This is a genomic window from Pontibacter sp. YIM B11418 (genome assembly GCF_059278805.1).
The window spans coordinates 1-57671 of the sequence record NZ_JCAEMH010000005.1; the positions used below are offsets into that span (position 1 = coordinate 1).

The 57671-nt window shown below is 50.9% G+C and carries 51 protein-coding genes (1 of these 51 running past the window's edge); 16 read left to right on the forward strand and 35 right to left on the reverse strand.

Annotated elements, in window-relative coordinates; all coding sequences use genetic code 11:
• Nucleotides 1-279: 279 nt before the first annotated feature.
• The 3 genes from AC4QZR_RS12810 (at nucleotide 280) to AC4QZR_RS12820 (ending at nucleotide 2388) form a co-directional block, all read left to right on the forward strand.
• Entirely contained in the window at nucleotides 280-723 is a 444-nt protein-coding gene (locus AC4QZR_RS12810) for a GNAT family N-acetyltransferase (RefSeq protein WP_494481268.1), read from the forward strand.
• A gap of 180 nt (nucleotides 724-903) precedes the next feature.
• Entirely contained in the window at nucleotides 904-1749 is an 846-nt protein-coding gene (locus AC4QZR_RS12815) for a carboxypeptidase-like regulatory domain-containing protein (RefSeq protein WP_494481269.1), read from the forward strand.
• 24 nt (nucleotides 1750-1773) lie between these two features.
• Nucleotides 1774-2388 carry a carboxypeptidase-like regulatory domain-containing protein gene (locus AC4QZR_RS12820; RefSeq protein WP_494481270.1) on the forward strand — a complete coding sequence of 205 codons (615 nt, stop codon included), beginning with the start codon at nucleotides 1774-1776 and terminating at the stop codon, nucleotides 2386-2388.
• A gap of 104 nt (nucleotides 2389-2492) precedes the next feature.
• On the opposite strand, the gene hemA is transcribed toward AC4QZR_RS12820, so the two are convergent.
• The 13 genes from hemA to ric all read right to left on the reverse strand — a co-directional run bounded on the left by hemA (nucleotide 2493) and on the right by ric (nucleotide 15808).
• The gene (hemA, locus tag AC4QZR_RS12825; RefSeq protein WP_494481271.1) at nucleotides 2493-3755 is read right to left on the reverse strand and encodes a glutamyl-tRNA reductase; all 1263 of its coding nucleotides are present in this window, start codon (nucleotides 3753-3755) and stop codon (nucleotides 2493-2495) included.
• Nucleotides 3756-3850: 95 nt separating this feature from the next.
• On the reverse strand, nucleotides 3851-4912 hold the full coding sequence (locus tag AC4QZR_RS12830) for a response regulator (protein ID WP_253406334.1): 1062 nt from the start codon (nucleotides 4910-4912) through the stop codon (nucleotides 3851-3853).
• The gene (locus AC4QZR_RS12835) at nucleotides 4909-6141 is read right to left on the reverse strand and encodes a hybrid sensor histidine kinase/response regulator (RefSeq protein WP_494481272.1); all 1233 of its coding nucleotides are present in this window, start codon (nucleotides 6139-6141) and stop codon (nucleotides 4909-4911) included. Before AC4QZR_RS12835 ends, AC4QZR_RS12830 begins: the two co-directional genes overlap by 4 nt.
• Nucleotides 6142-6275: 134 nt before the next feature.
• Entirely contained in the window at nucleotides 6276-6722 is a 447-nt protein-coding gene (locus AC4QZR_RS12840) for a response regulator (protein WP_253406332.1), read from the reverse strand.
• A 6-nt stretch (nucleotides 6723-6728) separates the two neighbouring features.
• The gene (locus AC4QZR_RS12845) at nucleotides 6729-8273 is read right to left on the reverse strand and encodes a sensor histidine kinase (protein WP_494481273.1); all 1545 of its coding nucleotides are present in this window, start codon (nucleotides 8271-8273) and stop codon (nucleotides 6729-6731) included.
• 41 nt (nucleotides 8274-8314) lie between these two features.
• The gene (nadB, locus tag AC4QZR_RS12850; RefSeq protein ID WP_494481274.1) at nucleotides 8315-9925 is read right to left on the reverse strand and encodes an L-aspartate oxidase; all 1611 of its coding nucleotides are present in this window, start codon (nucleotides 9923-9925) and stop codon (nucleotides 8315-8317) included.
• A 6-nt stretch (nucleotides 9926-9931) separates the two neighbouring features.
• Nucleotides 9932-10975 carry a quinolinate synthase NadA gene (gene nadA, locus AC4QZR_RS12855; RefSeq protein ID WP_494481275.1) on the reverse strand — a complete coding sequence of 348 codons (1044 nt, stop codon included), beginning with the start codon at nucleotides 10973-10975 and terminating at the stop codon, nucleotides 9932-9934.
• Between the two features lie 18 nt (nucleotides 10976-10993).
• On the reverse strand, nucleotides 10994-11467 hold the full coding sequence (locus AC4QZR_RS12860) for an RrF2 family transcriptional regulator (protein WP_253406328.1): 474 nt from the start codon (nucleotides 11465-11467) through the stop codon (nucleotides 10994-10996).
• Nucleotides 11468-11497: 30 nt separating this feature from the next.
• Nucleotides 11498-11818 (reverse strand): metal-sulfur cluster assembly factor, encoded by a 321-nt coding sequence (locus AC4QZR_RS12865; RefSeq protein WP_494481276.1) that lies wholly within the window; start codon nucleotides 11816-11818, stop codon nucleotides 11498-11500.
• Complete coding sequence (locus AC4QZR_RS12870; protein WP_494481277.1) at nucleotides 11778-13106, reverse strand: hypothetical protein; 1329 nt, start codon at nucleotides 13104-13106, stop codon at nucleotides 11778-11780. The genes AC4QZR_RS12865 and AC4QZR_RS12870 overlap by 41 nt, the downstream gene beginning before the upstream one ends.
• A gap of 169 nt (nucleotides 13107-13275) precedes the next feature.
• Nucleotides 13276-14094, reverse strand: a complete 819-nt coding sequence (locus tag AC4QZR_RS12875; protein WP_494481278.1) for a DUF2249 domain-containing protein — start codon at nucleotides 14092-14094, stop codon at nucleotides 13276-13278.
• A gap of 2 nt (nucleotides 14095-14096) precedes the next feature.
• Nucleotides 14097-14597 carry a hemerythrin domain-containing protein gene (locus tag AC4QZR_RS12880; protein ID WP_220624814.1) on the reverse strand — a complete coding sequence of 167 codons (501 nt, stop codon included), beginning with the start codon at nucleotides 14595-14597 and terminating at the stop codon, nucleotides 14097-14099.
• Nucleotides 14598-14851: 254 nt separating this feature from the next.
• On the reverse strand, nucleotides 14852-15808 hold the full coding sequence (gene ric / locus AC4QZR_RS12885; protein ID WP_494481279.1) for an iron-sulfur cluster repair di-iron protein: 957 nt from the start codon (nucleotides 15806-15808) through the stop codon (nucleotides 14852-14854).
• A 192-nt stretch (nucleotides 15809-16000) separates the two neighbouring features.
• On the opposite strand from ric, the gene AC4QZR_RS12890 reads away from it, so the two are divergent.
• The 4 genes from AC4QZR_RS12890 to AC4QZR_RS12905 all read left to right on the forward strand — a co-directional run bounded on the left by AC4QZR_RS12890 (nucleotide 16001) and on the right by AC4QZR_RS12905 (nucleotide 21969).
• Entirely contained in the window at nucleotides 16001-19300 is a 3300-nt protein-coding gene (locus AC4QZR_RS12890; RefSeq protein ID WP_494481280.1) for a vitamin B12-dependent ribonucleotide reductase, read from the forward strand.
• Between the two features lie 235 nt (nucleotides 19301-19535).
• Complete coding sequence (locus AC4QZR_RS12895; RefSeq protein WP_494481281.1) at nucleotides 19536-20237, forward strand: hypothetical protein; 702 nt, start codon at nucleotides 19536-19538, stop codon at nucleotides 20235-20237.
• Between the two features lie 92 nt (nucleotides 20238-20329).
• Nucleotides 20330-20962, forward strand: a complete 633-nt coding sequence (locus AC4QZR_RS12900) for a DUF4145 domain-containing protein (RefSeq protein ID WP_494481282.1) — start codon at nucleotides 20330-20332, stop codon at nucleotides 20960-20962.
• A gap of 56 nt (nucleotides 20963-21018) precedes the next feature.
• Complete coding sequence (locus AC4QZR_RS12905; protein WP_494481283.1) at nucleotides 21019-21969, forward strand: restriction endonuclease; 951 nt, start codon at nucleotides 21019-21021, stop codon at nucleotides 21967-21969.
• A 109-nt stretch (nucleotides 21970-22078) separates the two neighbouring features.
• Here AC4QZR_RS12905 and AC4QZR_RS12910 read toward each other — a convergent pair whose 3' ends face one another.
• The 3 genes from AC4QZR_RS12910 to AC4QZR_RS12920 all read right to left on the reverse strand — a co-directional run bounded on the left by AC4QZR_RS12910 (nucleotide 22079) and on the right by AC4QZR_RS12920 (nucleotide 24564).
• The gene (locus AC4QZR_RS12910) at nucleotides 22079-23371 is read right to left on the reverse strand and encodes a hypothetical protein (protein WP_494481284.1); all 1293 of its coding nucleotides are present in this window, start codon (nucleotides 23369-23371) and stop codon (nucleotides 22079-22081) included.
• A gap of 3 nt (nucleotides 23372-23374) precedes the next feature.
• Entirely contained in the window at nucleotides 23375-23815 is a 441-nt protein-coding gene (locus AC4QZR_RS12915) for a hypothetical protein (RefSeq protein ID WP_494481285.1), read from the reverse strand.
• Between the two features lie 101 nt (nucleotides 23816-23916).
• Nucleotides 23917-24564, reverse strand: a complete 648-nt coding sequence (locus AC4QZR_RS12920) for a thioredoxin family protein (protein ID WP_494481286.1) — start codon at nucleotides 24562-24564, stop codon at nucleotides 23917-23919.
• A gap of 601 nt (nucleotides 24565-25165) precedes the next feature.
• On the opposite strand from AC4QZR_RS12920, the gene AC4QZR_RS12925 reads away from it, so the two are divergent.
• The 4 genes from AC4QZR_RS12925 to AC4QZR_RS12940 all read left to right on the forward strand — a co-directional run bounded on the left by AC4QZR_RS12925 (nucleotide 25166) and on the right by AC4QZR_RS12940 (nucleotide 29086).
• Entirely contained in the window at nucleotides 25166-26359 is a 1194-nt protein-coding gene (locus AC4QZR_RS12925) for a proline dehydrogenase family protein (RefSeq protein WP_494481287.1), read from the forward strand.
• Between the two features lie 69 nt (nucleotides 26360-26428).
• Entirely contained in the window at nucleotides 26429-28234 is a 1806-nt protein-coding gene (locus AC4QZR_RS12930; RefSeq protein ID WP_494481288.1) for a hypothetical protein, read from the forward strand.
• A gap of 6 nt (nucleotides 28235-28240) precedes the next feature.
• Entirely contained in the window at nucleotides 28241-28690 is a 450-nt protein-coding gene (locus AC4QZR_RS12935; protein WP_494481289.1) for a 6-pyruvoyl trahydropterin synthase family protein, read from the forward strand.
• A 165-nt stretch (nucleotides 28691-28855) separates the two neighbouring features.
• A complete protein-coding gene (locus AC4QZR_RS12940; protein WP_494481290.1) occupies nucleotides 28856-29086 on the forward strand; it encodes a hypothetical protein in 231 nt (76 codons plus the stop codon).
• 86 nt (nucleotides 29087-29172) lie between these two features.
• On the opposite strand, the gene AC4QZR_RS12945 is transcribed toward AC4QZR_RS12940, so the two are convergent.
• From AC4QZR_RS12945 to AC4QZR_RS13015, 15 genes are all read right to left on the reverse strand, one after another.
• Complete coding sequence (locus AC4QZR_RS12945; RefSeq protein WP_494481291.1) at nucleotides 29173-29940, reverse strand: ABC transporter permease subunit; 768 nt, start codon at nucleotides 29938-29940, stop codon at nucleotides 29173-29175.
• Nucleotides 29941-29943: 3 nt separating this feature from the next.
• A complete protein-coding gene (locus AC4QZR_RS12950; RefSeq protein ID WP_494481292.1) occupies nucleotides 29944-30654 on the reverse strand; it encodes an ABC transporter ATP-binding protein in 711 nt (236 codons plus the stop codon).
• Nucleotides 30587-31915, reverse strand: a complete 1329-nt coding sequence (locus tag AC4QZR_RS12955) for a nitrous oxide reductase family maturation protein NosD (protein ID WP_494481293.1) — start codon at nucleotides 31913-31915, stop codon at nucleotides 30587-30589. The genes AC4QZR_RS12950 and AC4QZR_RS12955 overlap by 68 nt, the downstream gene beginning before the upstream one ends.
• Nucleotides 31899-32366, reverse strand: a complete 468-nt coding sequence (locus AC4QZR_RS12960) for a nitrous oxide reductase accessory protein NosL (RefSeq protein WP_494481294.1) — start codon at nucleotides 32364-32366, stop codon at nucleotides 31899-31901. The genes AC4QZR_RS12955 and AC4QZR_RS12960 overlap by 17 nt, the downstream gene beginning before the upstream one ends.
• Before the next feature lie 16 nt (nucleotides 32367-32382).
• Nucleotides 32383-32964, reverse strand: coding sequence for a hypothetical protein (locus AC4QZR_RS12965; RefSeq protein ID WP_494481295.1), 582 nt, complete (start codon nucleotides 32962-32964; stop codon nucleotides 32383-32385).
• An 83-nt stretch (nucleotides 32965-33047) separates the two neighbouring features.
• Nucleotides 33048-35084, reverse strand: coding sequence for a Sec-dependent nitrous-oxide reductase (gene nosZ / locus AC4QZR_RS12970; RefSeq protein ID WP_494481296.1), 2037 nt, complete (start codon nucleotides 35082-35084; stop codon nucleotides 33048-33050).
• A gap of 16 nt (nucleotides 35085-35100) precedes the next feature.
• Nucleotides 35101-35601, reverse strand: a complete 501-nt coding sequence (locus AC4QZR_RS12975; protein ID WP_494481297.1) for a c-type cytochrome — start codon at nucleotides 35599-35601, stop codon at nucleotides 35101-35103.
• Nucleotides 35602-35941: 340 nt separating this feature from the next.
• Nucleotides 35942-36709, reverse strand: coding sequence for an ABC transporter permease subunit (locus AC4QZR_RS12980; RefSeq protein ID WP_494481298.1), 768 nt, complete (start codon nucleotides 36707-36709; stop codon nucleotides 35942-35944).
• Between the two features lie 3 nt (nucleotides 36710-36712).
• Nucleotides 36713-37420 carry an ABC transporter ATP-binding protein gene (locus AC4QZR_RS12985; RefSeq protein ID WP_494481299.1) on the reverse strand — a complete coding sequence of 236 codons (708 nt, stop codon included), beginning with the start codon at nucleotides 37418-37420 and terminating at the stop codon, nucleotides 36713-36715.
• Nucleotides 37383-38681, reverse strand: a complete 1299-nt coding sequence (locus tag AC4QZR_RS12990) for a nitrous oxide reductase family maturation protein NosD (protein WP_494481300.1) — start codon at nucleotides 38679-38681, stop codon at nucleotides 37383-37385. The genes AC4QZR_RS12985 and AC4QZR_RS12990 overlap by 38 nt, the downstream gene beginning before the upstream one ends.
• A complete protein-coding gene (locus AC4QZR_RS12995; RefSeq protein ID WP_494481301.1) occupies nucleotides 38665-39132 on the reverse strand; it encodes a nitrous oxide reductase accessory protein NosL in 468 nt (155 codons plus the stop codon). The genes AC4QZR_RS12990 and AC4QZR_RS12995 overlap by 17 nt, the downstream gene beginning before the upstream one ends.
• Nucleotides 39129-39731: a hypothetical protein gene (locus AC4QZR_RS13000; RefSeq protein ID WP_494481302.1), complete on the reverse strand. Its 603-nt coding sequence runs from the start codon at nucleotides 39729-39731 to the stop codon at nucleotides 39129-39131. The genes AC4QZR_RS12995 and AC4QZR_RS13000 overlap by 4 nt, the downstream gene beginning before the upstream one ends.
• Nucleotides 39732-39821: 90 nt before the next feature.
• Complete coding sequence (nosZ, locus tag AC4QZR_RS13005) at nucleotides 39822-41840, reverse strand: Sec-dependent nitrous-oxide reductase (RefSeq protein WP_253406300.1); 2019 nt, start codon at nucleotides 41838-41840, stop codon at nucleotides 39822-39824.
• Between the two features lie 30 nt (nucleotides 41841-41870).
• Nucleotides 41871-42353, reverse strand: a complete 483-nt coding sequence (locus AC4QZR_RS13010; protein WP_494481303.1) for a c-type cytochrome — start codon at nucleotides 42351-42353, stop codon at nucleotides 41871-41873.
• A gap of 267 nt (nucleotides 42354-42620) precedes the next feature.
• Nucleotides 42621-43022, reverse strand: coding sequence for a cupin domain-containing protein (locus AC4QZR_RS13015; RefSeq protein WP_494481304.1), 402 nt, complete (start codon nucleotides 43020-43022; stop codon nucleotides 42621-42623).
• A 393-nt stretch (nucleotides 43023-43415) separates the two neighbouring features.
• Here AC4QZR_RS13015 and AC4QZR_RS13020 point away from each other — a divergent pair, with 393 nt between their 5' ends.
• From AC4QZR_RS13020 to AC4QZR_RS13035, 4 genes are all read left to right on the forward strand, one after another.
• A complete protein-coding gene (locus AC4QZR_RS13020) occupies nucleotides 43416-45716 on the forward strand; it encodes a nitric-oxide reductase large subunit (RefSeq protein ID WP_494481305.1) in 2301 nt (766 codons plus the stop codon).
• 488 nt (nucleotides 45717-46204) lie between these two features.
• On the forward strand, nucleotides 46205-49999 hold the full coding sequence (locus AC4QZR_RS13025; RefSeq protein ID WP_494481306.1) for a PQQ-dependent sugar dehydrogenase: 3795 nt from the start codon (nucleotides 46205-46207) through the stop codon (nucleotides 49997-49999).
• A 157-nt stretch (nucleotides 50000-50156) separates the two neighbouring features.
• Entirely contained in the window at nucleotides 50157-50786 is a 630-nt protein-coding gene (locus tag AC4QZR_RS13030) for a hypothetical protein (protein ID WP_494481307.1), read from the forward strand.
• A 231-nt stretch (nucleotides 50787-51017) separates the two neighbouring features.
• Entirely contained in the window at nucleotides 51018-52670 is a 1653-nt protein-coding gene (locus AC4QZR_RS13035) for a M28 family metallopeptidase (RefSeq protein WP_494481308.1), read from the forward strand.
• A 100-nt stretch (nucleotides 52671-52770) separates the two neighbouring features.
• Here the strand turns inward: AC4QZR_RS13035 and glgP are convergent, their stop codons facing one another.
• From glgP to AC4QZR_RS13050, 3 genes are all read right to left on the reverse strand, one after another.
• Nucleotides 52771-54417, reverse strand: a complete 1647-nt coding sequence (gene glgP / locus AC4QZR_RS13040; protein WP_494481309.1) for an alpha-glucan family phosphorylase — start codon at nucleotides 54415-54417, stop codon at nucleotides 52771-52773.
• A 446-nt stretch (nucleotides 54418-54863) separates the two neighbouring features.
• Nucleotides 54864-55733: a pirin family protein gene (locus AC4QZR_RS13045; RefSeq protein WP_494481310.1), complete on the reverse strand. Its 870-nt coding sequence runs from the start codon at nucleotides 55731-55733 to the stop codon at nucleotides 54864-54866.
• A 152-nt stretch (nucleotides 55734-55885) separates the two neighbouring features.
• Complete coding sequence (locus tag AC4QZR_RS13050) at nucleotides 55886-56542, reverse strand: response regulator (RefSeq protein ID WP_253406291.1); 657 nt, start codon at nucleotides 56540-56542, stop codon at nucleotides 55886-55888.
• 484 nt (nucleotides 56543-57026) lie between these two features.
• On the opposite strand from AC4QZR_RS13050, the gene AC4QZR_RS13055 reads away from it, so the two are divergent.
• Complete coding sequence (locus AC4QZR_RS13055; RefSeq protein ID WP_253406290.1) at nucleotides 57027-57374, forward strand: STAS domain-containing protein; 348 nt, start codon at nucleotides 57027-57029, stop codon at nucleotides 57372-57374.
• 49 nt (nucleotides 57375-57423) lie between these two features.
• On the opposite strand, the gene AC4QZR_RS13060 is transcribed toward AC4QZR_RS13055, so the two are convergent.
• On the reverse strand, nucleotides 57424-57671 hold the 3' end of the coding sequence (locus tag AC4QZR_RS13060; protein ID WP_494481311.1) for a hypothetical protein. The gene runs 640 nt beyond the window's last position; 248 of the gene's 888 nt are visible here — the last part of the coding sequence; its start codon lies beyond the right edge, outside the window; its stop codon occupies nucleotides 57424-57426.

A 57671-nucleotide genomic window follows, 5' to 3' on the forward strand; every position in this document is an offset into this window, starting at 1 on the left:
GAGCAGGCAGTCTGGATAAGGGTAGGCTCTTTTTTTTCATCTTAATTAGAAGTTAAATGTGAATCCAAAAGATAGCCCTTATCCGCTGCTTTTTAAAACCAGCTACCGAAGGTTTAGTGCAACCACACCTAAACTTTAGCTACGCCACAGTTTAGCAAAGTCCGTTGCAAGTACGACAAGGTAAAAACTACCTACCATGCTCATCCACATTCGACAGGAGAATCCCACTGACTACCACGCTGTATTTGTATTAATAGAGCAGGCTTTCCGTGATTCAAAATGAGCGACCACATGGAGCAGTTTCGGGTGGAACGCCTTCGCAAATCAGATTCTTTTATACCTGAGCTTTCGCTGGTGGCGGTGGAGGGAGAGAAAGTAGTTGGCCACATCTTGCTGACGAAGCTTGAAATCAAAAACAAACAACAGCTGTTTGAGTCACTCTCGTTGGCGCCAGTGGCGGTACTGCCTGCCTACCAGCACCAAGGTATAGGCGCCATGCTGATTGAACAGGCGCACGAAGTCGCCAAAAGCTTAGGCTATACCTCAGTTATTCTGGTAGGCCACGAAAACTACTATCCCCGTTTCGGCTACAAGCGAGCATCCACTTTCGGCATCACCTTTCCTTTCGAGGGTCCTGATGCAAACGCTATGGCTGTGGAACTTCTCGAAAATGGTCTGGCAGGTATAAGCGGAGAAGTAAAATACCCAAAAGAGTTCTTTTAAAGCACCTACACCAGATATTTGTTAAAGCATTGCTGCTCAGCAGCAAGAAACCGCTCACCAATCCATTGTTGCGAAATTTGCCATGGCGCTTGCAACCTATGTTACAAAAATTGAATCTTCCAGATAACAGCTATACCTGAACAGGGACCAACTAGCTAAAACCATCAGGAGATTCACACAATGCCAGAAAACAAACTGACCCGACTGCTTATCATTTTTTTCTTGCTGCTCACAACTAGCATCACTTTTGGACAAGGCTTTCAGATAAGCGGTACCGTTCAGAGCGCCACACAGCAGGAGGCTATACCTTACGTCAACATCGGCATCAAAAAGAAGGACATCGGCACGGCAACAAGGCCGGACGGCAGCTTCAAAATCAACCTGAAAGAAGAAAACCGGCAGGACACGCTCACTTTCTCGGCCATTGGGTACAACGAGCTTTCGCTGCCAGTTTCTTCTATCCTTTCTAACCACAGCACCCGCTTCGAGCTCACCGAAAAAACCACCGCACTGCGCGAAGTTGTTATCAGCAGCAAAACGCCTAAGATCAAAAAAATCGGTACTACTTCGCGCAATCCATTTCTCTATGGTTCTGCTGAAACTGTTCACTCAGAGGACATCTCGGAACTAGGCAAGTTTATCAACCTCAACAACAAAACTTCCGAAATTCTGTCTGCCACGGTATACCTGCGCAGCATCAAACTCGATTCCGCTACCTTCCGCATTAATCTGTATAAGAACACAGCAGGTATGCCGGGTGAGCGATTGGTCGAGAAGAGCATCATCAGGCGGCTGCCGCTTACGCAGGGCTGGGTCACGGTTCCGCTTGAGCAGTATGGCCTGGTGGTAGACGAGGATTTCTTTTTAGGTATAGAGTACCTGCCCGATTACAGCAAGCACGAGAAATACATTTTCACTTACGGCGCTGCGCTCGGTGGCAGCTTCTACTCCCGAAAAGCCAGCCTGGGCGACTGGGAAAAAGGTGTAGGTGGCCGGTTGGCGGCTTATGTCACGGTGAGGCAATAACGGTTCCGGCTATACCTGCGCACTATGAAAAGAAACCTGGTTCTCTCCGCTGCTACTTTGCTGTTGTTACTCCTGTCTAGCACAGCAACACTGGGGCAGCACAGTCGGCCTATAGCTAAACAGGTGATTCAGTTCTCAGGTATGGTGTATGCAAGCGATAGCGTCACGGCTCTGGAAGGCGTGGCTATGTATGTACCGGGCACCACAAGAGGCACATACACACGCAAAAGCGGTTATTTTTCGATGCCGGTGGTGGCCGGCGATACGGTGGTATTAGGTGCACTTGGTTACGAGAAGCTATACCTGACTATACCTGCGAAGACTAGCGAAAACCAACTGACGCTAAAAATTGTGCTCGAAAGAAAAGAAAACAAGCTACCCACTGTGGATGTGATGCCCTGGGCAACGGAGTATGATCTGAGGCAAGCCGTTCTGCGCACCAAACTCCCTGAAGACCCTAAAGATCAACTCCCCGTTATACCTCCGCCCTTCGTTTACAAATCGATTACAGAAATGCCCGCCATGAATGCGGATGCCAATTTCAGGTATGGACAGAAAATTCAGCAGGATCAGCGGGAAGCGCGGTTTAAAGTACCGGATATCCTGAAGGTTTTCTCTATTCCGATCAGGTATTATTAGTGCTGCCGCTAGCAGGTCTTAAAACAAGAAACTCTCCCATGGCAGGAGAGTTTTCGCTGTTGTCAGATAATGACAAATGAATTTGAAAGCTTGTCAGGTATAGCCTAGGCTTCTTGTTTTTCGAGATTGAACAGTGCGCTCAATCCTTCCAGCAGGGCCTCCGACTCACCACGCTGGCAGGCTGCTTTTAGCTCCAGGGCAGGCAGTTTTACGATCTTGTTAAGGATGTTTTTCGTGATGGCTTCCACAAGTTCTTTCTGGTCCTCGCCCAGTTTCTTGGTATAGCGGGCCAGTTCCTGCTGACGAATTTCCTCCAGGCGGCTTTTGAACTGCTGCAGGGCCGGCGACATAGCCATTTCACGGGTCCAGGTACTGAACTCCGCCATCGCTTCTGTTATAATATCCTTTACCTGAGGAATGGCAGCTATACGTATAGCCAGTGCTTCGGTGGCTCGGTTACGAATATTGTCTACGTTGTATACCCTGGTGTTTGGCAGGGCTTCGATTGCGGCGTCGATGCTGCGCGGCATAGAAAGGTCTACAAAGAACTGGGGTGCATTTTCACCTAACTGTGCTACATCAGCCTTTCCGATAAAGAAGCAGTCGCCTGGCACAGACGAGATCACCACATCCGCATTCGCCATTTCTTCCCAAACATTCTCCCAGTAAATAGCGCGGGCATTGGTTTTCTGGGCCAGCTCAAGCGCCTTATGATGGGTGCGGTTGGCGATGGTCACGTTGCTGATTTTGGACTTGCCGAAGTTGTCGCACACATTGGCGCCGATCTCCCCTACCCCGATCATGAGTACACGCGGGTCAACCATACCTCTGGTCAGTTCCTCTACCAACTCTACTGTAGCGTAGGATACCGAAGCAGCACCGTCAAAAAAGGCAGTCTGGTTGAATACCTGCTTGTTGGTATAGAAGACAGTATGCATCAGCCTGTGCAGAAAAGGACCGGCCATATCGGCATCGGCTGCCCACTGGTAGGCTTTCTTCACCTGATTCAATATCTGCATATCGCCCACCACCTGCGACTCCAGCCCCAGTGACACATAAAATAAGTGCTGCACTGCCTGCTGGTGATCAGTGATGTGCTGGAAATAAGTCGAAATCTCTTTTGTCGCAATAAAGCCTTTCTCAATCGCAATCAGTTTGATGATTTCGCGGGAAAGATCTTGTGCAGCGGCATAGTATACCTCTGTACGGTTACAGGTAGAAAGCACCATCACATCCTGCGCACTGGTAAACTCGCGTATCTTATCGAGCAGATTACGACAGCCGATCTCGTTCAGCGATACGGCTTCACGAATGGCGATAGGTGCTTGCTTGTAAGATAATGTAAGGGCTTTAAACTGGTTTTGCATGTCTTTCTCTCAGATATAATGCAAATTTCTTAAAACCTGGGTTCGGAAAGTATGACTTTCGTCACTTTCAGGCAGGAGAAATGTCAATGTTTCCACTAATTCCGCATCCGCTCCAGTTTCTGCGCATTCAGAATCGTGATTTTACTGCCGCGGGTATCGATCAGGTGCTCGTCTTTAAAATCAGCCAGGGTGCGGATAACCGTCTCTTTGGAGGCTCCCACAATACTGGCCAGATCCTCGCGCGTGATCGATACTTCTGACTTGTAGTTCGGGTCTTCTTTGTATTGCCTTTCCACGAACAGCAGTGCCTCTGCTACACGCTTGCGAACCGAGTTGTAGGCCAGTTTCAGCAGACGCTCTTCCCGGTCGGCCAGGTTATCGGACAGGATCTTGATGAACTTGCCTGCTACGTCGCGGTTCTGGTAGAGCAAGGTATAGAAGTCCTCGCGGGGAATGATGTATACCTCGGAGTCCTCCAGCGCCATCGCCGACTCGCGGTAAGCCTTTTCTTCCAGCAGATCGAGGTAGCCGATAAAGTCACCGTCTTTGTAGAGGCAGGTAATGTACTCCCGGCCTTCTTCGTTCGATTTGTAGGTCTTGATCTTACCCTTGTTCAGGAAATACAGGTTGCTAGGATAATTTCCTTCCGAGAACAAATGCTGTTTTTTGCGGAACACCGTCACACGGCGGTTTTCAGAGATCAGTTTGTTGAGCTCCTCATACCCTTTTGCCTCCTGTATAAAGTTGTCAAGGCCTTGCACGTTGCGCTGAAACTCAGCCTTCATGATCTCATTTTTCTTCAGGCGCATCTCCACCACATCCAACAACTCCACATCATCGAAGGGCTTTGTCAGGTAATCGTCTGCGCCCAGGTTCATGCCTTTGCGGAAGTCTTCTTTCTCTGATTTGGCTGTCAGAAATACGAAGGGAATACTCGCCGTTTCAGGGTATTTGCTGAGCATGTGCAGCACGCCATAGCCATCGAGCTGGGGCATCATGATATCGCAGATGATCAGGTCCGGGTGTTCTTTTTTGGCCAGGTCAACGCCCAGTCTGCCGTTAGGTGCCTCAATTACCTGGTAGTTGGCCAGCGACAGGATCTCGGCGGTGTTCTCCCGTATCTCCTGATTATCTTCAATCAGTAATATCTTTTTCATATCTGTGCGGTATATGGCAAAGTGATGGTGAAGGTGGTGCCGTGGCCCAGTTGGCTTTCATAGCGCAGCTCGCCACCCATTATTTCTACATATTTTTTAACGATGTTCAGCCCCAGACCCGTTCCCTGTATATTGGTGACGTTCTGCGCTCTGAAGAAAGGCGTAAACAAGTGTGTTTTGTCTTCGTCAGGTATACCGATCCCCTCGTCCCGAACTTCCAGCATCACGACATCCCCTAGTATAGAGGTCATAAACCAGATCGTACTGTCCTCTCCTGAGTATTTGCTGCCATTGGAGAGCAGGTTGATCATGACGTTGCGCATGAGCTGCTTGTCCAGGTATACCGTCTGCTGCGTGCCTTCGTGCCGGTAGTCAATGCGCTGCCCCTCCTTCAGGAAGCCCTGCATTTCGTCGACCACTTCTGCCGAGAAACCCTGCAGATCAAAGGTACTTGGCACATTGTTGATTTTCCCCTCCTCCATCCTGCTGATCGACAGGAAGTCGTTCAGGATATTGGTCAGGTTATGCACCGCCGATTTGATCCGGCCCACGTGCTTCAGGCGCTTTTCATCGTCTTCGGCAGTTTTATATTTTGTGATAAGCGATGCGGAGGAAAGGACTGTGCTGAGCGGTGTGCGAAACTCGTGCGAGGCAATGGTCACGAAGCGCGACTTGAGTTCGTGCAGTTCCTTCTCCTTTTGCAGGGCCTTGTATATTTCAGTCTGCGCCTTTTTTAGCGTCCGGTTCGCCTTTTCCAAGTTTTGTATAGCTGCGGCCAGTTCCTGTGTACGCTCCTCAACACGCTGCTCCAGTTCGGTGTTCAGCTTCTGAATCTCGGCCAGACTCTTGGCGTGCTCAATGCTATACCTGATCGAGCGCTCCAGATCGTAAGGATTGAAAGTACCCTTCACCAGGTAATCCTGCGCTCCGACCCGCATGGCTTTCTCGTCGGTTTCACGGTCGCTTTGCCCTGTCAGCAGAATAAATGGAGCCGCTATACCTTCGTTTACCGCCTGCTCAATCAATTCCAGCCCATCATGCGCCCCCAGCCTGAAATCGACCAGGTATACATGGTGCCGCTGCTCCCGGATAATGTCTATTGCCTTGCTAAAGGAGGGCGCCCACTCGAGCACATAGTTGCGCCCGGGTATATCGTCCATAATATCCCGCGCAATGATGAAATCATCCTCATCATCATCCACCAGCAAAACACGTATTCTGTCAAGCATATTTTGAGTTTGGGAGTTTGGAGTTTTGTCGCGGGTGCAGAGTATTGAGTTAAGTACTTAATTATTCAGATTTCTCCCGTTGGTCGAAATGACAAAATAGGTATAACTCAGCACTCGCGACTCAGAACTCAAACCTACGGTTTGGGCAGTTCTACAATTTCAAACCAGTACTTGCTCAGGGTGCGCATCACGTCCACGAGCGAGCTGAAAGTGACTGGCTTGGTGATGAAAGAGCTTACGCCCAGATCGTAAGTGCGCAGAATGTCCTCTTCGGCCTTGGAGGTCGTAAGTACCACCACGGGCAGTACGCGCAGGTGTTCATCGGCTTTTATTTCCTTCAGCGCCTCGCGACCGTCTTTTTTCGGCATGTTCAGGTCAAGCAGAATAAGGCCGGGTGTCTGGTATTTCTCCTTATCGGTGAACCTGCCGCGATTGTGCAGGTAGTCCATCAGCTCTTCGCCGTTTTCTACAAACTGTATCGCATTGCTCAGTCGGTTTTCGTCCAGCGCTTCTTTTATGAGCATGCGGTCTTCAGCGTCGTCGTCGGCTATCAGTATCACAATAGATCTGTTTGATTTCATAGATAATTATTCCTGCAGGTGAGTTTTTGCTAAAGTAACAATAAAATGCGTACCCTCCCCCGGTTTACTTCTGGCTGTAATATCGCCCCCATGCCGGATCGCGATTTTACGGCAAATGGCCAGTCCTATACCGGAGCCTTCGTACTTCTGCCCCTCCAGTCGCTGAAAGATGTTGAAGATCCGGTCCAGGTACTTCTCCTCGAAGCCGATCCCGTTGTCTTCCACATGCAGTTCCACCAGCTCGTCGCCCGGCGTGGAGGTCATGTGGGCTTTAAGCTGTACTTCTTTGGCGTATACCTTTACCACGGGGGCAACATCGTCTCTGCGGAACTTGATGGCATTGCTGATCAGGTTCTGCAACAACTGGCGCAACTGAGTAGGCTCCGCCTGTATGACAGGTAGTTCCCCCACCTCCACTTTGGCATGGGTGTTTTCGATGGCAATTTCCAGGTCCGATATCACGTCGCGAACAATCTGGTTCAGGTCTGTGTCTACGAACGGCTTGGATTTGGCAGTAACTCTGGAAAAGGTGAGCAGGTCGTTGATCAGGTTCTGCATCCGAACGGCCGCGTTGAGCATGCGGTCCACGTAGTCCTTGCCCTGCTCGCTCAGGTTCTCGTACTCTTTTAGCTTGAGGCGGTCGCCGAAGGCTTGGATCTTGCGCAGGGGCTCCTGCAGGTCGTGCGATGACACGTAGGCAAAATCCTGCAGCTCGCGGTTGCTTCGCTCGAGTTCGGCGGCATAACGGCGCAGGCGCTCTTCGGTTATTTTCTGGCGGGTGATGTCGTGTATGAATCCGGTGTATACCTTGCGGTCGGCCAGCTTCACTTCGCTGATGCTCAGGAATAGCGGGAAAATGGTACCGTCTTTTTTGAGGCCAGTTACCTCGCGACCTATACCTATAATGCGCTTCTCGCCGGTCTCGTGGTAGTGGTGCATGTAGTTATCATGCAGGCTCTTATCAGGCTCTGGCATGAGCATGTTGATCTTCCGCCCAATCACCTCCGATTCGCCATAACCGAACAGCTTGCAGGCGGAGGGATTGATCATCTCGATGACACCGCGCATGTCGATGGTGATGATACCATCCACAGCGGTCTGGATGATGGAGTTGATCCGGCTTTCGCTTTCGCGCAGCGCGACCTCCGTTTTTTTAAGATCAGTGATGTCGTGGATAATGCCCGTAAAGATCTGCTTGTCGTGCAGGTTCACCTCACTGATGCTGAGCAGGAACGGAAACACGGTGCCGTTTTTCTTTTTGCCCAGCACTTCGCGCCCTTTGCCGATGATCTGCCCTACCCCCGTGCGGTGGTAGTTGTCGAGGTACTTATCGTGCAGGCTATGGTCAGGCTCCGGCATGAGCATGCGCACATTGTTTCCGATGATCTCTTCCGGCTGGTAGCCGAAAATATGCGCAGCCGCCGGGTTTACAGTCTCCACCATGCCTCTACGGTCGATGGTGATGATGCCATCGATAGCTGTTTCGATGATGGCTTTCAGTCGAGACGCATTGTCTAAAAGCTGATTAGATGAATTTTCGTACTCTTCCAAGTGTGTTTATTTTCCTAAATATAAGCAGTACGACCCTATTCTCAAAAAAGAGCACGTATACCTGTTTCAGGAATATCCACTAAAACCTTGTTATCCTGGCTACTTTGCTTGTCAGGAAGTGTTTCCGTAATGAAATGTCCGCCAATACTTTCCCGCCTGGCCAGGGCAGCTTTGGTTATCAGTTCGGCAACAGTAAGCAGATTTTGCAGTTCTTGAACTTCCTGCTGTATACCTGTCAGGTCGGCTATACCTTTCACCTTCCGCTGCAAGTCTTCGATCTGAGCCTGGCAGTGCAACAGCCCTTTTACGGAGCGTACAATACCGGCCTGCTCCCAGAGCAGTTTCTGCAGATCTGCCCGTCTACGCGTTAGCTCTGCCTGCATACCTAGCCACATCGTACCTACACTGTCTATGCCTGAGTCCAGGTCAGGCATAATCTCCAGCTGGTCAGAAGTTGAACGCGCGATTTGATCTGCCGCACGCTGCGCAAATACCACTCCTTCCAGCAGCGAGTTACTGGCCAGCCGGTTTGCCCCATGTACGCCCGTGCAGGCCACTTCTCCTATCGCATAAAGCCGGTCAATGGACGTCAGCCCACTCAGATCTGTTTTCACGCCACCGCACTGGTAATGCGCCGCAGGAACAATAGGTATAAGCTCCTTTTCGACATCAATGCCAATAGTGGTACACTTATGATAAATATAAGGAAAGTTTTCGCGAACCTTACCGGCTGGTAAATGGCGCACGTCCAGGTATAGACAGGGACTTTGGTGGCGCTGCATTTCGGTGAGTACAGCACGGGCTACAATGTCGCGGGGAGCCAAAGAACCCAGCGGATGGTACAGGTGCATGAAGCGGCTACCGTCCGGCAAAACCAGCTCTGCTCCCGCCCCCCGCAGCGCCTCGCTGATCAGGAAAACTTCGCCGTTGGGTTGGTATAAAGCTGTCGGGTGAAACTGGAAGAACTCCATGTGCTGAATGTCGGCTCCAGCACGGGCAGCCATGGCCAGTCCGTCGCCGGTCGCTATACCTGGGTTGGTGGTATATTGGTATACCTGACCGGAGCCGCCGGTGGCCAGCACCACCGCTTGTGCAGGTATAGACAGTACCTCCTGTGTGTGCAGATCCAGCACCTGTACGCCATAGCAAAACGTACCTGTACTGCTGGTATCCGTGAGTAGTTCTATACCCATCTGATGTTCCTGCACGGAGATGTTGGGGTGACGCCGCACAGCATCTCCCAGCGCTTGCTGCACGCTGCGCCCCGTATGGTCTTTTACATGCACGATGCGGTGATGGCTGTGGCCACCTTCCAGCCCTAGGGCCATATCGCCTGATGCTGCCTTGTCGAAACCTACAGCTATACCTTGCAGCCAGCGGATAGCAGCCGGCGCCTCTTGCACCATATAACGCACAGCTACTTCGTCGCAGAGTCCGGCGCCCGCCTCCAGTGTGTCCTGTACATGCTGCTCGAAAGAGTCGGTTGGGTCGAGGACGGCGGCTATACCTCCCTGCGCGTAGGCAGTGTTGGTTTCGGAAAAGTCTGCTTTGCAGAGCACCAGTACGCGGCCATGGGTAGCGGCCTGCAGGGAAAACGTGAGCCCCGCAACGCCACTGCCCAACACCACGAAATCAAAATCCGGCGCCTTCATTTTCAATTAGGTAAATTTCAACATGCGCTCAATCGGCAGCAAAGCCTTCTGACGAATGTCCAGGTCCAGATCCACAGTATACATGCGCTCCGCCTCGGTGCCGATGGCCCGCAATGCCTGCAGCGTACGCTGTATCGTAATCTGTTTCATGTGCGGACATTTAATGCAGGGCACGATGAATTCCTTCTCCGGATACATACCACGCAGGGTCGCACCCAGGTCGCACTCCGAACCCAATATGAACTGCCGTGACTTGCTCTCGCCTACAAAACGGAGAATGTCAGAGGTGCTGCCAACTACTCCACCGGTACCGGTCAGGGCGTCGGCTACGGTGTCATCCGGCACTTCCCAGTGTACGAGCACCTGCGCCTCGGGGTACATCAGTTTGAGCCCGTTGATTCGCTGCGGTGTGAACTGTTCGTGCACCTCGCACTTGCCTTCCCACAGAATCAATTCCTTGCCGGTCTCAGCTTTGATGCGGGTCTGCAGGTTGCGGCCCATGAACAGGTCTGGCAGGAAAATCAGGCGGTCGGAATCAAAGGAGCGGGCGATGTCCATTGCGTTACGGGAGGTGCAGCAGATGTCGGCTTCGGCTTTGGTCTCGGCGTAGGTGTTGATGTAGGCCACCACCGGCACGCCCGGGTATTGTGCTTTGAGCTTACGCACATCGGCACCTGTTATACTTTCGGCCAGGGAACAGCCTGCCTCAAAACTCGGCAACAAAACCTGCTTGGCCGGGTTCAGGATCTTGGCGGTTTCTGCCATGAACTTCACACCACAGAAAATGATACTGTCGGCTTCCACGCTCTTAGCGGCAACGCTTAGCCCGAGCGAGTCGCCCACAAAGTCGGCTATACCTCCGTCGTTGTGGTGCACCTGCAACTCAGGCGACATATAGAAGTGTGACAAGATTACCGCGTTCTTCTCGCGCTTCAGTTCTCTGATTTCTTCTACCACCTCCTGCAGGGCGGCAATCTCTTCGGTTTGGGCAAAAGGATGCATGGCTCTGAATTTTTCAGAGAAGGCACCCTGTGTCAGGGTCGCTGTCATTGTATGTTTCAGGGTTGTTTAAGCGATGCCGCGGGCTTGGCCGTTCAGCACTTCTTCGGGTTGGTTTTTAATGAAATATTTGCCGGTTTTCACATCGTCCACTAAGCTCTGTATCGTTTTCTCGCGGAACACCTGCAACAGGTGGTTGCGGTATACCTTGATTTCATCGTGCAGGGGACAAGGGTGTGTGTCGGAGCACTGTTTCATGCCCATGCCACATTTTCTAAAGGCTTCGAGTCCGTCTATAATGTTTATGACTTCCAATAAACTTATTTCGCTGGCGGGCCGGTGCAGAAAGAAACCGCCATGCGGGCCTTTGATGGAGGCGATGACGCCTTTGCGCACCATGTCCTGCAGGATCTTGCCTATAAAATGGGTGGGCAGTTCCAGTTCGTTGGCTATCTCTTTTATGCCCACGCGCTTGCCTTCTTCATCAGCCATCGCAATGTATACGATGGATCGCAGGGCATATTCTGTTGTTTTCGAAAGCATAACCTTATCTTAAATCGGAACGCAAATCTATCAGGTATTTCCTAATTGTCGCATGCCTTCCTCACTTATCATATCCGGCGTCCACGGCGGAAGCCATACCAGTTCTACTTCAATATCCAGGTTCGGGAAGCGCTTGTCCAGCATTTGCCTGGCCGCTGTCGTGATGGTGCCACTCATGGGGCAGCCCGGCGTGGTAAGCGTCAACTCTACATGCAGCTTCTCCTCCTCTTCTTTCAGGGTCACTTTATATACCAGCCCCAGGTCGACAATGTTGATACCCACCTCAGGGTCGATGATGTACTTGAGCGCTTCATACGCTTCGTTGACGAGCTCCTGTTCCTGCGTTTTCATATCCAAATGGTTTTAAATCTTTCACCTTGTGCAGCAGCACTTTAAACACGTTGCCGGCATACAGCACCGCAGCAATACTCAGGACCACCGCCCCCACTAAAATAACAGTTTGCTCGGCCATCAACACACCCGCCAGTAAACCCACCAGCCCGACAATGTAGGCGATATTTTGCCAGCGCAGCAATGTTACACTATACATGTCCTTCGGCATGGGTGTTTTGAAACGGCCTACATAATCTTCGTAACTGTGCATCCAGACGATGAAGGGAAGCGTTTTAAAAGTCTGCCCCAGTATCAGCGCCGACACAAAGCCGAAGAAGATCGAGAGTCCATACACCAGGTATAGCGCCGACAGCAGGCGTTGCGGCAGTCCGAATTGCAACGTCACTATAAACACGAGCACGATGGGCAGGATCAGCAGCGTCAGTGCTACAAATGTCTGTTTCATACCTAAGTCTAGGTCGGGCCGTTTGCCAAGGCATTTGGCCTGGTACAGGAAGTAAAGGAAGCAGGCTATACCTGCTACAACCATAAGCGCATAGAGCGCATAGAAACCGGTGTGTAGAAACAGGTGATCCAACGCAAAAAGCACCAGTCCGCCATTAATCAGATAATAGCTCCAGTTCAGGCTGCGGGTATCTTCGGGGTGCGCCAGCAGGAACATCGGGATCAATTTAGAGCCTACGCCTATGATCAGGAGCAGGAACCAGCCCGCCATACCTATATGCGCGTGCAGTTGCAGATAATGCACATGGTCCTGTGGCAGAAAAGGATATTGAAAGTTGAAAACCATCAGCACGCCCACCAGCCCAGTCGCCACCAGCCAAACCACTGAAGTCACCATAAAATCGGCTTCTATTCCCCATTTTTTCACTTGTCGGGCCGTTTGCACTACGTTATAAGCAAAGAGCGAGAACGATATGAGCAGCAAACAAGCCGCTATGTGCATGATGGTGCCCACCCAGAAATTCCAGAAGGAAATGGTGAGCAGTATCGTACCAGTCGATAGCAAGGCAAAGGCCCAGGATCCTAGCTTCTCACTGTACAGCCGCACATCCAGCACTACCGGCAGCAGCTGATAAACCGATCCGAAGATGATCATGGTTGCCCAGCCCAGCGCCGCCACGTGTGTGAGGGTGAGTAGTTTCGGGTGGAAATAATGCCCGCCAAAAGCATCGGTTGAAAAGACCAGCAGCAGGCACAGCACCACAAACGACACCGCCGCGAAAGCGTAGTGCGGCAGCACAAGCCATTTGGAGGGTGAATTAGATACAGTTGCAGCGCTCATGCGTATGGTTGTTTATTGCTGATTTTTAGTTGTGTCACTTTTTTCATTGTCATCTCGAATGCAATGAGAGATCTGAAAACATTAATTACTGTTCACAATATCCAGATTTCTCCCGGTGATCAAAATGACAACAATCACTTAAATTGACAGCATTGGTGCAGAATAGTGCCTACCTGTATATCAACAAATATACCTCATTCGGCCCTACCTCTTTTATACTCACCTTAAATCCCCGCTCTGTCAATTGTGGCAGCAGGAACTGCGGAACTTTACGGTGATGCACATACAGCGCCTCGTCCTTAGGCAGCGTTTCCAGCGCACCAAGTATAGATACCATCGGTTGTGGCATTTCCATCTGGCGCACGTCTATTTGTTGCAGCTTGCCGCTATACCTGGCCAACAGTTCATCGAAGTTTTCCTCGATAACAGTTGAATTTACTTTTACCTCTTCCCCAGCGCTTTGTTTCTTAAAGTATGTCTTCACCAGGTTAGGCCCCAGTGTTTCGGTATAGTACTCGAAGCCTTTGGGGCGGATGATAGCGATCAGCGGAATTGGCTCGAAGGTGTTGACTATGCAAAGCACCTGTTCGGGGTTCAGCTTGTTCACCGCATCCATGATCTGCAGAAAAGGGTCGTCTCCTTTGGCGATGGTGTCGCGCACATCCAGCACAACGGTATCTTCCTGCTTCAGATTCGCCATAAAAGCGGGTCTTTCCAAAACATCGTTTTCCATAGGTATAGCCCTCTTGCTGTGGGTTGGTTTTGATGCTACGCTGAAGCCCAGCGGTTCCAGCTTTTCATAGAAATCCTCCACCCGGCACTTGCCAATGCGGGCGGCATCGGCGATGGTCACACGCGAAGCCAGCACCTTGCGCAGCACGGGGTTCCGCAGCTTTTCAAAGTGCTTGTTGATCGACACGATGGCCTCTATCGCCGCAGGGTTCTCCCGCAGTATAGTTGAGATTCGGGTGGTAGCAGACAGTTCCATGATTAACTTACCTTTTTATTTTCCCAGAAAGCAGGCAAAAACTCGTCCAACGGCTCCTGCAGGTCATGCTCCAGCAACCGGCCCACATCAGCCAGTTCCTCCGGATCGGCCACCGTCTGCAGGTAGGGGAACAGCTCGCGTTCTTCCCAACGGATGTGGTCTGTCAGGTCCTGTTGCAGCGTTACAATAAGAGAGGTATTCAGATTCTTTTGCTTATTGATCAGGCCGATGATGGCTTCGATTAGCTGATGCTCTTCATGTATTCTGATAGAGTTCACATCATCTTTGGGCAAAAGTCTTTTCACGATCACTTCCTCCTCCTGGCAGTGTGCTTTCAGAATGTTTTTCCAGAAATAATCGGTGTACTGGCGCATCAGCTCAAACGAAGTGCCGTTGGCCATACCTTGCTTCAGTTTCCAGCAGAACAGCAGTCCGAAGTGGTGTTCGCGTGAGAGCGGCACCAGGCTTTTGTCTCGTTTCAGTGGTTTGGTTGCAGTTGTCATAGTTGTGGTGTTTTACCTCCCCCCAACCCCCTCCTAGAAAAGGAGGGGGAGTTGAGAAGGTTGTTAATGTTTGTCTTTCTGCCCTCGCTCGCGTCCCGCGAGTGTGAGTTATCTGGCGGACTCTGGCCGCTTTGTTTGTACCTGTCGGCACAAGTGGCGAGACACCACTGGATTGCTCACACTCGCCAGAGGCGAGCGAGGGCGTATAGCGTTCCGTAAGCTCCCTCCCTTCTCTTTAAGAGAGGGCCGTGGGGTTACTTCAGCACTTCTTTCTCTAGCTCCAGCGCTTTCGGGAACAGCACGTTGTTCTCGAGGTGGATGTGGCGGTGCAGGTCGTTCTCAAATTCTTCTAGTTTTGAGAACATTACTCTATACGTGGCGCAGGCATCGGCTGGCAAAGTAAAGTCATCTGTCAACTTGCGGATAGCTTCCATTTCGCCACCGGCTGACTCGTGCTCCATCTCCATCATGTTGATTGGGTTTTGAAGGCTGCCGAAGGCCGGGCGGTCCAGCTTCACGCCATTTTTCTTGGCTTCTTCCATCTGCTTGATGAACGGGAACAGCACGCGCTCCTCTTTCGGCATGTGGGATTCCAGTTCGTTGGCAACGTTTACAAAGTGCTTCGCTACCTCAATCACCTCGGGGTGACGGCCACCGTGCACGCGCGCCACTTTGGTGGTGTATTCGTACAGCGCAGGTATAGCCTCGCGCACATAGCTATGGTGCATGTTCACGATGTAGTCGCCCAGGAAGCCCAGGTCCCATTTGTCGTATTCGTTTCCGCGTGATGTTTCGGCAGTTTTCTCTGGCATGGCGTTGAGTTCGTACTCCAGTTGCTCCTGGCTGATACCTTTTTCTTCGCAAGCCTGCTTCAGTGATTTTTTACCGTTGCAGCAGAAGTCGATGCCATATTTTTTGAATACCTGCGCCTTGCGGTAGTCTTTGGCTACGAGTTCGCCTACTGTCTCTCCCTCTTCAGGAGTCAGTTTCGAGATTTTCACTTCCCATATTTCCGGTCCCTGCAACAGGTATTCCCACTTAAAGATATTGCCGCGCTCACCCAGCAACTGGTAGTACAGTGGCTTCGGGTCGTGGTCGTTGTGAATCACAAAAGCTTCGCCGCCATTCAGTTTATCAAACCACTGGAAAATGGTCGGGTGCTTCATGCGTGGTTCCAGTACAGTTACGTCTAATTTGTCTATGGTTTCCATGGTGTTTTTTTGTTGAATTGTTCTGTTATAAATGATTGCCGATGTAAAGGTATATACGGGTACAACAAAATAAAAGATAAAAAGGTCTTTTTTTCTTAAATATTTTTCTGATATATTTATCAAACCATTTATAACAGCTTCAGACGAAAGTTAAACAACTGATAATCATACCTTTAACCCAACAACCATTTTATGAAAAAAGAGCAAGCAAAAAGCGGCGGCCTACCTGTCCATCGCTTTTTTACCCGGCAGGGTGAGAGCCCCTATACCTTGTACGACTATGAAAAAAGGTCCTCTACGATCCGCGACCCTTCCGGCGGCATCGTGGCTGAAATAAAAGACGTGGAGGTGCCCGCGAATTGGTCGCAAATTGCGACAGACATACTTGCTCAGAAGTACCTGCGCAAAGCGGGTGTTCCGCAGCCGGATGGCAGCACGGGAGCAGAAAAATCGGTGAAGCAGGTGGTGCACCGTCTGGCCGACTGCTGGCGAAGCTGGGGCGAAGGGAATGGCTATTTCAAAAGCAAGGAAGACGCGCAGGCTTTTTACGACGAACTGGTGTATATGCTCCTCGGGCAGTATGCCGCCCCCAACTCACCGCAGTGGTTTAATACGGGCCTCTTCAACTCTTATAAGTTAACCGGCAAGGCACAGGGACACTATTATGTAGACCCCAAAACCGGGAAATTAAAAGAGTCGACTTCGGCCTACGAGCGTCCGCAACCGCATGCCTGTTTTATTCTGGCCGTGGATGATGACCTGGTGAACAAAGGCGGTATCATGGACCTGTGGGTGCAGGAAGCCCGCATCTTTAAGTATGGCTCCGGGGTGGGTACGAACTTCTCCAGCATCCGGGGCAAAGACGAAGCGCTGGGCGGTGGCGGCAGCTCCTCTGGCCTGATGTCGTTCCTGAAGATTGGCGACCGTGCGGCGGGAGCGATTAAGTCCGGTGGCACGACGCGACGTGCGGCCAAAATGGTATGTCTTGACCTCGACCACCCTGAGATTGTGGAATTCATCAACTGGAAAAAAGAAGAAGAGAAAAAAGTGGCGGCCCTGATTGCTGCGGGCTACTCCTCGGACTACAACGGCGAAGCTTACCAGACCGTGTCGGGCCAGAACTCGAACAACTCGGTGCGTGTGCCGAATTCCTTCTTTAAGGCCTTAAAAAACGACGAACCGTGGCACCTCCGCGCCCGCTCTACTAGTAAGGTCATGCAATCTATACCTGCCCGTGCGCTGTGGGACCAGATAGCTGACGCCGCCTGGTCATGCGCCGACCCGGGACTGCAGTTCGACACTACTATTAATGAGTGGCATACCTGTCCCGATGAAGGACCAATCCGCGCCTCCAACCCCTGCTCGGAGTACATGTTCCTCGACAACACGGCCTGCAACCTCGCCTCGCTTAACCTGATTCGCTTTTTCGATGAAGATACGCAGACATTTGATGTAGCCGCTTACCGCCATGCCTGCCGTCTCTGGACCATGGTGCTGGAGATTTCGGTGTTGATGGCGCAGTTTCCGTCCGAAGAAGTGGCCCAACGCTCTTACGACTACCGCACCATCGGGCTCGGGTATGCCAACCTCGGCGCTTTGCTGATGGTGCAGGGCCTGGCCTACGACAGCGACGAAGCCCGCACCGTAGCCGCAGCGCTTACCGCCATCATGACGGGTACCTCCTATGCGACTTCTGCCGAGATGGCCGCCGAACTGGGGGCTTTTCCGAAGTATAAACCCAACGCAGAAGCCATGCTGCGCGTCATCCGCAACCACCGGGCGGCCGCGCACAACACCCCCGGAGCCTACGACGGTTTGGCTATACCTGCCCAGCCGCTCGACCCTGCCCTTTGCCCCGACTACCTGCACCAAGCCGCCTGCGCTGCCTGGGACGAAGCCCTGGAACTGGGCCAGAAGCACGGCTTCCGCAACGCACAGGCCACGGTCATCGCCCCGACGGGCACCATCGGTTTGTTGATGGACTGCGACACGACGGGCGTGGAGCCTGACTTTGCGCTGGTAAAGTATAAGAAACTGGCGGGTGGCGGTTATTTCAAAATCATCAACCAGTCTATACCTGCCGCGCTGCGCAAGCTGGGCTATACCGAAGCCAAAATGCAGGCCATTGTGAACTATGCCAAAGGTCACGCTACTTTCAAGGGGGCTCCGCACATCAATGAGACTTCACTGGCAGCTGCCGGCTTCACGCCAGAAGAAATTCAGCAACTGGAAGCGGGCCTGTTAACGGCCTACGATGTAGCCTCGCTGTTTAGTGTGTATAATCTGGGAGAGGCTACAATGCAGCGGCTGGGATTTGTGCCCGAGCTTTACAACCTGCCGGATTTCAACCTGTTGCGCGCGCTGGGCTATACCTACCAACAGATAGAAGAAGCCAGCGACTACATCTGCGGCACCATGACCACTGAAGGCGCGCCATACCTGCACGAAGAGCACTACCCGGTGTTTGACTGCGCCAACCGCTGCGGACACAAGGGCAAGCGCTTCATCAAGCCCGAAGGCCACATCCAGATGATGGCCGCCGTGCAGCCGTTCATTTCAGGGGCCATCTCCAAGACCATCAACCTGCCCAACGAAACCACCCGCGAAGAAGTGGCCCGTTGCTACCACCTGTCCTGGGAACTGGGGCTGAAGGCCTGTTCGATTTACCGCGACGGCAGCAAGCTTTCGCAGCCGCTCTCGTCGAGTAGTACAAAGGCTGAGACCGACGAAACGCCAGACACGAAGGCTTCGCAGGCCGACAACAGCATCAGCGCCGAGCAGGTGTTGCAGGCGGCCAAAGCCATTCTGGAAGACGCCGCCAACGAGCCGTTCCGCAAGCAACTAGCCCACATGGTGGAGCGCCGCAAACTGCCGGACAAACGCACCGGTTTCACCCAGAAAGCCAAGATTGACGGCCATACCGTGTACATACGCACGGGAGAGTACCCGAACGGCGAGCTGGGCGAAGTGTTCATCGACATGTACAAAGAAGGCGCTTCGTTCCGCTCCATCCTCAACTGTTTCGCCATAGCGGTGTCGCTGGGGCTGCAGTATGGCGTGCCGCTGGAAGAGTTCGTGAACCGCTTCACGTTCACCCGCTTCGAGCCGGCGGGCCGCGTGGAGCACCCCAACATCAAGTCCGCCACCTCGGTCTTCGACTACCTCTTCCGCCTCCTCGGCTACGAGTACCTGAAGCGCGAAGACCTCGTGCATGTGCCGAGTGAGAGGAATCCGGAACCGGCCACGCCAGTCGCCCCGGCTATACCTGCCGTGACAAAGCCAGCGGCCCAGCCCGAGCCGGCCACCGACGTGAAAGCCAATGGCTATACCTTGGTGACTCAGAGCCGCACCGTGCTGATGGAACAGACCCAGCAGGTGCTGGCCAACATGATGGGCGACGCCCCCATCTGCAACGTCTGCGGCCACATCACCATCCGCTCCGGCACCTGCTACAAATGCCTGAACTGTGGGAATAGTTTGGGGTGTAGTTGATTGAATTGAGTGGAAATGAAACAGGAGCGTCTGGGTATAGGCGCTCCTGTTTTTTTGTCTAATGTTTCAAATTGGCTATTATAGAAAAAGAGCTATATTAGCTTTTTCTAATGCAGAAGGTGTGCATTACGAAGAGTAATAACAGGTAATTAATCCAGAAAAAAGACACCTCTGCATTTATGGTGAATAAACGTCATAATGACCTTTACACAAATAATTAGGCAAGATTTATAATATGAATGAAATTCTTAATAATCCTTGGGTAACAGGGATTGGCGGAGGTATAATAAGCTCCTTAATTGTATTTTTCGTCACAAAGTATGCTTTTAATAGAAAAGAGAAAAAAGAATACAATCAAAAGATTGAAACAGCTAATAATGAAATACTCTACTCTATAAGACCTTTGATAATTGAAAAGAAGATACCATCAAATGAAATATTTCAAGCGGTGAGGCTATCAACTTCAAAAAAGTATGGAGTAAGTCCGGATGACCTTTTTAGTGAATATTCTATTTCTAATGACCTTATACGTGAAATTATGAATAATTCATTTTTAAGTTCGGAACAAAAAATTGAGTTGAGCGAGCTTTTGAATACGATGAAAACCCCAAGAGCATTAGATAACAAAGTTTCAAATGTAGAGGTGGTATATGTAAAGGAAAAAGACGGATTATCATCTAAGTATAATAGCATTTTGCTAGCAATGGTTTCATTTGCTACCGTGATAACAATGACTCTCTTTGTTTCAGATAAGGGACTACATATTGAAAGCGAAGGTTTGTTGAAGGAAAATTTTTCGATATTTCTTGTTGCCACTTTAATTCCAATAATGGCAATTACAATGTTGTTTACATTAAGAATGATACGAGAGAAAGAAAGAATCAGAGAACTAAGCAGAAAGGATAAAAAAGAAGAAAATAAGAATAACGAAGAATAAAAAACTTTGCCCAGAATTGTATCAATGGTATCACGGGCTGATGCTTAAACGAGGCAGTTAGGGAATAGTTAAACAATACATAAATTTTAAATATGACACCACACACTCCTCCAAGCTTTGGCGCTACAGCTTATAACTGTCCTTTATGCGGGGCTTATGCTAATCAGAACTGGTACACTGCAGCATTATATCGTGGCAGTTTTCAAGGAACGATAAACAGCTACCAGTTCGCTCACTGCCAGCATTGTAAAGGATATAAGGTATGGATAAATGAAAAATTAATATATCCCTTTAGTGGTATAGCACCTTTACCAAACCCAGATATGCCTGATGATGTAAAACAAGATTATGAAGAAGCAAGAAACATACTTACTCTATCACCTCGTGGAGCTTCTGCTTTATTAAGACTAGCAATACAGCGGCTTTGTAAACATTTAGGTGAAAGTGGAGAAAATATTAATAAGGATATATCTGAACTTGTAAAAAAGGGTTTACCGCAAAAATTACAACAGGCACTGGATAGTGTTAGAGTGGTAGGAAATAATGCAGTTCATCCTGGTCAAATCGATTTAAAAGATGACATTGAGATTGCACATAAACTATTTGTATTTATTAACATTATATGTGATAATCAAATAACTCAACCTAAAACTATTGACGAATTCTATACAACTAGAATCCCTGAAAATTTAAGAAATGCAATAGATAAAAGAGATGGTAAATAACTTACCCCTAGTCACACTTAAATGCTAGCTTCGCTACGTTTAAACCTATTCAATCAGTGAAAACAAAAAACAAAATACAGAAAGGCGATTTATTAGAAATAACATTGCGTATAGTACAAGAATCCCTAAAGGATAGTGCGCAGACTGAAATATACAATAACCATAAAATCAAAAATTCTTCAGGGCGAAATAGAGAATTTGATATTGTCATTACGACAATTGTGAATGGGTTTGAATTGATAGTTGCTATTGAATGTAAAGACTATAAGAACCCTGTTTCTGTAGAAAAAATAGAAGCGTTTTATAGTAAATGCTTAAGAGTCCCAACTATTAATAAGAAAATATTTGTTGCAAGTAATGGCTATCAAGTTGATGCTATAAATGCAGCTAGAGATTTCGGTATTGAGTGCTATGATATAGAGAATATCGAACCAGATACGATTAAAACTTGGCTTGCTGTTTCAATGGTCAAACCAATTGCTAGGTATGTACAGATAAAACAATCTATCTTCTGGTCAAACCCGCCTATAACTGATTTAATTATAAATTTAGAATCATTTATATACCACGATGACGATATTAAAGGATCAACTATTCAGGAGTTTATAGTTAGTTTAGCAAAACAGTACGAAATTTTTCCAGACAAATTATACGTAAAAAAGGTAGGAGAAACTATTGATAAAACTTCAACTTTTAGTTTTGAAGCTGATTCAATCACTGGTCTTTATTTCCTAGATGCGAATAATGAACGATATTACATATATAAAATACATGCTGTTATTGACCTAATTGAGAAGGAAGTTTCGTCAAATATTAAAGTAGAAAGAATAAAATCAGGAGATAAAGAAATGTCTACAATTATTACTTATGATACTGAAGGTGAAGAAACTATAAAACTTGTTGTAAAAGGTAGTGATCCAGATAGTTTTGATCCATTTATTGTAAATAAAAAAACTGGTGAGATTACTGATTATGGTTACACTTTTGCAATAAGAAAAAAGGATTAGAAGGCACTTATTTAAACTAAATGCATGGCTTATCTTATTTGTCGTTAAACCTGCAACATATTGCGCAGCATAGTTACATCCTGATCCCATCAATCCTGTAAATCCCAATTCAGCCAATCCTCCCCACCCCACTCACTTTAAACCCCCGCTGCCCGAGAAAGAACAGCCCCATCCCCACCGGCATGGGCACACTCGCCCAGAACATCAGCCAGTTGAAACTCGGCAAAGCCGTCAGCCCGAGCCAGAGCAGAGTGCCCTGCCCGAACAGCATTAATTCCGTGGCAAAGAAGCCAGCCAGAAAAAGCGTCAGCCCGATACCGCCATACCTGCCGAGCCGGTAGAGGCCTTTCTGCAACAGGAAAGCCAGTACAAAGAGCGACACAAAACCGAGTAGCGATAGGTGCAGGTAGCCGATGATGAAGTAACGGAGTTTATAGGCCAGGTCCGCCATATACGGGAAGGCAGAAGCGGTTTGCAAAGCCAGTTTCAGCACGAAAAAGAACAGCGCCATACCTACCAAAACACGTACCCAGGGCTTGAGCAGAAGCACTGCCTCCCCCCATACCTGCCGCAGCACTTTTATCAGGTATAGCAAGCCCGCCAGTTGCATCGCCACCGACAAATACCCGATAGCGTATACCCAGTCCCCCGGTTGGGTCCACAGCACGGAGAGCGCATAGGCCGGCAGACAAGCCAAAGCCAGGAGCCAGAAGGCCCGCATGACCCAGCTGCGGTTGAAGTATACCTGGTGGTGCTCCAGAAACCAGAACAAAAGTCCGAGCACCGCAAAGGTAAACCAACCGTTGTACTGAAAATGCAGGTAGAAATAGATGGCCGAGTAGTAGAGTTCACCACCAATGGTGCCCTTCGCCATAATTGGCCCCATGGCCCACGGACCGATAGATGATACCACCATAAACAGCAAAGCCGCCCCGATGTATTTCAGGGAAGTGGCGTGTGTGCCGGTGTCGACGTTAAGTTGCACATGCTGCCAGTAGCTGCGGGCAAACCAGTAGCTGAGCAAAATGTGCATCGTCGAGAAGATGATGGAGAACAGCGCATAGCCCTGCACCGGAAAAGTGAACAGCATGCCCAGCACCGATACCTGCGTCAGGAAAAACTGCCGACGGAATGACTTACGCGCTGCAGCGGTAGCCACTGGAAAAATGTAAAGCAAGCCAGCAAAAAAGGCGCAGTAAAGCCAGCCCAGCAAAGCCACATGCGAGTGCGCATGCAGGAAATATTTAAAGTTGACGCTCTCCACAGGCGACACCATCAGCCAGCGCAAAAAAAGCCCCAGCACTGCCACCAACGCAAAATACCCCAGCGCGATGCGTGCCCGCACCAGGGTATCCTGTCCTATTCGTGGTAACTGCTGTGGCTTTTGACTGACTCCGGTCATCGTTTATTCAAAGTACTGATTGTATTCCTGTAGTCGCGCACTTACACGCGCAAAGGCCGCTTCAGACTCGTGCTCATCTTTTTCAGCAAGCATATTCACATCCTCTACCAATGGCATCAGGTATACGTGCAGCATGTCGTGGGAAGGGCCTTTTATGCGGCAGTCTTTAAAGAGCTCCTGCATTTCCGCTTTCATTGAAGTACCCAGGTCGTTGTAAGCTGCTGCCGAATTGTTCTCGGCCTGCAAGTTAAACTCCTGCACCATACCCTGCAACTGGGCCATGTGGCGGTTGGTTGGCTCGTCGGCTTTCCAGCGTTCGGTGCCGTTCAGGGCCAGGACCTGTTCTTCGTGCATCACTTCAGCATGTTCTGTTTCCAGGTCGCGCTCAGTGCCGCACATGGAGGTTAAACTGGCCAGGAAAATCGCAATGATAACTAGTTTCATTTGAAGTTTTTTTAAAGGTTATTGGAAAGGATTTTAGATATAGCACATCATCCCAACTTCTCACTAAATCAACTTATCTGCTCAAAGGTATCGAAACCCGTTTATCTGGACAGGACTTCCTGCCCTTCACCTGTCACAGGTATAGCCTGCTGCACCAGCCTTAGCAAATCCTGCTGTAGCGACTGACTGCGATCTTTGGCGTACAGGGTATGCACCAGCGTACCTATTTCCTCTTTCGTCGCATTCTGATTTTTCTCCCGAAACTGCAACACCTGCTCGAGTATCGCCAGCGGTCGCGGTCCCCAGGTAAAGATGCGCTCGTTCGTTTCAGCGTTCAGGCAGATCAGCTTAGGTATAGCGCGGCTGCCGTTGGTGAGGCAGGTGTCCATCCAGGCCGGGTTTTCATCGCGCAGGATAATGGTCAGTTCGATAGTAGGAACCGCCTCGGCGATAGCGGCCAATGCCGGCAGCTGCTGCGCTCCATCCCCGCACCACGACTCCACCAGTACCACCCAATGCCACTCCGAGCGCGGTTGTTGCAGAGCCGCCAACAATTCAGGATCCATTTTGAATTGCTTTTCCACACGCTTCATGCGCTGTTGGTTGAGTTTGGTGAAGGCGATGCGCTCTTCGGTCTGCTCCGGGCCTGTCGTCTGGTTTTCGGCCACAAGGGTATCCACCAGTTTTTTGAAGCTTTGGTAGGTAAGCGGGTTGATCAGTTCGGGAGTAAGTATATCAGGGGTGTTCATATGACGAGTAGTTTAATTTTACTGCAAGTCTAGCCAAACCTTCCACACTATAAAATGACTNACGCTTCATGCGCTGTTGGTTGAGTTTGGTGAAGGCGATGCGCTCTTCGGTCTGCTCCGGGCCTGTCGTCTGGTTTTCGGCCACAAGGGTATCCACCAGTTTTTTGAAGCTTTGGTAGGTAAGCGGGTTGATCAGTTCGGGAGTAAGTATATCAGGGGTGTTCATATGACGAGTAGTTTAATTTTACTGCAAGTCTAGCCAAACCTTCCACACTATAAAATGACTTAAGTCACTCACATACAATATTTAACAAACCTTATTTCAATTGTAAAAACAAATACACATAAAATGATCTATGTCATTATTTAGACTAACTATCCTCATTTCCGGGGTGTAGGAACGGGGCTAACTTGTGCCTTCATCCAAGCTCGTATCTACCTGCCATGCTGCATCGGTTATTTGGTGACCCAATGCCTAGTTGACATTTAATATAGTCGCGGATATTGCCCTAATGACTATGCCCCAACTCCAAACCCTGCTGACCTGATAAACTGCTATACCTGAATTAGAAACACTTTCATCCAAAGAACAGCCACATACATGAGTACGACAACCATAAAACCGACCAGCACTTTCGACCCGAACGACCTGAAGATCGCTTTCAGCAACAAAACGGACAAGGAGCTTAAACTCGCCCACTTCCTCTTTAAGATGATGGGCAAACCCACTTTGGTAAAGCTGGGCGGCGTGGCCTCAGTCTGGGCGCTTAAGCTGGGGCTTCCGATCAAGGGTCTCGTGAAAGGCACCATTTACAGCCACTTCTGCGGGGGCGAAACAGCACAGGAGGCCCAACGCGCCATCCGCCGCATGGTCAACGCCAGGGTTCATACCGTGCTCGACTACGCCGCTGAAGCCAAAGAAGACGAGGCCGGTTTTGACCACGTGCTCGACGAGATCATGCGCAACATCCGGCTGGCAAAAGTGACAGGGGAAATTCCCTACATCAGCGTGAAGCTGACAGGTTTAGGCTCCCGCGATATTTTCCAGAAACTGCAGGAAGGCGCACCACTGACTACAGAAGAACAGGCCGCTTACCAGCGTACCGAAAACAGGCTGAACCTGATCTGCAAGACTGCTTACGAAACCAACATTACGGTATACCTCGACGCGGAAGAAAGCTGGCTGCAGCAACCCATGGATGAGTTGGCCGAAAAAATGATGCTGCGCTACAACGAGCGTCGCGCCGTGGTGTTCAACACGTTGCAAATGTACCGCACAGACCGCATCGCCTACCTCACCGATTTGCTCAAAAGAAGCGAAGGGTATGATGTGATTCTGGGTATAAAAATCGTGCGCGGAGCTTACATCGAAAAAGAGCAGGAACGTGCCGCCGAGCATGGCTATCCGAGCCCGGTCTTCCATATCAAAGCCGACACCGACCGCAGTTTTGACGGAGCCATTGACATTTGCCTGCACACCCTGCACCGCGTCGAGCTCTGCGCTGCTACGCACAACGAGGCCAGCACCCGCTATCTCGTCAACCAGATCAACCGCCAGGGTATAGCCGACCACCAGAAGCGCATACACTTCTCGCAACTCTACGGTATGAGCGACAACCTGACTTACAATCTGGCAAGTGCTGGTTTCAATGCCTCCAAATACCTGCCTTACGGCGACGTAGCCACTACCCTGCCTTACATGATCAGGAGAGCGGAGGAAAATACCTCTATTGCCGGGCAAATGGGTAGAGAGCTGAGCTTGCTTGAGGCAGAGATGAAGCGCCGGGGATTGTAACCTTCTTTGAGTCGAAATGACAGAAAGGATATAAAGTAAAAAAATCAAACTGATACAGAATTTTCATTCATGATCAAAAACACACCGCACACCTTCCACATCCCGGTAATGGGCCTGGCCTTCTCCATCGACTCGCCTATGAAAGTGGCGCAGTATGGCATTTCATCGGTTGTCTCACTCAGCGACGATACCCTGATCGAGCAGATGCGTGAATATTACAGCCAGGTATACCAGGAGCCCTTCACGCCGATCACGCAGAAAGAAGAAGACTACCGTGCCCGTCGCATCACGGCTTACCTGAACCTGGCCGACCGCATTGTGAAACTCCAGGTAGAGGCTTTGAAACAAGAGCCCTTTGATGCGGAGTCGCGCCTGACCAAATATTTTTTGTTGCTGCCCGACAATGCACCACTGAAGGCGATGTACAGAAAAATGCTGCAGACCAGCAACCCAGAGCTGAAGAAAATCATGCAGGATGAGTTGCGCCAGGCCGTAGTGCCCGGAAGCATTGATGTGAACATCATGACTAAGCTCGACAAAACCAATTACGACAAAGACGGCAATCCGCTGCCAACCGAGTACTCCGACGCGCTGGCTGCGCTGCGTGGTTTTGCCAAAAGCACGGTGCATGCTTCTGTAATTTTTTCGGCAGGTATGAACATGCGCCTCTACAGTTACCTGGAGCAATTCCCGTGCTTCTTCCCGGACAAAAACGGCTACCTGCAAAAACAAGTGGTGATTAAAGTGAGCGACTACCGCTCGGCATTTGTGCAGGGCAAGATACTGGCCAAAAAAGGCATCTGGGTATCGGAGTTCCGCATTGAGTCTGGTTTGAACTGCGGTGGTCACGCATTCGCTACGGACGGTTATCTGCTCGGCCCGATCCTGGAAGAGTTCAAGCAAAACCGGCAGGCCATGCAGGACGAGCTCTATACCTTGTTCAGCAACAGCCTCGCGGCCAAAGGCTACGCCGTACCTGAAACTGCACCTACCATGCACATCACGGTACAGGGCGGCATCGGCACATCAGATGAGCACGACTTTTTGCTGGAGCACTACAGCATGGACGCCGCCGGTTGGGGCACACCATTTTTGCTCGTACCCGAAGCCACTACGGTCGATGCGGAAACCATGGAAAAGCTGGCCCGAGCGAAAAAAGAAGACCTATACCTGAGTCCGATCTCGCCGCTTGGTGTACCATTCAATTCGCTACGTGGCACCAGCTCCGAAGCGCTTACACTGGCGCGCATCGAAAAAGGCAAGCCGGGCAGTCCTTGCGAAAAAAAGCACCTGGTGTCCAACAACGAGTTCACCAAAGAACCTATCTGCACCGCCTCCCGCAAGTACCAGCGCAACAAACTGGTGGAGCTGCAGGGATTGGGTTTGACAGAAACGGAATACAAAGCAAGAGAAGCCAAAGTGCTAGAGAAGGAATGCCTCTGCGAAGGATTGGCCAATACGGCACTGGTGAAGTTAGGTATAGCCCGCAAAGCTGTTGCGTCTCGCCCTGTTGCCATTTGTCCGGGACCGAACCTGGCTTACTTCTCCAACATCTTTAAACTGCAGGAAATGGTCGACCATATCTATGGTCGCGTGAATGTGCTGAACAACACCTATCGTCCGCATGTGTTCATCAACGAGCTGAACATGTACGTACAATATTGGAAGAACAAGAAGGCCGAACTACAGGAAACCATGACCGATAAGCAGGAAAAATACCTGCAGAGTTTCTGGCAAAACCTGCAACAAGGTATAGCTTATTACAAGGAACTGGTGCCGACACTTTTCAAGGACCAACTCGAGAAGCGCGTGCTGATGCTGGATGAATTACTGGAGGCAGAAGACCAACTGCAATTGGCAAATCAGAAGATCTAACAGCATATGAGTAGAATACGATTAACCCGCCTGTTTTCGTTTGAAGCCGCGCACGCCCTCCAGAACTACAAGGGTGGCTGCCGCAACATTCACGGGCATTCATACCGGCTGGAAGTAACCATTATCGGCACTCCCATCGTGAGCGAGACGCATCCGAATGATGGTATGGTGATGGATTTTAAGGACCTCAAGAAGATTGTACAGGAAACCCTCATCGACCCGATAGACCATGCCTTGCTGCTCCGTCAGGATGCGCCGCTGGAGTTGGTAGAGGCACTGCGTCACCTGGAGCACAAACTGGTGCTCACCCCCTTTCAGCCGACCTGCGAGAACATGCTGATCGATTTCAAACAGCGGCTCAGGCACTTGCTGCCGGATTATGTGGAGTTGCATAGCCTTAAGCTTTGGGAAACGGAGAAGTCCTTTGCTGAGTGGTATGCCGCGGATAACGCGTAGCTAAGAATCCTTACTTTCAAAACCACCCTGTTCGCTTGGCTAAGGTCATGAACGGGGTGGTTTTTTTGTGTCTCCTCATCATGTTGTAGCTGGTTGTCAGCACTATACTTTGAAACGAAGCCGCTTTAAACTCGTTTTAGAGAGTTCAAACCAATACGTACGACTATGAAAAAGACACTTATAATTTTTGTTGGTATTTTCTTCTTCTCCTGCAGTTCTGACAACACAACACGCGACACCGCTGATGACGCCAATACACGCGACGCCGAAACAATAGATGAAAGCGTAGAAATCGGAGCTGGTGAAGAGGTAAGCCCACAACTTGACATGCAGGACGACACAGCAGCCTTCGAAGTAGACACGGTATCGAATACAACCGATACAACTCAACAATAGCCTAACAGTCATAAAAAATCCCCGCCTTGCGCAAGGCGGGGATTTTTTATGAGGTGTATATCAGATTAGTAACTTCTCTGCCTGCCCTACAAATCCCTTCTGGTAAAGGCCCTTCTGGAAACCAGCAGTGGCACCATTACCCAGAGCACGAGCACCAGGAAGGCGATGCCCACGCCCCAGCCGCTGCCAAAGATGCTCTTGTACAAAGCGCCCGTGTAGCCCATCATGGCTGAGACGTCCAGGTTGAGCAGCACCATCACCCTGCCCAGGTCCACCGGATTCAACGCCGTCAGCGCCAGGGTGGCGTACTCAAGCGGGTAGTCGCCGAAAGAGTAAAGGATGAAGAGCACAATGCCGTCGTAGATCAGGGCAAAGTAGAACCAGAGCATAAGCGCTATACCGATGCCTTTGGCTTTGTCGCGGGTGATGACCGAGGCCAGAAAAGCCAGGGCCACGAAGATGAAGGTGATGAAGAGGCCCGTGACCACCAGATATAGACCAGTGGCGCCCGGGGCGAACAAGAGCACCGGTATACCGACCCCGATCAAAAAAGCGGCAGACAGGGAGAGGGACACGCCCAGGTACTCGCTCAGAAAGATCTTGCTGCGTTTGATCGGTTGGGACACGAGCAGCTCCATGAACTCATAGGAGTTGTAGAAGTGGGTGGTGGCAAAGACGATGCTGATCAGCGGTACGGTCAGCAGCACCAGATTGAGCAAGCTCAGCAAACCTTTGTCGGGGCTGCCGCCCAGGTTGAAGAGGCCGATGGAGAGCAAGAGCAGGAACAAGGTATAGGCCACAACGATCTTGCTGCGCAAAATGTCATACAGTACGTACTTGATGATCTTGTTCATAGCTTATATCATCCTCCCTTCGTTCATGATTTTAGCGACCGCACGGCTGAGGCGCGTTTCCTGCGTTTGCGCTTTCAGGTCAGAAATAGTTTCATAGAACATCACATTGCCGTCTACCAGGCAGAGTATCTCGTCAGCTACTTCCTCAATCTCGCTCATCACGTGAGAGGTGATGAGCACCAGCTTTCCTTTCTTTTTCTCTTTCAGGATTTTGCCTTTCAGGATCTCGGCCGAGATCGGGTCGAGGCCGGCAGTTGGTTCATCGAGAATCAGGATCTGCGGGTCGAAGAGGAAAGCCAGTGCCGCACTCACTTTCTGCTTAGTGCCGCCCGACAGGGAGCCCATTCTTTTGTCGTACATTTCTTCCAGCCTGTACAAACCGATTAGTTCTTCGTCAACGGCGGCCTTCTTGCGGATGTCGCGCACCATCTCGATCACCTGCCGGATCTTCATGTTCTCGGGGTACTTGCCGATCTGGGGCATGTACCCGATCTGGCTGCGGTAGAGGTGTTTTTTGAGAACACTCTCTCCGTTAATTTTAATATCGCCGCTGTCAGGCAGCACCATGCCCAGGATGCACTTGCTCATGGTGGTTTTGCCTGCGCCGTTCGGGCCTATGATCGATATCACTTTACCTTCTTCGAGCTCAACGCTCACGCCACGGAGCACTTGCAGTTTGCCGTAGGACTTGTACAAATTCTCTATTGTTATCATGATCTATCTTCTTCATTAAGGGCTTTTCGTCCACCAGGGTTTGGGGAATGATACTTGGCATTACTTTTTCCATGTTGTCCAGCAGGTCTACCATAAAGCTGCGCATGAACATGATGGAAGGCGGCACCTGCTCCACCAGCATGGAGTACAGACTCACCGGCCGGTAGGGCACATCGCCTACACCGTCTTTATCCAGGTCATAGCCCGTGTATTTGTCCCAGTAGTTGTGCTCAAAGTAGTTATGCTGCGCATTCCCGTTGGTGCTGATGTCAAAAGAGTTTCCGGTAAAATTGTTCAGTCGAAAAGTATCGTCTATGCACGTGGTCATCAATTTAATCGCCCAGCCGTTGCGCTCGAAATCATTGTTTTTGAAATCCAGGCGGCTGGAGCTTTCCATGTGTATACCGGTGGTGTTGCGCCGGAAAATGTTGTTATGGATGAAACTGTTGTTTATTTCTTTCAGGAGTAGTCCGTAGGAGGCGGCGCCCCAGTTGTCCTCGAAGGTGTTATACTCCATGTGAACGTTGGTGGTATACATCACGGCCACGCCAGCCCCGTTCTTCTGGAAGGTGTTATGAGTGTACACGTTGTTATCTGAAAACATAAAGTGCAGGCCATAGCGCATGTTCTGGTGACTGATGTTACGCACCACCTTGCTGTTCTTCACTGTCTCGAGGTAGATGCCGTCCCGGTGGCCCTGCACATCATTCCCGATAATCTGCACGTCGTCGGTGTAGTACAGGTGAATGGCGTTGCCGAGCGAGGATTCCGTCCTGCCCAGGTTCTCCCCTTTTATCACGTTGTCTTTGATGATGATGCTGTCTGCGTACTGCAGGTATATCCCGAAGTAGGTCTTCAGGATGGTATTGTTCAGTATCTGGATGTTGTTCTGCTGCTTGACCCGGATAGCCGCATCATCGCGGGTATAGCTGGTGGCCACGTTTTGCAGCGTGAAGCCCTGAATGGTGACGTTGTCAGAAGCCACCGTAATGATCTGGCCGCTGTTATTGCCGTCTATTACCGGGTTGTTTTGCCCGATCAGGCGGATGGGCTGGGTGATCGTTATACCTGACTCTTTGTACGTGCCACCGTCCACGAGCACCACATCGCCGGCTTTGGCTTTGCTGACGGCCTCTTTCACGGAGCGGTACTCGCAGGTGGTGCATACCTTTAGCGTGCCGCCGACAGCCTGCAGGCTTGTCAGCAGCAGCACAAAGGCGCATGCCGTCCAGATGATGATATGTTTACTCGGGTTTCTCATTATTTCTCACAGCTTGTTTAACCTCCTCCCAGTTCAGCAGGCGGCCTCCATACTCCTGTTGCATCTTGTTGGCCGTTGCCTCGTCCGCCACAGCGGTCAGGAACATGCCCATCGGGCTGGGCAACTCTGCGCTTTGCAGGAAATGCGCCTTGTCGACCTCAATCAGTGTATTCGGGTTGGCAAAGTCTGTTACCAGCAGATAGGCTGCTTTGTCGCTTATTTCAGGATGTTCCAAGGTATAGGAAGCCAGGCACTCGGCCGCGTCGAAGTAAAAAGCCTTGCCTTTGTCGTTGACCAGCTCAGCGCCATACCGGTTATCAGACACGGTCATCTGGCAATGGGTGCAATTGGCCTCACCATAGGGCACAGGTTTTGGCTCCACTGAGCAGCCCGCCGCTCCGATTAGTAAGAAGAGGAGGCTCAGTGTGTAAAGGGTGGGTTTGTGTAACATGTCGAAGGTTTTCGGGTTAAGTGGAATTGATTTTACGCTTGCTTAATAGGTATACGAGTCCGCCTATGACGAGAGCCAGGAAGATGCCTATGCTCCCCCAGGCAGGCAGTGAGAGCGCATTGAAGTTGAGGAGTGCTTTGTGGCCCAACAAAGGCGGAATATACGTCATGCCTGGTACTTTGATGGGAGCAGTCGGGTCGAGGTTGGTGCCGAACCTGTGCAGCCAGAGGTAGAAATCGGCGATGCCGGCAGCACCCGCTATGGCCAGCACCACTACCCATACAAGCACCAGCTTTCGTTTACCGAGTAATCCCACAAGCACGCCCGTCACCATAAAGAATATGACAATATAGGGCATATACTTCAGCTCGGCAAATGATTCGGCATGTATCGGCCTCATCCCGATGTAGTGATTCAGGATGTTGAAATTCTGCAGCACGCTCTCCGAACTACCGCCCAGTTTGTCTATCCAGATGTGCAGCTCCAATCCCTCGGGATATTGCGGCGCCTCCAGGTATATCTTCCACATCGGAAGGAAAAACAGTGTACCAAGTGACAAAGCTGCCACTACCATCATTATTCTCAGGTATATGCGCATCGCTTACTGTTTAGTTTGGGGATATAAAAAGACAGCGAAGCCTGGTTTTAACAAACTCCGCTGTCCTTCACAATCAGCTAATCTTAATTAACACTTGCCTGGGCCGGCGGAACCGGTCGTTTCTCGCCAGTCGAGAACTTAATAGCAGGGTTAGATCCTCTTGGCGACACCCGCACGTAGCCCTGCATCTCCTGGTGGAGAGCTGAACAGAAGTCCGTACAGTAGAAAGGATATATGCCTGGCTGTTTAGGCACCCAACGTAGCGACTGTGTGGCGCCCGGCATGATCAACGTCTCGGAGTTGTTGGCGCCCATCACGGCGAAGCCATGCGGCACGTCCCAGTCCTGCTCCAGGTTGGTCACGTGGAAGAGTACAGTGTCACCCACCTGCACACCTTCGATGTTGTCTGGGGTAAAGTGGCTTCGGATGGAAGTCATGTTAATTTTCACTGTCTTGCCGTTGCGCGTCACACTCACGTCAGACTCTTTTTTCACGGCATCCGGGTGGGTGTTCTCACCGAGCTTGAAGAACTTGACGCTGTTCGGAGCCACTTTATCTGCCTCTATAGCCTGCGCGTAATGAGGTTCTGCCAGGGTCGGGAAGTCGAGGAGCAGCCTCATTTTATCACCGCTGATGTCGATCAGTTGGGCAGCATGCACCAGTTCTGGCCCGGTCGGCAGGTAGCGGTCTTTGGTGATCTTGTTCATCACCACCAGGTATTTGCCGTTTGGCTCCTTGGTATCGCCACCCGGAATCATCAGGTGTCCCGGTGAGTAATAAACCGGAATTCTATCCAATACCTGCAGGTCTTTTACATTCCATTTCACCACTTCCGACGACACGAACATGGTAGAGTAACCATTGCCTTTGTTGTCGAACTCGGTGTGCAATGGTCCCAGACCCGGCTCTTTTACCTCGCCATATAGTACAGACTCGTACTTGAATACCGGAATACCATTCACCTCGCCGTCAAAATCCTTGTTTTCGATGGCTTTCTGCATTTTAGAGAAAGAGAATACTGGCAATGACGAAGCCAGCTTGCCATTCACTACCATGTACTCCCCAGTTGGGTCCACGTCAATGCCGTGCGGCGACTTAGGTGCCGGGATCAGATACATCATGCCCGGGCATTCTTCTGGCAGCAGGTAACGAACCTTTTTAATAACATTAGATTTAGCCTGGTGCGAACCATGGTCCATCGTGTTATGGTAATAATTGGCTGGCATTTCATGCGTCTTGCCCTCTGCGGCATACTTGGCAGCCAGTTTCCAGTTAATGGCAGCCAGGTAGTCGCGGTCGTTCTGCGAGGCGCCCAGTTCTTTCAGAGTGCGCGCCCTTTCGGTGTTATAAGTGGTGAAGAACACCCAGTCCTCAGAAGGGCCTTTTCCACCGTTTGCCAGGTCATAGTCAAAGCCAGGCACCAGCACCTGGAAGTCCAGCTCCATGTGGCCATCCTCTTCATTTGTTTTAATGAAAGAGATAGAGCCGCGGAACTTATCTTTATACTCCTCCAGGCTTGCATCACCTATGCCACCTTTTTCCAGATCCAGGGGAACTGAGAAGCGGGTACCTGCCAGAATGTATTCGTTGTTGTTGGTTGGGTATGGCGAGCAGTGGTTACCGGCAGAGTTCGGTATCTCCATGATTTCCACTGTTTCAAAAGTAGTCAGATCCACTTTTGCCACACGGGGTGTGTTGTTGCCGTTCACATACAGGAACTTGCCATCCGCCGTACCATCAGTGCGCGACAGTTTCGGGTGGTGCAGGTCATCCCAGGGCACGAAACCGTGAGAGGTCATCAGCATTGGTTTGGTTTCCTCGTTATAGCCGTAGCCGTTTTCAGCGAATTGCGAGAAAACAGGAATCACTTTGAGCAGTCTGCCGGAAGGGAGGCCATATACCGATACCTGCCCGTTGAAACCTCCGGAAAGGAAAGAGTAGTATTCATCATGCTGTCCAGGTGGAACATAAACTGCAGCCGAGGCCTCAGAGTCCACTACATCTGATTTCTGACCTCCTTCCCCTCCTCCACATCCCTGCAGTACCACACCCGCCATCAGCGTAAACAAGACGCCGATCCTGGGTGCTATCTTTTTTAAATTGCGGTTAAGTACTTTCATGTTCTTTAGGGTTTAATTATTTTCCTTGTGCCTGGAGGTCATTTTGTCTTAAGAACTCGAGTATAGCGCGTGCGTCCGTCTCGTTAATGTTCTGGTTGGTCATTTGCGTCAGGTGCTCAGCCAATAGTTTCTTGGCGGTAGGGTCTTTCTTGGTCATTTCCTCCGGGTTGATCACCATGTTCATGATCCATTCCGGCTTGCGCTTTTCTGTTACCCCCAACAAGCCCGGGCCAACAATTTTCTGGTCCGTGAGCTGGTGGCAGGCTGAACATTTCCCTTCAAATATTGTCTTACCCTCAGCAGCCAGGGCATCATCAATGTTCTCGCTTACTTCTATAGAAGAAACAGGTCCTATACCTTTGCCATCATCCTCTACAGGGGCCTGCTCCTGCTGGTGTGCCAGCCCGGTCTGCTCCTGAGACTCAGTTGCATTTTTTTCATTATCACCTGATGAACAACTAAAAAGCAAAGAGCCACAAAAAAGGGCCACAACGCCATACCTGATAGATCTGGGCAATTGATCTCGTAGTAATTTGTTTAATGAATTAGACTGATTTGTCATAGTTTTGATGGTTTAGTTGGATTACTATTATGCATTACTGCGAATGTGTACGCACTATAGTGTTTACGGTTTATTTTGGGGGTGTTTCCCATGCCCTTCCCACACGTTCCATCTGCTTAATTTTTAATACTTTTCCCTGACTCCCGAAGCGGAAATCCGGAAGTAGAATAACTCTCTAATCAGTCGAAAAAAGGCTTTGGCTAAAACGCAAAAGAGCGCAGGCCTTTCGACCTGCGCTCTTTAACACACAAACACTTTCGATTTTTATGCTGTAGCAAAGGGGGTTTTTCCCATACTACAAATCTCTTCTGGTAAAGGCCCTTCTGGAGACCAGCAGGGGCACCATTACCCAGAGCACGAGCACCAGAAAGGCGATGCCCACGCCCCAGCCACTGCCGAAGATGCTCTTGTACAACGCGCCCGTGTAGCCCATCATGGCTGAGACGTCCAGGTTGAGCAGCACCATCACCCTGCCCAGGTCCACCGGATTCAACGCCGTCAGCGCCAGGGTGGCGTACTCAAGCGGGTAGTCGCCAAAGGAGTAGAGGATAAAGAGCACAATGCCGTCGTAGATCAGGGCAAAGTAGAACCAGAGCATAAGCGCAATGCCGATGCCTTTGGCTTTGTCGCGGGTGATCACCGAAGCCAGGAAAGCCAGGGCCACGAAGATGAAGGTGATGAAGAGACCCGTCAACACCAGGTATAAACCCGTGGCCCCTGGCGCGAACAAGAGCACCGGTATACCGACCCCGATCAGAAAGGCGGCAGAGAGCGAGAGGGACACGCCCAGGTACTCGCTCAGAAAGATCTTGCTGCGCCGGATGGGCTGGGAGACCAAAAGCTCCATGAACTCGTAGGAGTTGTAGAAGTGGGTGGTGGCGAAGACGATGCTGATCAGCGGCACAGTTAGCAGCACCAGGTTCAGCAAACTCAAGAGGCCTTTGTCGGGGCTGCCGCCCAGGTTGAAGAGGCCAATGGAGAGCAGCAGCAGGAACAAGGTATAAGCCACAACGATCTTGCTGCGCAAAATGTCATACAGTACGTACTTGATGATCTTGTTCATGGTCTAGTCCTCCTCATTCATAATTTTGGCAATGGCACGGCTCAGGCGCTCCTCGTTGGTGTTCTGCTTGATACCGGAGATCGTGTCGTGGAATTTCACAGTGCCGTCCATCAGGCACATCACCTCGTCGGCCACTTCCTCCACTTCGCTCATAATGTGCGAGGTGATCAGGATGAGCTTGCCCTTTTTCTTTTCTTTCAGGATCTTACATTTAAGTATTTCCGCCGAGATCGGATCAAGGCCGGCGGTTGGTTCGTCGAGAATAAGCACCTGCGGGTCGAACATGAAGGCCAGTGCCGCACTCACTTTCTGCTTCGTGCCGCCCGACAGGGAGCCCATTCTTTTGTCATACATATTTTGGAGGCCATATAGGCCAATCAGTTCTTCATCAATCACGGTGGCGTCTTTGCGGATGTCGCGCACCATCTCGATCACCTGGCGGATCTTCATATTTTCCGGATACTTGCCGATCTGGGGCATATACCCGATGTGGCTGCGGTAGGCGAACTTATTCAGCACGCTCTCCCCGTTAAATTTGATATCGCCGCTGTCAGGCAGCACCATGCCCAGGATGCACTTGCTCATGGTGGTTTTGCCTGCGCCGTTCGGACCGATAATGGATACTACCCGGCCACCATCAAAGTTCACGCTCAGGTTATCGAGCACCTTCAGCTTACCGTAGGTTTTGGACAAGTTTTCTATCGCTATCATGATCTATTTTCTTCATTTGAGGTCGGTCATCGACCAGTGTCTCAGGTATAAAACTCGGCAGCACCCGCTCAATACTATCCATCAGGTCTACCATAAAACTGCGCAAGAACATCACGGAGGGCGGCACCCGCTCTACCAGCATGGAGTACAGACTCACCGGCCGGTAGGGCACATCCCCTGTTTTGTCTTTGTCAAGGTCGTAGCCACTGTATTTGTCCCAGTAGTTGTTCTCGAACAGGTTCATGGTGGGGCTGCCGTTGGTGCTCACATCAAAAGAGTTGCCGGTAAAGTTGTTGAGCCGGAAGGTATCCTGAATGCAGCTCGACAGCAGGCGTATGGCCCAACCGTTGCGGTCAAAGTCGTTGCTGGTGATGTCGAGCCGGCTGGAGCTTTCCATGTAAATGCCGGTGGTGTTTCTGCGGAACGTGTTGTTTAGAATTACACTTTGCGAGATATCCTTCAGCAGCAGTCCGTAGGCGGCTGCCCCCCAGTTATCTTCAAATGTGTTGTGCTCCATCCGGATGTTACGGGTATACATTACGGCCACACCTGCCCCGTTTTTCCGGAAAATATTTTGGGTATACACGTTGCCATCCGAGAACATAAAGTGCAGCCCATAACGGTTGTTACGCTCACTGATGTTGCTGTGCACCTGGCTGTTGGTTACGTACTCAAAATAGATGCCGTCGCGGTGCCCTTCTACCCTGTTGTTACTAATCTCAGCACCTTCGGTGCGCCACACGTGTATGGCATTGCCCAGCGATGATTCTATCTTTCCGGTGTTCTCCCCTTTCACTACATTGCCTCTCACCACGCTGTTGTCGGCGTTCTGCAGGTATATGCCAAAGTAAGTGTTGAGCACCGTGTTGTTCAGTATCTGGATGTTTTGGCGGTCTGCCACCCGGATGGCAGCGTCGTCGCGCATGTAGCTCACGGCCACGTTTTGCACTGTAAAGCCTTCCAGTTTCACGTTGGAAGATTTGATGGTAATGATCTGACCGCTGTTCTGGCCATCGATCACGGGGTTATTGCGCCCGATCAGACTGATGGGCTGGGTGATCTCTATACCTGACTCCTTGTACACGCCTCCATCCACAAGCACAATGTCGCCGGCTTTCGCCTGGCTCACGGCTTCTTTCACGGAGTGGTACTCGCAGGTGGTGCATACCTTTAGTGTGTCGCCGAAAGCAGCAGGGCTTCCCAGCAGGCACACCAAAGCATATGCGGTGCAAACTATTAGATATTTACTCAGGTTTTTCATTGTTCTTAACGGCTGTCATGGCCTGTTCCCAGTTCAGCAGGCGACCGCCTACTTCCTGTTGCATTATGGTAGCTGTGGCTTCATCTGCCACGGCCGTCAGGTACATGCCCATCGGGCTTGGGAGCTCTTGGCTCTGTATAAAACTGGCACTACGGGCATTCATCAGTTCACCGGGTTTAGTGAAATCTTTAACCAGCACGTAGGCCGCTTTTACTGCCTGATCCGGGTTCTGATCCAGGTATAGGGCCAGGCACTCGGCTGAGTCGAAGTAAAACGGTTTGCCTTTGTCATTGATCATCTCTGCGCCATACCTGTTGTCCGACACCGTCATCTGGCAGTGGGCACAATTCACCTCACCGTAGGCTATAGGTTGTGGCTCTACCTGGCATCCTGCCAGCAGGAGCACAAACAACAGCACCATGCAACTCATGTATAGGTGAAGAGATTTCATGCCATCACTTTCTTGGCTGTTTTCACTTTAGCCGTACTGCGGCTGAAGAAGTACACCAGACCGCCCAGCAATATTGCCAGCCCTATGCCTAAACTACCCCAGGCAGGCAGCGAGAGCGCGTCGAAGTTGAGCAGCGTTTTGCTTCCGAGCAGTGGCGGCACGTATGTCATACCCGGTACCTTGATAGGGGCAGTCGGGTCGAGGTTGGTGCCGAATTTATTGAGCCACAAGTAGAAGTCGGCTATACCTACGGCACCGCTTATCATCAGCAGCACAACCCAGGAAAGCACCAGTTTTCTTTTGCCCAGCAGGGCTACCAGTATACCTGTCACCATAAAGAAAATGACGATATAAGGCATAATTTTGAGTTCGGCGAACGAGTCGGCGTGGATTGGCTCCATACCAATGTAGTGGTTTAGAATATTGAAGTTCTGGAGCGCTCCGTCCGTATCACCTGAAATTTTGTTTACCCAGATGTGCATCTCCAGTCCCTCGGGATACTGGGGAGCCAGCAGGTAGATCTTCCACATCGGAAAGAGAAATAATAAACCGAGAGACAGCGAGGCTATCATCATCAGCACTTTGAGGTAAGCTTTCATCCTTGTGTATTTTAAGGTGAAAATTAAAAATTAAGCGGAGGCTGCTTTGGGCAACCTCCGCTTTTGTATTGCCCGGCTTATACCTTTAGGTTAAGCGGCAGGCTTCTTTTTGCCTGTTGAGAAGGAAATCGGTACAGGAGAGCCTTTAGGAGATACTCTGATGTAGCCTTGCATTTCCTGGTGGAGTGCAGAACAGAAGTCGGTGCAGTAGAATGGGAACACACCAGCTTTCTTCGGTACCCAGCGCAGGGTTTGTGTTGCGCCCGGCATGATCAGGGTTTCGGCTGTGTTGGCGCCCATCACTGCGAATCCGTGCGGTACGTCCCAGTCCTGCTCGAGGTTGGTCACGTGGAAGAGTACGGTGTCGCCTACCTGCACACCCTCGATGTTGTCCGGAGTCATGTGGCTGCGGATGGCCGTCATTTTCACTCTCACTACGTTGCCTTCGCGGGTCACGCTGGCATCAGCTTCTTTCTTCACCGCATGTGGGTGCTTGTTCTTGGCCAGGTCGTAGAATTTCACACTGTTAGGCGCTACTTTTTCAGCTTTGATAGCCTGTGCGTAGTGCGGTTCAGCTACGGTCGGGAAGTCAAGGAGCATGCGCATTTTCTCGCCGCTGATATCGATCAACTGAGCAGAGTGCGACAGTTCAGGACCAGTTGGCAGGTAGCGGTCTTTGGTGATCTTGTTCATTGCTACCAGGTATTTGCCATCCGGTGTGTGCGTATCACCACCAGGGATCATCAAGTGACCAACTGAGTAGTAAACCGGCATTCTGTCTACTACAGTGAAGTCGCTCAGTTTCCATTTCACTACTTCAGAAGACACGAACATAGAGGTATAGGCGTTGCCTTTTCCGTCAAACTCGGTGTGCAATGGTCCAAGACCTGGCTCCGGCACTTCTGCTTTCAGCACAGACTCGTATTTGAACACTGGGATACCGTTGATCTCACCGTCAAAAGCCTTGTCTTCAATTGCCTTCTGCATTTTAGAGAAAGAGAATACAGGTATAGTCGCAGCCAGTTTACCGCTCACTACCATGTGCTCACCGCTTGGGTCCACGTCGATGCCGTGTGGTGACTTAGGCGCAGGGATCAGGTACATCATGCCCGGGCAGTCTTCCGGAAGCAGGTAGCGCACTGTCTTCTTGATAGTAGACTTGGCGATGTGTGTATCCTTGTCCATTTTGTTGTGGTAGTAGTACGCTGGCATTTCCTTCGCCTTGCCTTCTGCGGCATACTTGGCAGCCAGTTTCCAGTTCACAGCAGCCAGGTAGTCGCGGTCGTTCTGCGATGCACCAAGCTCCTTCAGAGAACCTGCACGTTCTGTGTTATAAGTGGTGAAGAACACCCAGTCAGAAGACGGGCCTTTGCCACCGTTGGCCAGGTCGTAGTCGAAGCCTGGTACCAGAATCTGGAAGTCGAGCTCCATGTCGCCTTTCTCCTGGTCAACTTTGATGAAGGAGATAGAGCCTCGGAACTTGTCCTTGTACTCGTCCATGCTCACGTCAGCTGTACCGCCTTTCATGTCGAGTGGCACAGAGAAGCGTGTACCTGCAATCACGTACTCGTTGTTATCAGTTGGATATGGCGAGCAGTGGTTACCGGCAGAGTTCGGAATCTCCATGATCTCTACAGTCTCGAAAGTAGACAGGTCGACACGGGCTACACGCGGGGTGTTGTTACCGTTGGCGAACAGCCAGCGACCGTCTGTCATACCGTTTGTGCGGGACAGTTTCGGGTGGTGCAGGTCGTCCCAAGGCACGAAACCGTGTGAAGTGTTGAGCATGGCTTTCGACTCTTCGTTGTAGCCGTAGCCGTTCTCACCGTGCTGCGTGAACACCGGGATGATCTTCAGTAGTCGGCCGGAAGGAAGTCCGTACACAGACATTTGTCCGTTGAAACCGCCAGACAGGAAAGAGTAGTACTCGTCATGCTTGCCCGGTGCTACATACACTGCCTGCGCAGCGTCTGAGGCAACACCTGCAGCCGTAGCACTACCTTCGCCAGGTCCGCTGCTGCAACCCTGCAGTACCGCACCGCCGGCCAGTGCCAGCGTAAAGGCCGCAGCAGGAGCCGCTTTTTTGATGGTGGTGAATAATGATTTCATCGTGGTTATGGTTTTTGCTGTTTTTTTTGATTAAGAATTTGTGTCGTTCTGACGCAGGAATTCAAGCAAAGCTCTGGCATCCGTCTCGTTAATGTTCTGGTTGGTCATTTGCGTTAAGTGCTCAGCCAGCAGTTTTTTAGCAGCAGGGTCCTTCTTGGTCATCTCCTCCGGGTTGATGATCATGTTCATGATCCACTCCGGCTTGCGCTTTTCTGTTACTCCAAGCAAGCCCGGACCTACGATCTTCTGATCAGACAATTGGTGACAGGCAGAACACTTGCCTTCGAAAATGGATTTACCCTCAGCAGCCAAAGCCTGGTCTATTTCTGCTCCAACTTCAACTGATGTGATGGGGCCTATACCTTTTCCGTCATCTTCTACCGGGGCTGCGGGTGCCTGATGGGCCAGACCTGATTCCGGTGTTGTTTCGGTGGTGGCGGTGTTGTCAGATGAGCAGCTGTAGAATACCAGAGCAGCAAGGAAAAGTAAAGCAGCGGATTTGATCGATTTCATGATTGTTGTTTTTTGTTTTTTGGGTTTCATGGTTTTAACTGTTTTGCACTGTGAGGATCAGATCCTGTTTTGATGTTTTTTAGGCGCTGAACTCCTCTTTACTGGGTACTATTTGGCTTTCATTTACAATACAAAGGTATTATCAGCGTGTTTTTTATTAAAAGACCTTTATCTCTTTTAATAGTGACCTTCGTCATCTTTTTCGCTTCTGTATATAAAAAATACACGTGCAGCTTTGAATTCTTTTAACGCTGATACTCAAGTTGGCTAAGCTTTGGAGGGAAGCGGAGAAACGGTCAGTAGAAAAGCTGCCTCTTCCAGTGCCTCGACGCTGTGTCGCACATGTGCCTGCAGCGTTAGCATTTGCCCTTTTGCCAGTTCCACCGCCTGCTCTTCTGTGATGAATCTGATCCGGCCTTCGATTACCTGCACACTGATGGGTCCCGGTGCCTGGTGCGGTTTTATTTCAGAGCCCGCCTGCATCACGTTCAACACGATGCGCAATGTTTCGAACTTAAAGATCGTCCTGGACCCCCGCCCGATTTTCTGCCAGTTCTCCTCCCCCTTCAGCTCGTGCGCCAGGGTTTTAAGATCTGTGGTGAATAAAGTTTTGTCAGTCCCACTGTCCTGAGGGCTGTCGGATTGCTGTGACTTGTCAGTTTCATTCATATCTCAATGTATATATAAAATACTATATATAGAAATAACCTCGCTCTAGGTATAGGGATTTAACATAGCCGTAACACTTGTACAAAGGTATTACTGAGCTGCAAAACAATAGAAGACCTTAGTCTCTTTTATTAGTGACCTATGTCATTTTTCTCCTTATAACCCTGTATGACCTTTGCAGCAGTTCGAAAACAAAAGAATTGAAAATGCCATGAAATGACTTGCTATTATAATGTGTGTGCTGGTGCAGCCGCTGAGCAGGCAGGACATGGTCGAATATAAATCTGATGGAGCCTATATCGCTGGAGAGCTATCAAAAAATACGACTATGCAAGCTACAGTCCTTGAATTGCAATTTTCACTCTACATAAACCACTCAAATTTTTACCCTTTATGAAATACAGAAACCTATGGCTGGGGTTCATTGCCGTGATTGTCGGCTCCTTCGCCGTTCTCGGATACTACGGTATCGAGATTTACAGAGAGGCTCCACCTATACCTGTCAAGGTGGTCACCACTTCCGGAAAAGTCCTGTTCACAGGAGATGATATTAAAGACGGGCAGAATGTCTGGCAGTCGACGGGCGGGCAACAATTAGGATCAATCTGGGGACACGGCGCCTACATTGCACCTGACTGGAGTGCCGACTGGCTGCACAAGGAGGCCATGTACTTCCTGGATTACTGGGCTCAGCAGGAAAAAGGCGTGCTGTATGACGAGCTGGACGAAGAAACAAAAGCCATGCTCGAAGCCCGACTGCAGAAGCACATCCGCGCCAACACGTACGACCCCGAGACAGGTATACTGACCGTGTCGGATTTGCGTGCCGAGGCAATTGCAGAGGTAGGCAAACACTACACTGGTTTGTTTATGAACGATCCGGCGCTGGCCAAGCACCGCGACGCCTATGCCATGAAGAATAACACCGTGGAAGACCCGGTGCGTATGGAGAAGCTCAACACCTTCTTCTTCTGGACTTCATGGGCCTGCGTGACCGAACGTCCGGGCAAAAAAATAACCTACACTAACAACTGGCCTGCCGAGAAACTGGTAGCCAATGAGCCCAGCTCCGACCTCATCATCTGGACCGGTTTTTCGGTGATCATCCTGATTGCAGGGGTAGGTATGCTGGCTTACTACTATGCTTCCAACCGCGAGGAGGAAATTGACCACTCCAAACTGCCGAAACAAGATCCCCTGTTGGGTTTGACAGCTACACCTTCTATGAGGGCGACGCTGAAGTACTTCTGGATCGTAACTGCTTTGATTCTGGTACAGGTGACGCTCGGGGTTGTATCGGCGCACTACGGTGTGGAAGGGCAGGCGCTCTATGGCTTCCCGCTGGCAGAGTACCTCCCTTACTCCATCACCCGCACCTGGCACGTGCAGCTGGCCATCTTCTGGATCGCTACTTCCTGGCTGGCTACTGGTCTGTACATCGCTCCTGCCGTGTCGGGCCACGAGCCTAAATTCCAGAAACTGGGTGTGAACTTCCTGTTCGTTTGCCTGCTCATTATTGTGGCTGGTTCGCTGGCTGGTCAGTGGTATGGCATCATGCAGAAACTGGGCTATACTGAAAACTTCTGGTTCGGTCACCAGGGCTACGAGTATGTGGACCTTGGCCGCTTCTGGCAGATCTTCCTGCTGGTGGGCTTGTTCCTGTGGCTGGGCCTGATGGTACGTGCCATACTGCCTGCCTTCCGTAATGATGTAGAGGGACGCCACCTGCTGGGTATGTTCCTGATCTCATCTGCTGCCATTGCCATCTTCTACGCCTCTGGCCTGATGTGGGGGCAGCATACCAACCTGGCTATTGCCGAGTACTGGCGCTGGTGGGTGGTGCACCTGTGGGTAGAGGGCTTCTTCGAAGTGTTCGCTACCGTAGTGATCGCCTTCCTGTTCGTGCGCATGGGCTTGCTTGACACCAAAATAGCAACGTCTACAGTGCTGTTCTCAACCATCATTTTCCTGTTCGGCGGTATACTGGGCACTTTCCACCACTTGTACTTCAGCGGCACGCCGACTGCAGTAATGGCCCTAGGTGCGACCTTTAGTGCACTCGAAGTAGTGCCGCTAGTGCTCATCGGATTTGAAGCCTACCATAACCTGCAAATCAGCAAACTCACGCTCTGGATCAAAGCTTACAAGTGGCCGATCTACTCTTTCGTGGCGGTGGCTTTCTGGAACCTGATAGGCGCCGGTGTGTTCGGTTTCGTAATCAACCCGCCAATTGCGCTCTATTATATGCAAGGCCTTAACACCACACCGGTACACGCTCATACGGCTCTGTTCGGGGTATACGGTATGCTGGGGATCGGCTTGATGCTGTTCGTGCTCAAAGGACTCTCTAAGTGTCGTCGCTGGAAAGACGGGGTGATCAGCTTTGCGTTTTGGTCTATCAACATCGGCCTTGCCCTGATGGTGCTAATCAGTGTGCTGCCAATCGGTCTGATGCAGACCTGGGCGAGTGTGGAATACGGATTATGGTATGCCCGCTCCATGGAGTTTATGCAGACCGACACGATGAACGTCCTGCGCTGGCTGCGTGTGATCGGTGACACGATCTTTGCGGGTGGTGTGTTGGCCCTAGCCTGGTTTATCATCGGGCTAAAAACCGGCTGGTCTCTGGAAGAAGACGAGGATGTGACACCGCTGATTGAAAAGGAAACTCCGGCGAAACAAGCTCGATCTTAAACTACATTCCGCTATACCTGAAGGTAGCGTTCCGAGCATCTCTTATTATACCTAAACCCTTACCCTGCAAGCCCTACTGCCTTTGGTAGAAGGGCTTGTTTTTTTCAGGTATATACCTCTATACCAACATGAAACAACCCGTTGTTTTATTTAGTAGCCAAACCAGCAAATAAAAGTCGCCGGGACATCCTCCAAAGCTGAAACAATCCCCCCTATAACATCGTAGATATTAGGGTTATTTGAATAGTTTTTTAAACTATTTAAACATATTGGCTAGTAGTGGGCATTCTGCTGAACGAAGTGTAGCCCCTTAGCTAGTAAACTCCACCCTTGACATGAAGTCAGGTATAGTAAGCCGATTCTGTTCAGGCTGTCGGCACGAACAGCATTTGCTTTTGTCTGCCCTCCTCTCACAATAGCTTAAATTCTCCCATATGCTTGAAGAGTACAAACTCAGCAGTTTCAGCAGAAGCTGTAGCCAGGTGTGTATGCGTACCACTTACACCAAATTTAATCGCAATTCCTGGTTTTTTAAAATCTTCCTATACCTGATTCTTCTCACGCCCGTCGCCACGATGCTTCAAGCCCAACCCTCTGGGTTTACCAATGTGCAGATCGGCGGTACCTGGGATGCAGCCGTAGGCCTGACTTTTTCGAAGGACGGGAACCGGATCTATGTCTGGGAAAAAGCCGGTAAGGTATGGATAGTGGAGAATGGTCAGAAACTTCCCACCCCGCTGATTGACATCAGCGAAGAAGTAGGCAACTGGGTGGACCATGGCCTGTTAGGTTTTACCCTCGACCCCAACTTCGACTCCAACGGCTACTTCTACTTGCTCTACGTAGTCGACCGGCACCACCTGCTCTACCATGGCACCGCCAGCTACAGCGCCTCTGCCAATGACTTCAACAGTGCCACCATTGGCCGCCTGACCCGCTACACTGCACGCTCTACCGACAACCGCAAAACCACGGACCTGAGCACCCGCAGGATCTTGATCGGGGAATCGATCTCCAAAGGTATACCCATCCTCTACATGGGGCATGGGGTTGGCTCACTGGTCTTCGGTGAGGACGGTTCTTTATTGGTTTCTACCGGCGATGCCGGCTCTGCCGGATACGTTGACACGGGCTACGACCCGGCCAATCCGAACGACACTTATGTGCCGCAGGCTATCCGGGATGGCATCATCACAGCAAGGGATAATATTGGAGCCTACCGGGCACAGCAGGTCAACTCGCTCAACGGTAAGATTCTGCGCATAGACCCGGCAACCGGCAACGGGCTTTCCTCCAACCCCTATTACAATTCCGCTGATCCGCGTGGCCCTGCCTCCAGGGTATGGGCGTTGGGCTTTCGAAACCCTTTCCGTTTCACTATAAAACCGGGTTCGGGAGGCGCTGGCAATCCGGGTACGCTCTACATTGGCGATGTGGGCTGGTATAACTATGAGGAAATAAACGTGGCGCCCAGGCCAGGTATGAACTTTGGCTGGCCCATTTTCGAGGGGCTGGAGCAACAGGAATGGCATTTCCACCGGCTGGTTTACAACACCCAGACAGCACAAAACCCGCTCTACGGGCAAGGCAGCTGCACGCAGCAGTATTTCCTGTACCGCGAACTCATCCTGCAGACGAGGCGCACGACACAGCCTTATTTTGGCAACCCCTGCGATTATTGGAACGTGACGATACCTGCCTCTAACTTCCGGCTGTTTGTGCACGCCCGTCCGGCCTTTGACTGGCTACACGTGCAGAAAGGGGGAGGATCCCGCACCGGCACCTTCAATGGGGAGGAAGCCACGGTGGTGAACATCGGCGCTGCCGGCTCCCCTGTTACGGGCCCGCAGTTTGGGGGCGGCTCTGTGACGGGCGGCGTATGGTACACGGGCAGTGATTTTCCGGCGCAGTATAAGAACACCTATTTCTTTGGGGACTATGTAGGCGGCTGGATCAAAACCTCTACGTTTGATGCGGCCGATAACCCCAAATCGATCAGCAACTTCGTCGATAACGGGGCCGCCGTGGTGGCCATCGCCACCAACCCTGTTTCAGGAGGCCTTTACTACATCAACTATGCCGCCCAGCTTCGTAAAATCAGCTATGGCGCCGGCACCAATCAGCCTCCTAAAGCCGTAGCATCAGTTGACAAGCTCTATGGCCCCAGCCCGCTCACCCTCAGGTTCAGCAGCACCGGCTCCTCCGATCCGGAAGGGCAGACGCTCAAATTTGAGTGGAATTTTGGTGACGGAACCGCCGTGTCTACCGAGGCGAATCCAAGCCATACCTTCAACGCGTCCGGCCTGGCCTCCTACCAGGTTGTGCTCAAAGTGACCGATTCTGGTGGGCTCAGTACCACCGCCAGCCTGACCATTTCGGTGAACAACACGCCTCCGGCTATACAGATCACCAGCCCCGCCGTCGGCATAAAATACCCGATGACGCAGAATACCGTCTACAAACTGGCAGCAAACGTTACGGACAAGGAACATGCGGCTACGCAGCTGAAGTACGAATGGCAAACGGTGCTTCACCACAACACCCACACCCATCCCGGCGCCATTGACACCAACCCTGCCACTTTTGCAACCATTACCCCGGTGGGCTGCGACGGCGAGACCTACTTCTACCGGATCAATTTGAAAGTGACTGACCCTGCAGGCTTGTCGGCTTCGACTTTTGTGGACCTATACCCTGACTGTGGCACTGCTACGACCAAACCGGTTGCCATTTCCTCGCCTGCCAACAACTCCTCTTTCGCCGTCGGCAGCAATGTGGAGTTGAAAGTCTCCTTCACAGACCTGACCCGCACCTGGACGAAAGTCGAATACCTGGCCGGCACCACCGTTATCGGCAGCTCGAGTACCCAGCCTTTCAGCTATACCTGGGCACCGACCACAACAGGCAGCTACAGCATTACAGCCCGGGCCACTGACAGCGGCGGGCACACCTCCACCTCTGACCCGATCACGTTCAACATTACGGGCACCACCACACCTGGCACTGGTAAGATCACACGTGAATACTGGGCCAATGTGCACGGTACCAGTGTGGCTGCTATACCTGTCAGCAGCACACCGACGAGTGTGAGCGAACTCACCAGTTTTGAAGCACCTTCGCATGTGGGCACCAATTATGGCCAGCGGGTTCGGGGTTATATCACGGCCCCCGTGTCTGGGCAGTATACATTCTGGGTCGCTGCCGATGATTTTGCAGAACTGTGGCTGAGCACGACCGACAACCCGGCCCAGAAGGTTCGCATCGCCTCTGTGCCCGGCTGGACAAACGAACGGGAGTGGACCAAGTCGTCGAGCCAGCAATCCGTTAAGATCACTTTGGCGGCTGGAAAGCGCTATTACGTTGAAGCGCTGCACCTGGAGGGCGGCGGTGGCGACCATCTGGCTGTAGGTTGGCAATTGCCGAACGGTACCCTGGAGCGTCCTATACCTGGCAACAGGCTTTCGCCTTTTGGCAGCACGCCTCATACTGCCTCCGGCAAGATCACCCGCGACTTCTGGATGAATGTGTATGGCACGAGCGTAAGCGCTGTCCCGGTCAACAGCACACCTACTTCCGTCACGGAACTTGGCATTTTTGAAGCGCCTGTCAACGTTGGCACCAATTATGGCCAGCGCATTCGGGGCTATGTGACGGCTCCTGCATCCGGTCAGTATACCTTCTGGATCGCCGGCGACGATGTAGCCGAGCTATACCTGAGCACGTCGGAGAATCCGGCCCAGAAAGTGCGCATCGCCTCGGTGCCCGGTTGGACTTATGAACGGGAATGGACCAAGGCGCCGAGCCAGCAATCCGTTAAGATTACGCTGGAGGCTGGCAAGCGCTACTACATTGAGGCCCTGCATTTAGAGGGCGGCGGTTCGGATCATCTGGCTGTTGGCTGGCAATTGCCAAATGGAACACTGGAAAGGCCTATACCCTGTAGCAGACTTTCGCCTTACGGCTCGTCAGGTATAGCAGCCACCGCAACGCAGGCTGTATCCGGTCTTTCAGGTACACAGCTCGGGCAGGAGATCAGCGCATACCCGAATCCATTCAGAGACAAGCTTACACTACAGCTTCCGCAGGGTATGGCTGAGGTCCAGGAGCTGAGCATTTACGACGTGGCAGGCAAGCAGGTATTTAGGTCAGCTACCGCTACAAAAGTTAGCACCGGCAGGCTGGATCTCGACCTTGGGGCACTTAAACTGAACTCGGGCCTATACATGTTGTACTGCACTGACCGGCAGGGCGCATCTTATAAAGTAAAACTCTCCAAACACTGACCGTAAAAGGATCGTTACAACAGAACAGCACTGTCCTCCAAGGAGGCAGTGCTGTTCTGTTTTCAGGGTATAGGAGCCAGTTTTAGCGTAATTCTATCCGACAGTTACACAGGTATAACGTATACCACTCATTCAGCTTATCAAAAAACGTGACATTATGGGCATCAAGAAAATAGTCGATAAAGTAAAAGAAGAAGTAAAGGTCCTGAAGGGCGAGGAATCGAAGGACAAGCAGTACCGGAACGAACAGGATTACCCGGATGTAGCCAGTGCGCGGGCGGCTTTTGAAGAGTCGAAGAGAAAGCTGTTCAACGTAAATTTGTGGTCAAAGCTGGAAGGCATCAATTCTACCTTCGAGCTTTACGATAACAGTGGGCAGAAAACGATGGCGGATATACCGCAGATCGGGTACTTCGTGAAGATCACGCTACCTGCCTCCAATGTAGAGAACTGGGTGAATGTTTCCAGTATCCGTCAGGAGGACAACCTGGCGGAGTTCACGGTGCATCCCAGCGAAAAGCCCAATCCGCCGGCTGAGGAAGAGGCAGTTACCAAGCACTTTTTCACCAAAGAGGCCAGCAGTACTTTTCGGGTGGAGCTGCAGGGTACCAGACTGATTGCCTCCGAAATTGGCAGGAATGAATACATCAACAACCAGGGAGAGTCCGGTGATCGCTCCGTGCTGAACACCCTGATCGCAGAAGGCGGTTGGGCCGGGTTCCAGGGGCTGCAGTGGGACAAACTAACCAGCTACCTGGCGCATCAGCAAGAAGCGAAAGCCGGATAAAAAAACCGTATACCTTCTCTGAAACAGCAAATCCTGGGGTATGAAAATCCTGAGCCTGCTGCTCTTCCTGTCTTTGCTGACAACGCTGACCTTATACCTGCGGTGGGCAGAGCGAAGGAAATCACGCAAAAAATAGTTCTCAGCGCCTAACCTATACCTCAGCAAGAGGTATAGGTTAGGCGCTATACCTACATTTCCCTTATATTTGGTGAGTAAACCAAACTGATCTGAATGAAACGCTTTCTCTTTCTGGCCCTTTCCTGTGGTCTTTTGCTGCAAGGGAGTGCCTCCGCCCAAAAGCTGGCGCTTGACAAACCGGTTGAAAAATCGCTTAAAAAAGTAAAGCCAAACGATATTAAAGCTCACATCCAATACCTGGCTGATGATCGTCTGCTGGGTCGCAAGCCCGGCACCGAAGGCTACCAGATGGCGGTGGACTATGTGGTGGAGCATTACCAAAAAGCAGGTATAGAACCCGGCGGTGAAAATGGCACCTATTTGCAACTCGTACGCCTGCGCCAGTCATTTCCGGGCAAAGAGGCCAGCATGAGCCTAGCCGACTCGATGGGCTCAGAAATACAATTGACCTACAACAAGGACTTCTCGGTATACCCACATGCTGAAGAGCCTAAGGTGAGCATAGAAGCTCCGCTGGTATTCGCCGGCTACGGCATCAGCGCGCCTGACCTGGGCTACGACGACTATGCAGGTATAGATGTGAACGGCAAGATCGTGGTGGTGATGCGCGGTGCTCCTGCCAGCTTTCCTTCTACCGTTTCGGCCTACAGCCGCGACATGATGACAGTGCTCAAGATCGCTGCCGAAAAAGGTGCCGTAGGCGTAATTGTGGCTACAGATAACCCGAAGGCGGGCGTTGCCAACCTGGCGCGCGGTACGTATAGCGTCATGGATCCGAACGGGAAAGTAGCTGTGTCGCGTAACTATGTGTCTGACAAGATCGGCGTTTTGGCCAACATCAACGCCGCTACTTTTGAACAGCTTCTAAAAGGAACAGGTATAGAAATGGCCAAACTCGGCGAGCAACTGAAGCAAGGCAAGCCTGCTTCTACTCCACTCACCCATACCCTGCGCACTAGCTATACCTCCAACTACAACGACTTTGATAGCCACAACGTGATCGGCAAAATAACCGGGTCTGATTCACAGTTGAAAGACGAATATGTGGTACACAGCGCCCACCTCGACCACGTAGGCATAGGCCGCCCCGTAAACGGTGACTCCATCTACAACGGTGCCCACGACAACGCCTCCGGTGTGGCCAGCGTGCTCGAGATCGGAAAGATCTACTCCAGACTGAAAGAAAAACCGAAGCGTTCCGTACTGCTCGTGATGGTAACTGCCGAGGAAATGGGCTTGCTGGGTTCCGCTTACTTCGCCCGCTACCCAACAGTTCCTGTAGAGCAGATCGTAGCTAACATAAACACCGATATGCCGACCATCATCGCGCCGCTTTTGTCGGTGGTGGGACTGGGCGCGAATCACTCTACGCTGGAAAATGAAGTGGCCAATGCCGCGCGACATCTGGGTATGACGGTGGAGGAAGACCCGGAGCCGGAGCAAATGCGCTTTATCCGAAGCGACCAGTACAGCTTTGTGATGCAGGGTATACCTGCCTTGCACATCAAGTATGGCAACAAGACCAAAGACGGATTGAACAACCTCAACAAGCAGGTGGAGCAGTGGCGCAAGGTGCACTACCACCTGCCACAGGACGAAGTCACCAGCACCTTCGATTTTGATGCCGGCAAAAGGTATGTGCAGCTCAATTTCCTGATTAGCTACCAGGTAGCGAATGCAACTGAACGGCCAAGCTGGAAGCAAGGCGATTTCTTCGGGAGTCGCTTCGGCAGACAAGCCAACTAAACAAGGCCATACCTAAGCAAAAAGCGCTGTCCCTGTGAAGGGACAGCGCTTTTTGTTTGTGCACTTATTATAATTTCCTTTATCAGGAAAATCATTCGCATTAATACATCTGCTCGTAGTACTGGTGCGCCATGCGGTCTGAGTCAAAGAAAGGCATTACATCGCGCATGCTCTGCTTCACGACATTCATCCACTTACCCCGGTCGTTGTAGTACGTCGGAATCACCTCATTCTCCAGTATGCGCATCAGGTTCTTGTGGTCAATCTCATCCTGCATCGAATCAGGCAAACTGGTATCTACTACCGGCAGCACAAAGCTGTTCTCGCCGTGTCGGGCAAACTCAGGCAACCACCCATCCAACACCGAAAGGTTTACGGCCCCGTTCATGGCGGCAGTCATGCCACTGGTTCCTGAGGCTTCGCGCGGACGGCGCGGCGTGTTCAGCCAAATATCAGCTCCCTGCTTCAGTTTACGGGACAAGCTAATTTCATACCCAGTCAGCACAGCGAAGTTTTTTTGTTGGTAAGAGAGATTGACCAGGCTGTTGAACACACTCACAGCGCCCTCGTCGAATGGGTAAGGTTTACCGGCCCAAATCACTTGAACGGGCTGTGACTTATTTGAAATCATCTCAAAAAAGCGCTCGATATCATGCACCAGCAAGTCAGCCCTCTTGTAGGCGGCAAAGCGACGGGCCCATACCACCGTGAGCACATCCTTCCGGAAAAGTTTGCCGGTCTGGTCAGCCACAATTTCAAACAAGTCCTGTTTCATGTCAGTCTTTCGTTGCACCAAGGCCTGGGTATCGTCGCGCTCCAGCGCCTGCCTCATGGTGTTATCCATCCAGAAGCGGGCGTTCTGTGCATTGGTGATAGCCTTGATCTCGCACACATTTTCATTCTCGTACCACATGTCGCGCGCCACCTGGCCATGCAGTTGCGATACGCCATTGGCAATTCGAGCAATCCGTAAGGCAGCCAGGGTATAGTCAAAGAAATTGCCGTGCATCCCTGTCATGCGGCGTGCCTCCTCCAGGGAGGTATTGTTAAAAAAAGACATCTTGTTGAGCAGGTGAATGTCGTGTACCTCGTTGCCGGCTTTTTCGGGTGTGTGGGTCGTAAACACGATGCGTTTTCGCATATCCTCTGCGTTGCCGAATTTCTCGTGCAGATAAAAGGCCAGCGGTAGGGCATGCCCTTCGTTCATATGGTATAAGTCAGCGCCGCCTAGTTCCTCTACTACCTTGGCTCCGGCTATACCCAGCACAATGCTCTGGGCAATGCGGGTCGATGGCTCTTTGTCATACAAATGGAAAGTGATGGTACGGGCCAAGTGATCATTCTCCTCAATGTTGGTGGTCAGGAAATACATCGGCACTGTGCCAAACACTTCGGGACGCAGCACCAGGGCTTTCACTTTTACGGGGTGGCCGTTCACGTTCACCGTCACCATAATGCCGGAGTCTTCCAGGTAGGCATAGTACTTTTTCTGAAACTGCACCCGCATGGTCTGGTCGTCGTTGCGGGTCTGGTCGTAGTAGCCGTATTTCCAGAGTATACCAATGCCGATCATGTTCTGGCGCAGGTCGTGCGCACTGCGCATATGCGAACCAGCCAGGAAACCCAACCCCCCGGAATAGGTCTTAAGTGCCTGGTGAATACCGAACTCCATGCTGAAGTAGGCCACGCGCTTCTGATACTTCTCGTTGATCTCGTAAGGATGATACCACTTGTTGTATACTGTCATAATTAAATGCTACTTGTTTATTTTTCTACAGAGATTTGCTGTGGCACTTGCCCCTGGCTCTGCTATGTACTAAAATGAAAGCAGCGAACAGCATAATACATCAAAATTTGAAAATATTACCTATTCTACTGCTTGTATGCCGTTTTCGAGCGATTGCCGCTGTGATGCAGCATCATCAAAAGAGTCGCAACCGACCTTATGCCCGAAAAAGCTTAAGTACAATATACTTATAACACGGCCAAAGTGATACAGTTTATTTCTCAGGAGCAAAATCTACCCCACAAAAAAGGCCCTCCCAATCAGGAGAGCCTTTTTTGTGGCTGCGTTATACATGTTTATTTTACCAACAGCATTTTCTTAAACCACGCTGTTCAATATTCCGGGCAGATCAGTTCCGTTATATAGCTGACAGTGAAATTTCTTTGGTAAACTTTACTCTTCTCCGTTTATTCGAACAACATGCCCATCTTGCCCATCTGATAATCGCGCATGGCCTGCATCACCTCGGTTTGGGTGTTCATCACAAAAGGCCCGTGCATGGCCAGTGGCTCGTCCAGCGGTTTTCCGGAAAGCAATAGCAGACGTGTGTCCTGGCGGGCAGTTATAGTGCAGGTTTCGCCATCTCGGTTCAGGAGCGCCAGGTGCAGGCCGTCAATCAGGCCAAAGCCTTCCAATGTTACCTGACCGTCCAGCAGGTATAGCATGGCGTTGTGATAGGCAGGTATAGGTATATAGCAACGCCCACCGGACTGTAAGGTAAGACGCAGCACCATCACAGGGCTCGGCGTCCTGACGGGTCCTCTTGTGCCGTTGTATTCTCCTGCCACCACCGCAATCTGCACGCGTTCTTCGTCTTCAGAGATCGTAGGAGTATCTTCGGCTTGCAGGGCGAAATAAGCAGGCTGCTCCATCTTAAGCCTGCTCGAGATATTCACCCAAAGCTGCACAATTTCCTGCACTCCCCCCTGCTCCTGCATTTCGCGCGGAGGGCGTTCGCTGTGCACAATGCCCCGTCCGGCATTCATCCACTGCGTGCCACCGGCCCACACCACACTGTCGTTGCTACGCGAGTCGCGGTGGTGCACGCCTCCCTGGTACACAAACGTGACTGGCGAAAAACCACGGTGTGGATGCGGATCAACCCCAAGCTTATAGGGGTAATCCGACTGTTGGATAGTGGTGGTAAGATGGTGCAACAGCAGAAAAGGATCTTGCTGCTCTACCTGACGGGTGGGCAGTGGCTGCCGTAGCGGCAGGTCGCCCATGTCTGCTTCTTCAGCGAAAAGTAGTCGTGCGACGGTTCGATTCTGTTGCATAGCGCTCTGGGGCAATGGTTTCATTTCAGAATACGAAGATACCAAAGCCAGGGGACTTTGCCATACCCAGAAGTTAGCTGCGAAGCGCCATGCCTTCCGACAAAAGCGCCAGGATAAGCAGTGCTTAGGCTACATCAGAAATTTTTTCTATCTCAGGAAATCAGCCTGCGTTGCAAGGCGTATTTGATAAGCGCCGCCGTATTACGGGCTTTGGTTTTGTCGAGCAGGTTTTGCCGGTGGGTTTCGACAGTGCGCTTGCTTGTAAACAACTTATCGGCGATCTCGGCATTAGTAAAGCCCTCTCCGATCAGGGAAAGAACCTCCAGTTCACGCTTAGAGAGCTCGCGGTGCTCCTCCTCATTTCCGTTTGATGCGGGCCGCTCGATTGGCAGCTGCTTTATTTTACGAAGCAGTTCCAGCGTCACTTCCGGACTAATGTAGCGGCAACCCTGCGCAATTAGTTGAAGGGCACAGTGCAATTCGTCTTTACCCGCATTTTTCAGAATGTAGCCTGAAGCGCCGAGCTCCATCATCTGGTTCACGTATTTTTCGTGGCTTAGCATCGAGAGCACCACCACTTTCAGATCTGGGTACCGGTCAAAGATTTGGGTTGCCGTATCAAAACCGTCCATTCCTGGCATACTGAGGTCCATCAGCACAATATCAGCTTCTACTTCAGGCAATAGATCGAGCAATTCGCTACCACTGGCAGCTTCACCAACCACACGCACAGCACCATGGTCTTTCAACAGTGCTTTCAAGCCATCGCGTACTATTTTGTGGTCATCCGTGATTATAAGGTTTATCATTTTTCAAGTTTGAATCATAGGTCACAAGTAACCTCTTCGTCCAGCAGTTTTATGGTCAAGAAAAGTAGAAAAAGCCGGGCATGCTATGAAGAAGATCGAATAGAAGGCAGCCGGCCTAAAGGTTATTCAACCAGACTACCCTTTTGCCAACAATTTTCATCATAAATAACTGAATGTACAATTGCGCCTGCCCTACATGACACTTAAAACAGATGCAATAGCAAAAATTCAGTATTTACTACGGAATCGTATACGTATTTACTACGATTATATTCGGAATTAAACATCAAGTGGTCACAGACTGGTAAGAATAGCATTGAAAGGAAGATTTTTCTTATACCTTTGAAAGCATGCGCACCTTAAGCGAGACAGCCTGAGTTGCATTTTTGCGTATGAAAGGCAATAACACAAACTAATCGCTTTATAGCGGGATATGAACGGCCCAAAAAGCCGGCGATTGATCAAGAGAAGAAAACAACGATAGATGAAAACTTTTAGCGTGACGACAGATACGATTGGCAAAGGGGCATTGCTTCGATTCAAGGGAGAGCTTGACGCCAGTTCGTCTGTATACGCCGACAATGCATTGGAAGAGGCAATTGCTGCCTCGTCGGGCTTTGTGCTGATCGAATGCAGTGAGCTGACTTATATTTCTTCAGCCGGACTTGGTGTGCTGCTGGCTGCCTTTCAGGCCTGCAACCTAAAGGAGATGGATCTGGTGATGGTGAACATGCCACCTAAAATCCGGAACGTGTTTGAGATCCTGGGCCTCGACCGCCTGATCAAGTCGGCAGAAACTGTAGAAGACGCCAGGCAGATGATTGCCAAATAAAAAAGGGACCGCTGCATGCGATCCCTTTTTACTTTTTATTTGAAGAGTATTATCTGTCCCAGTCACTGCCGTAGCCTTGTTCAGGCTGGCCCCGGCGCAGCTGCTCCCTGCGGGAATAATCATAGTCAGAGCTACTGTAGCCAACTGTGCTACCCCTGGAGCTGCTACTGTCCTGTGTTCCCGGCCCCGAGCTGCCGCCCACGTTGCGCTGCGAGCCACTGCCCGCTCTGTAGCCTGCGGTGCCAGTGTCGCCGTAAGGTCCACCGCTCCAGGGTCCTGCCCCGCTTCCAAAATAGC

What these genes read in the sequence shown, in the direction of transcription:
- AC4QZR_RS12810 (WP_494481268.1), top strand. Translation starts at nt 280, where the DNA reads ATGAGCGACCACATGGAGCAGTTTCGGGTGGAACGCCTTCGCAAATCA.
- AC4QZR_RS12815 (WP_494481269.1), top strand. Translation starts at nt 904, where the DNA reads ATGCCAGAAAACAAACTGACCCGACTGCTTATCATTTTTTTCTTGCTG.
- AC4QZR_RS12820 (WP_494481270.1), top strand. Translation starts at nt 1,774, where the DNA reads ATGAAAAGAAACCTGGTTCTCTCCGCTGCTACTTTGCTGTTGTTACTC.
- hemA (WP_494481271.1), bottom strand. Translation starts at nt 3,755, where the DNA reads ATGCAAAACCAGTTTAAAGCCCTTACATTATCTTACAAGCAAGCACCT.
- AC4QZR_RS12830 (WP_253406334.1), bottom strand. Translation starts at nt 4,912, where the DNA reads ATGAAAAAGATATTACTGATTGAAGATAATCAGGAGATACGGGAGAAC.
- AC4QZR_RS12835 (WP_494481272.1), bottom strand. Translation starts at nt 6,141, where the DNA reads ATGCTTGACAGAATACGTGTTTTGCTGGTGGATGATGATGAGGATGAT.
- AC4QZR_RS12840 (WP_253406332.1), bottom strand. Translation starts at nt 6,722, where the DNA reads ATGAAATCAAACAGATCTATTGTGATACTGATAGCCGACGACGACGCT.
- nadB (WP_494481274.1), bottom strand. Translation starts at nt 9,925, where the DNA reads ATGAAGGCGCCGGATTTTGATTTCGTGGTGTTGGGCAGTGGCGTTGCG.
- nadA (WP_494481275.1), bottom strand. Translation starts at nt 10,975, where the DNA reads ATGACAGCGACCCTGACACAGGGTGCCTTCTCTGAAAAATTCAGAGCC.
- AC4QZR_RS12860 (WP_253406328.1), bottom strand. Translation starts at nt 11,467, where the DNA reads ATGCTTTCGAAAACAACAGAATATGCCCTGCGATCCATCGTATACATT.
- AC4QZR_RS12865 (WP_494481276.1), bottom strand. Translation starts at nt 11,818, where the DNA reads ATGAAAACGCAGGAACAGGAGCTCGTCAACGAAGCGTATGAAGCGCTC.
- AC4QZR_RS12870 (WP_494481277.1), bottom strand. Translation starts at nt 13,106, where the DNA reads ATGAGCGCTGCAACTGTATCTAATTCACCCTCCAAATGGCTTGTGCTG.
- AC4QZR_RS12875 (WP_494481278.1), bottom strand. Translation starts at nt 14,094, where the DNA reads ATGGAACTGTCTGCTACCACCCGAATCTCAACTATACTGCGGGAGAAC.
- AC4QZR_RS12880 (WP_220624814.1), bottom strand. Translation starts at nt 14,597, where the DNA reads ATGACAACTGCAACCAAACCACTGAAACGAGACAAAAGCCTGGTGCCG.
- ric (WP_494481279.1), bottom strand. Translation starts at nt 15,808, where the DNA reads ATGGAAACCATAGACAAATTAGACGTAACTGTACTGGAACCACGCATG.
- AC4QZR_RS12890 (WP_494481280.1), top strand. Translation starts at nt 16,001, where the DNA reads ATGAAAAAAGAGCAAGCAAAAAGCGGCGGCCTACCTGTCCATCGCTTT.
- AC4QZR_RS12895 (WP_494481281.1), top strand. Translation starts at nt 19,536, where the DNA reads ATGAATGAAATTCTTAATAATCCTTGGGTAACAGGGATTGGCGGAGGT.
- AC4QZR_RS12900 (WP_494481282.1), top strand. Translation starts at nt 20,330, where the DNA reads ATGACACCACACACTCCTCCAAGCTTTGGCGCTACAGCTTATAACTGT.
- AC4QZR_RS12910 (WP_494481284.1), bottom strand. Translation starts at nt 23,371, where the DNA reads ATGACCGGAGTCAGTCAAAAGCCACAGCAGTTACCACGAATAGGACAG.
- AC4QZR_RS12915 (WP_494481285.1), bottom strand. Translation starts at nt 23,815, where the DNA reads ATGAAACTAGTTATCATTGCGATTTTCCTGGCCAGTTTAACCTCCATG.
- AC4QZR_RS12920 (WP_494481286.1), bottom strand. Translation starts at nt 24,564, where the DNA reads ATGAACACCCCTGATATACTTACTCCCGAACTGATCAACCCGCTTACC.
- AC4QZR_RS12925 (WP_494481287.1), top strand. Translation starts at nt 25,166, where the DNA reads ATGAGTACGACAACCATAAAACCGACCAGCACTTTCGACCCGAACGAC.
- AC4QZR_RS12930 (WP_494481288.1), top strand. Translation starts at nt 26,429, where the DNA reads ATGATCAAAAACACACCGCACACCTTCCACATCCCGGTAATGGGCCTG.
- AC4QZR_RS12935 (WP_494481289.1), top strand. Translation starts at nt 28,241, where the DNA reads ATGAGTAGAATACGATTAACCCGCCTGTTTTCGTTTGAAGCCGCGCAC.
- AC4QZR_RS12940 (WP_494481290.1), top strand. Translation starts at nt 28,856, where the DNA reads ATGAAAAAGACACTTATAATTTTTGTTGGTATTTTCTTCTTCTCCTGC.
- AC4QZR_RS12945 (WP_494481291.1), bottom strand. Translation starts at nt 29,940, where the DNA reads ATGAACAAGATCATCAAGTACGTACTGTATGACATTTTGCGCAGCAAG.
- AC4QZR_RS12950 (WP_494481292.1), bottom strand. Translation starts at nt 30,654, where the DNA reads ATGATAACAATAGAGAATTTGTACAAGTCCTACGGCAAACTGCAAGTG.
- AC4QZR_RS12955 (WP_494481293.1), bottom strand. Translation starts at nt 31,915, where the DNA reads ATGAGAAACCCGAGTAAACATATCATCATCTGGACGGCATGCGCCTTT.
- AC4QZR_RS12960 (WP_494481294.1), bottom strand. Translation starts at nt 32,366, where the DNA reads ATGTTACACAAACCCACCCTTTACACACTGAGCCTCCTCTTCTTACTA.
- AC4QZR_RS12965 (WP_494481295.1), bottom strand. Translation starts at nt 32,964, where the DNA reads ATGCGCATATACCTGAGAATAATGATGGTAGTGGCAGCTTTGTCACTT.
- nosZ (WP_494481296.1), bottom strand. Translation starts at nt 35,084, where the DNA reads ATGAAAGTACTTAACCGCAATTTAAAAAAGATAGCACCCAGGATCGGC.
- AC4QZR_RS12980 (WP_494481298.1), bottom strand. Translation starts at nt 36,709, where the DNA reads ATGAACAAGATCATCAAGTACGTACTGTATGACATTTTGCGCAGCAAG.
- AC4QZR_RS12985 (WP_494481299.1), bottom strand. Translation starts at nt 37,420, where the DNA reads ATGATAGCGATAGAAAACTTGTCCAAAACCTACGGTAAGCTGAAGGTG.
- AC4QZR_RS12990 (WP_494481300.1), bottom strand. Translation starts at nt 38,681, where the DNA reads ATGAAAAACCTGAGTAAATATCTAATAGTTTGCACCGCATATGCTTTG.
- AC4QZR_RS12995 (WP_494481301.1), bottom strand. Translation starts at nt 39,132, where the DNA reads ATGAAATCTCTTCACCTATACATGAGTTGCATGGTGCTGTTGTTTGTG.
- AC4QZR_RS13000 (WP_494481302.1), bottom strand. Translation starts at nt 39,731, where the DNA reads ATGAAAGCTTACCTCAAAGTGCTGATGATGATAGCCTCGCTGTCTCTC.
- nosZ (WP_253406300.1), bottom strand. Translation starts at nt 41,840, where the DNA reads ATGAAATCATTATTCACCACCATCAAAAAAGCGGCTCCTGCTGCGGCC.
- AC4QZR_RS13010 (WP_494481303.1), bottom strand. Translation starts at nt 42,353, where the DNA reads ATGAAATCGATCAAATCCGCTGCTTTACTTTTCCTTGCTGCTCTGGTA.
- AC4QZR_RS13015 (WP_494481304.1), bottom strand. Translation starts at nt 43,022, where the DNA reads ATGAATGAAACTGACAAGTCACAGCAATCCGACAGCCCTCAGGACAGT.
- AC4QZR_RS13020 (WP_494481305.1), top strand. Translation starts at nt 43,416, where the DNA reads ATGAAATACAGAAACCTATGGCTGGGGTTCATTGCCGTGATTGTCGGC.
- AC4QZR_RS13025 (WP_494481306.1), top strand. Translation starts at nt 46,205, where the DNA reads ATGCGTACCACTTACACCAAATTTAATCGCAATTCCTGGTTTTTTAAA.
- AC4QZR_RS13030 (WP_494481307.1), top strand. Translation starts at nt 50,157, where the DNA reads ATGGGCATCAAGAAAATAGTCGATAAAGTAAAAGAAGAAGTAAAGGTC.
- AC4QZR_RS13035 (WP_494481308.1), top strand. Translation starts at nt 51,018, where the DNA reads ATGAAACGCTTTCTCTTTCTGGCCCTTTCCTGTGGTCTTTTGCTGCAA.
- glgP (WP_494481309.1), bottom strand. Translation starts at nt 54,417, where the DNA reads ATGACAGTATACAACAAGTGGTATCATCCTTACGAGATCAACGAGAAG.
- AC4QZR_RS13045 (WP_494481310.1), bottom strand. Translation starts at nt 55,733, where the DNA reads ATGCAACAGAATCGAACCGTCGCACGACTACTTTTCGCTGAAGAAGCA.
- AC4QZR_RS13050 (WP_253406291.1), bottom strand. Translation starts at nt 56,542, where the DNA reads ATGATAAACCTTATAATCACGGATGACCACAAAATAGTACGCGATGGC.
- AC4QZR_RS13055 (WP_253406290.1), top strand. Translation starts at nt 57,027, where the DNA reads ATGAAAACTTTTAGCGTGACGACAGATACGATTGGCAAAGGGGCATTG.